At 58.3% G+C, this 55,348-nt stretch carries 59 protein-coding genes, 1 tRNA gene and 3 pseudogenes (1 of these 63 cut by a window edge); 22 read left to right on the top strand and 41 right to left on the bottom strand.

What is annotated here, in order from left to right:
* Window positions 1-668 carry the 5' portion of a class II aldolase/adducin family protein gene (locus tag KQ940_RS19515; RefSeq protein ID WP_246590203.1) on the bottom strand. It extends 106 nt beyond the left edge of the window, so the window shows 668 of its 774 coding nt (coding positions 1-668); the start codon lies at window positions 666-668; its stop codon lies beyond the left edge, outside the window.
* A gap of 111 nt (window positions 669-779) precedes the next feature.
* On the opposite strand from KQ940_RS19515, the gene KQ940_RS19510 reads away from it, so the two are divergent.
* A complete protein-coding gene (locus tag KQ940_RS19510; RefSeq protein ID WP_217415667.1) occupies window positions 780-1,736 on the top strand; it encodes a LysR family transcriptional regulator in 957 nt (318 codons plus the stop codon).
* A 157-nt stretch (window positions 1,737-1,893) separates the two neighbouring features.
* On the opposite strand, the gene KQ940_RS19505 is transcribed toward KQ940_RS19510, so the two are convergent.
* The 3 genes from KQ940_RS19505 to KQ940_RS19495 all read right to left on the bottom strand — a co-directional run bounded on the left by KQ940_RS19505 (window position 1,894) and on the right by KQ940_RS19495 (window position 6,296).
* A complete protein-coding gene (locus KQ940_RS19505) occupies window positions 1,894-2,175 on the bottom strand; it encodes a type II toxin-antitoxin system RelE/ParE family toxin (protein ID WP_217415666.1) in 282 nt (93 codons plus the stop codon).
* A complete protein-coding gene (locus tag KQ940_RS19500; RefSeq protein WP_217415664.1) occupies window positions 2,172-2,444 on the bottom strand; it encodes a CopG family ribbon-helix-helix protein in 273 nt (90 codons plus the stop codon). Before KQ940_RS19500 ends, KQ940_RS19505 begins: the two co-directional genes overlap by 4 nt.
* A gap of 348 nt (window positions 2,445-2,792) precedes the next feature.
* Complete coding sequence (locus tag KQ940_RS19495; RefSeq protein WP_217415662.1) at window positions 2,793-6,296, bottom strand: DEAD/DEAH box helicase; 3,504 nt, start codon at window positions 6,294-6,296, stop codon at window positions 2,793-2,795.
* Between the two features lie 399 nt (window positions 6,297-6,695).
* Between KQ940_RS19495 and KQ940_RS19490 the strand changes: the two genes are divergently transcribed.
* Both KQ940_RS19490 and KQ940_RS19485 read left to right on the top strand, forming a co-directional pair.
* Complete coding sequence (locus tag KQ940_RS19490; RefSeq protein WP_217415660.1) at window positions 6,696-8,018, top strand: hypothetical protein; 1,323 nt, start codon at window positions 6,696-6,698, stop codon at window positions 8,016-8,018.
* Between the two features lie 253 nt (window positions 8,019-8,271).
* Window positions 8,272-9,438, top strand: a complete 1,167-nt coding sequence (locus tag KQ940_RS19485; protein WP_217415657.1) for a p-hydroxyphenylacetate 3-hydroxylase oxygenase component — start codon at window positions 8,272-8,274, stop codon at window positions 9,436-9,438.
* On the opposite strand, the gene KQ940_RS19480 is transcribed toward KQ940_RS19485, so the two are convergent.
* Complete coding sequence (locus tag KQ940_RS19480; RefSeq protein WP_217415655.1) at window positions 9,435-9,590, bottom strand: hypothetical protein; 156 nt, start codon at window positions 9,588-9,590, stop codon at window positions 9,435-9,437. The genes KQ940_RS19485 and KQ940_RS19480 overlap by 4 nt on opposite strands.
* Here KQ940_RS19480 and KQ940_RS19475 point away from each other — a divergent pair.
* On the top strand, window positions 9,589-10,527 hold the full coding sequence (locus KQ940_RS19475) for a p-hydroxyphenylacetate 3-hydroxylase reductase component (protein WP_217415653.1): 939 nt from the start codon (window positions 9,589-9,591) through the stop codon (window positions 10,525-10,527). The two genes, KQ940_RS19480 and KQ940_RS19475, sit on opposite strands and share 2 nt — an antisense overlap.
* Before the next feature lie 36 nt (window positions 10,528-10,563).
* On the top strand, window positions 10,564-11,490 hold the full coding sequence (gene hpaD / locus KQ940_RS19470; protein WP_217415651.1) for a 3,4-dihydroxyphenylacetate 2,3-dioxygenase: 927 nt from the start codon (window positions 10,564-10,566) through the stop codon (window positions 11,488-11,490).
* A 246-nt stretch (window positions 11,491-11,736) separates the two neighbouring features.
* Here hpaD and KQ940_RS19465 read toward each other — a convergent pair whose 3' ends face one another.
* A complete protein-coding gene (locus tag KQ940_RS19465) occupies window positions 11,737-12,072 on the bottom strand; it encodes a helix-turn-helix domain-containing protein (protein WP_217415649.1) in 336 nt (111 codons plus the stop codon).
* Window positions 12,073-12,183: 111 nt separating this feature from the next.
* Here KQ940_RS19465 and KQ940_RS23255 point away from each other — a divergent pair, with 111 nt between their 5' ends.
* The 5 genes from KQ940_RS23255 to folM all read left to right on the top strand — a co-directional run bounded on the left by KQ940_RS23255 (window position 12,184) and on the right by folM (window position 14,994).
* Entirely contained in the window at window positions 12,184-12,366 is a 183-nt protein-coding gene (locus KQ940_RS23255; protein ID WP_217415647.1) for a ribbon-helix-helix domain-containing protein, read from the top strand.
* A 39-nt stretch (window positions 12,367-12,405) separates the two neighbouring features.
* On the top strand, window positions 12,406-12,621 hold the full coding sequence (locus KQ940_RS19455; RefSeq protein WP_217415645.1) for a hypothetical protein: 216 nt from the start codon (window positions 12,406-12,408) through the stop codon (window positions 12,619-12,621).
* A 185-nt stretch (window positions 12,622-12,806) separates the two neighbouring features.
* Window positions 12,807-13,181, top strand: coding sequence for a dihydroneopterin triphosphate 2'-epimerase (folX, locus tag KQ940_RS19450; RefSeq protein ID WP_217415643.1), 375 nt, complete (start codon window positions 12,807-12,809; stop codon window positions 13,179-13,181).
* A gap of 15 nt (window positions 13,182-13,196) precedes the next feature.
* Window positions 13,197-14,282: a CYTH domain-containing protein gene (locus KQ940_RS19445; protein WP_217415641.1), complete on the top strand. Its 1,086-nt coding sequence runs from the start codon at window positions 13,197-13,199 to the stop codon at window positions 14,280-14,282.
* On the top strand, window positions 14,275-14,994 hold the full coding sequence (folM, locus tag KQ940_RS19440; RefSeq protein WP_217415639.1) for a dihydromonapterin reductase: 720 nt from the start codon (window positions 14,275-14,277) through the stop codon (window positions 14,992-14,994). Before KQ940_RS19445 ends, folM begins: the two co-directional genes overlap by 8 nt.
* An 18-nt stretch (window positions 14,995-15,012) precedes the next feature.
* Here folM and KQ940_RS19435 read toward each other — a convergent pair whose 3' ends face one another.
* On the bottom strand, window positions 15,013-16,377 hold the full coding sequence (locus KQ940_RS19435; RefSeq protein ID WP_217415637.1) for a multicopper oxidase family protein: 1,365 nt from the start codon (window positions 16,375-16,377) through the stop codon (window positions 15,013-15,015).
* A 244-nt stretch (window positions 16,378-16,621) separates the two neighbouring features.
* Between KQ940_RS19435 and KQ940_RS19430 the strand changes: the two genes are divergently transcribed.
* The gene (locus tag KQ940_RS19430; RefSeq protein ID WP_217415636.1) at window positions 16,622-17,395 is read left to right on the top strand and encodes an ABC transporter ATP-binding protein; all 774 of its coding nucleotides are present in this window, start codon (window positions 16,622-16,624) and stop codon (window positions 17,393-17,395) included.
* 11 nt (window positions 17,396-17,406) lie between these two features.
* Here KQ940_RS19430 and KQ940_RS19425 read toward each other — a convergent pair whose 3' ends face one another.
* The 6 genes from KQ940_RS19425 to KQ940_RS19400 form a co-directional block, all read right to left on the bottom strand.
* Window positions 17,407-19,563: a methyl-accepting chemotaxis protein gene (locus KQ940_RS19425; protein ID WP_217415634.1), complete on the bottom strand. Its 2,157-nt coding sequence runs from the start codon at window positions 19,561-19,563 to the stop codon at window positions 17,407-17,409.
* A 304-nt stretch (window positions 19,564-19,867) separates the two neighbouring features.
* Window positions 19,868-20,737 carry a carbon-nitrogen hydrolase family protein gene (locus tag KQ940_RS19420; RefSeq protein WP_217415632.1) on the bottom strand — a complete coding sequence of 290 codons (870 nt, stop codon included), beginning with the start codon at window positions 20,735-20,737 and terminating at the stop codon, window positions 19,868-19,870.
* Complete coding sequence (locus KQ940_RS19415) at window positions 20,734-21,327, bottom strand: GNAT family N-acetyltransferase (RefSeq protein WP_217415631.1); 594 nt, start codon at window positions 21,325-21,327, stop codon at window positions 20,734-20,736. Before KQ940_RS19415 ends, KQ940_RS19420 begins: the two co-directional genes overlap by 4 nt.
* A gap of 9 nt (window positions 21,328-21,336) precedes the next feature.
* Entirely contained in the window at window positions 21,337-21,744 is a 408-nt protein-coding gene (locus KQ940_RS19410) for a ketosteroid isomerase-related protein (RefSeq protein ID WP_217415628.1), read from the bottom strand.
* Window positions 21,745-21,831: 87 nt separating this feature from the next.
* Entirely contained in the window at window positions 21,832-22,413 is a 582-nt protein-coding gene (locus KQ940_RS19405; RefSeq protein WP_217415625.1) for a DUF2889 domain-containing protein, read from the bottom strand.
* Between the two features lie 72 nt (window positions 22,414-22,485).
* Complete coding sequence (locus KQ940_RS19400) at window positions 22,486-23,628, bottom strand: glycerate kinase family protein (RefSeq protein ID WP_217415623.1); 1,143 nt, start codon at window positions 23,626-23,628, stop codon at window positions 22,486-22,488.
* Between the two features lie 152 nt (window positions 23,629-23,780).
* Here KQ940_RS19400 and hyi point away from each other — a divergent pair, with 152 nt between their 5' ends.
* Window positions 23,781-24,566, top strand: coding sequence for a hydroxypyruvate isomerase (gene hyi / locus KQ940_RS19395; protein WP_217415621.1), 786 nt, complete (start codon window positions 23,781-23,783; stop codon window positions 24,564-24,566).
* Window positions 24,567-24,581: 15 nt separating this feature from the next.
* Here hyi and KQ940_RS23120 read toward each other — a convergent pair whose 3' ends face one another.
* Together KQ940_RS23120 and KQ940_RS19385 are read right to left on the bottom strand one after the other, a co-directional pair.
* Window positions 24,582-26,168, bottom strand: a complete 1,587-nt coding sequence (locus KQ940_RS23120; RefSeq protein WP_343222695.1) for a methyl-accepting chemotaxis protein — start codon at window positions 26,166-26,168, stop codon at window positions 24,582-24,584.
* 283 nt (window positions 26,169-26,451) lie between these two features.
* A complete protein-coding gene (locus tag KQ940_RS19385; RefSeq protein ID WP_217415618.1) occupies window positions 26,452-26,967 on the bottom strand; it encodes a DNA-deoxyinosine glycosylase in 516 nt (171 codons plus the stop codon).
* A 96-nt stretch (window positions 26,968-27,063) separates the two neighbouring features.
* Here KQ940_RS19385 and KQ940_RS19380 point away from each other — a divergent pair, with 96 nt between their 5' ends.
* Genes KQ940_RS19380 through KQ940_RS19370 form a run of 3 tightly spaced genes read left to right on the top strand, consistent with a single transcriptional unit; the run spans window position 27,064 to window position 29,396 of the window.
* The gene (locus KQ940_RS19380; RefSeq protein WP_217415617.1) at window positions 27,064-27,888 is read left to right on the top strand and encodes a symmetrical bis(5'-nucleosyl)-tetraphosphatase; all 825 of its coding nucleotides are present in this window, start codon (window positions 27,064-27,066) and stop codon (window positions 27,886-27,888) included.
* 52 nt (window positions 27,889-27,940) lie between these two features.
* Window positions 27,941-28,258: a thiosulfate sulfurtransferase GlpE gene (gene glpE, locus KQ940_RS19375; RefSeq protein WP_217415614.1), complete on the top strand. Its 318-nt coding sequence runs from the start codon at window positions 27,941-27,943 to the stop codon at window positions 28,256-28,258.
* Window positions 28,259-28,268: 10 nt separating this feature from the next.
* Window positions 28,269-29,396, top strand: a complete 1,128-nt coding sequence (locus KQ940_RS19370) for a tRNA nucleotidyltransferase/poly(A) polymerase-related protein (RefSeq protein WP_217415612.1) — start codon at window positions 28,269-28,271, stop codon at window positions 29,394-29,396.
* A gap of 17 nt (window positions 29,397-29,413) precedes the next feature.
* Here the strand turns inward: KQ940_RS19370 and folK are convergent, their stop codons facing one another.
* Window positions 29,414-29,953, bottom strand: a complete 540-nt coding sequence (gene folK, locus KQ940_RS19365; RefSeq protein WP_217415611.1) for a 2-amino-4-hydroxy-6-hydroxymethyldihydropteridine diphosphokinase — start codon at window positions 29,951-29,953, stop codon at window positions 29,414-29,416.
* The gene (gene folB, locus KQ940_RS19360) at window positions 29,953-30,309 is read right to left on the bottom strand and encodes a dihydroneopterin aldolase (protein ID WP_217415609.1); all 357 of its coding nucleotides are present in this window, start codon (window positions 30,307-30,309) and stop codon (window positions 29,953-29,955) included. The genes folK and folB overlap by 1 nt, the downstream gene beginning before the upstream one ends.
* 26 nt (window positions 30,310-30,335) lie before the next feature.
* Between folB and plsY the strand changes: the two genes are divergently transcribed.
* A complete protein-coding gene (gene plsY, locus KQ940_RS19355; protein ID WP_217415608.1) occupies window positions 30,336-30,926 on the top strand; it encodes a glycerol-3-phosphate 1-O-acyltransferase PlsY in 591 nt (196 codons plus the stop codon).
* A 3-nt stretch (window positions 30,927-30,929) separates the two neighbouring features.
* Here plsY and tsaD read toward each other — a convergent pair whose 3' ends face one another.
* Window positions 30,930-31,958: a tRNA (adenosine(37)-N6)-threonylcarbamoyltransferase complex transferase subunit TsaD gene (tsaD, locus tag KQ940_RS19350; protein ID WP_217415606.1), complete on the bottom strand. Its 1,029-nt coding sequence runs from the start codon at window positions 31,956-31,958 to the stop codon at window positions 30,930-30,932.
* 196 nt (window positions 31,959-32,154) lie between these two features.
* Between tsaD and rpsU the strand changes: the two genes are divergently transcribed.
* The 5 genes from rpsU (at window position 32,155) to KQ940_RS19325 (ending at window position 37,113) form a co-directional block, all read left to right on the top strand.
* On the top strand, window positions 32,155-32,370 hold the full coding sequence (gene rpsU, locus KQ940_RS19345; RefSeq protein WP_217415604.1) for a 30S ribosomal protein S21: 216 nt from the start codon (window positions 32,155-32,157) through the stop codon (window positions 32,368-32,370).
* 83 nt (window positions 32,371-32,453) lie between these two features.
* On the top strand, window positions 32,454-32,912 hold the full coding sequence (locus KQ940_RS19340; protein WP_217415603.1) for a GatB/YqeY domain-containing protein: 459 nt from the start codon (window positions 32,454-32,456) through the stop codon (window positions 32,910-32,912).
* 36 nt (window positions 32,913-32,948) lie between these two features.
* On the top strand, window positions 32,949-34,883 hold the full coding sequence (gene dnaG, locus KQ940_RS19335; protein ID WP_217415602.1) for a DNA primase: 1,935 nt from the start codon (window positions 32,949-32,951) through the stop codon (window positions 34,881-34,883).
* A gap of 206 nt (window positions 34,884-35,089) precedes the next feature.
* Window positions 35,090-36,949, top strand: coding sequence for an RNA polymerase sigma factor RpoD (gene rpoD / locus KQ940_RS19330; protein WP_217415598.1), 1,860 nt, complete (start codon window positions 35,090-35,092; stop codon window positions 36,947-36,949).
* A gap of 87 nt (window positions 36,950-37,036) precedes the next feature.
* Window positions 37,037-37,113 (top strand) — tRNA-Ile (locus tag KQ940_RS19325).
* Window positions 37,114-37,310: 197 nt separating this feature from the next.
* Here KQ940_RS19325 and KQ940_RS19320 read toward each other — a convergent pair.
* The 9 genes from KQ940_RS19320 to KQ940_RS19280 form a co-directional block, all read right to left on the bottom strand.
* Complete coding sequence (locus KQ940_RS19320; protein ID WP_217415597.1) at window positions 37,311-37,586, bottom strand: Txe/YoeB family addiction module toxin; 276 nt, start codon at window positions 37,584-37,586, stop codon at window positions 37,311-37,313.
* On the bottom strand, window positions 37,573-37,836 hold the full coding sequence (locus tag KQ940_RS19315; RefSeq protein ID WP_217415596.1) for a type II toxin-antitoxin system Phd/YefM family antitoxin: 264 nt from the start codon (window positions 37,834-37,836) through the stop codon (window positions 37,573-37,575). The genes KQ940_RS19320 and KQ940_RS19315 overlap by 14 nt, the downstream gene beginning before the upstream one ends.
* 148 nt (window positions 37,837-37,984) lie before the next feature.
* Window positions 37,985-38,272, bottom strand: a complete 288-nt coding sequence (locus KQ940_RS19310; protein ID WP_217415594.1) for an SWIM zinc finger family protein — start codon at window positions 38,270-38,272, stop codon at window positions 37,985-37,987.
* Window positions 38,273-38,343: 71 nt separating this feature from the next.
* The gene (locus tag KQ940_RS19305; RefSeq protein ID WP_217415593.1) at window positions 38,344-39,060 is read right to left on the bottom strand and encodes a hypothetical protein; all 717 of its coding nucleotides are present in this window, start codon (window positions 39,058-39,060) and stop codon (window positions 38,344-38,346) included.
* Window positions 39,060-39,791, bottom strand: a complete 732-nt coding sequence (locus tag KQ940_RS19300; protein ID WP_246590201.1) for a tyrosine-protein phosphatase — start codon at window positions 39,789-39,791, stop codon at window positions 39,060-39,062. Before KQ940_RS19300 ends, KQ940_RS19305 begins: the two co-directional genes overlap by 1 nt.
* Before the next feature lie 5 nt (window positions 39,792-39,796).
* Window positions 39,797-42,037, bottom strand: a complete 2,241-nt coding sequence (locus KQ940_RS19295; protein WP_217415592.1) for a GumC family protein — start codon at window positions 42,035-42,037, stop codon at window positions 39,797-39,799.
* A gap of 2 nt (window positions 42,038-42,039) precedes the next feature.
* Window positions 42,040-42,582 carry a polysaccharide biosynthesis/export family protein gene (locus KQ940_RS19290; RefSeq protein WP_217415589.1) on the bottom strand — a complete coding sequence of 181 codons (543 nt, stop codon included), beginning with the start codon at window positions 42,580-42,582 and terminating at the stop codon, window positions 42,040-42,042.
* A gap of 80 nt (window positions 42,583-42,662) precedes the next feature.
* Entirely contained in the window at window positions 42,663-43,841 is a 1,179-nt protein-coding gene (locus tag KQ940_RS19285; RefSeq protein ID WP_217415588.1) for an outer membrane beta-barrel protein, read from the bottom strand.
* Between the two features lie 83 nt (window positions 43,842-43,924).
* A complete protein-coding gene (locus KQ940_RS19280) occupies window positions 43,925-44,422 on the bottom strand; it encodes a hypothetical protein (protein WP_217415586.1) in 498 nt (165 codons plus the stop codon).
* A gap of 273 nt (window positions 44,423-44,695) precedes the next feature.
* Between KQ940_RS19280 and KQ940_RS19275 the strand changes: the two genes are divergently transcribed.
* On the top strand, window positions 44,696-46,042 hold the full coding sequence (locus KQ940_RS19275) for an O-antigen ligase family protein (protein WP_217415585.1): 1,347 nt from the start codon (window positions 44,696-44,698) through the stop codon (window positions 46,040-46,042).
* Here the strand turns inward: KQ940_RS19275 and KQ940_RS19270 are convergent.
* The 14 genes and pseudogenes from KQ940_RS19270 to KQ940_RS19205 all read right to left on the bottom strand — a co-directional run.
* A complete protein-coding gene (locus tag KQ940_RS19270; protein ID WP_217415584.1) occupies window positions 46,009-46,395 on the bottom strand; it encodes a hypothetical protein in 387 nt (128 codons plus the stop codon). The two genes, KQ940_RS19275 and KQ940_RS19270, sit on opposite strands and share 34 nt — an antisense overlap.
* Window positions 46,396-46,461: 66 nt before the next feature.
* Window positions 46,462-46,722 (bottom strand): type II toxin-antitoxin system BrnA family antitoxin, encoded by a 261-nt coding sequence (gene brnA, locus KQ940_RS19265; RefSeq protein ID WP_217415583.1) that lies wholly within the window; start codon window positions 46,720-46,722, stop codon window positions 46,462-46,464.
* Window positions 46,712-46,882 (bottom strand): annotated as a pseudogene (locus KQ940_RS22820) (BrnT family toxin); the annotation flags it as partial. The pseudogene KQ940_RS22820 and the gene brnA, both read right to left, overlap by 11 nt.
* 210 nt (window positions 46,883-47,092) lie before the next feature.
* Window positions 47,093-47,368: a hypothetical protein gene (locus KQ940_RS19255; RefSeq protein WP_217415582.1), complete on the bottom strand. Its 276-nt coding sequence runs from the start codon at window positions 47,366-47,368 to the stop codon at window positions 47,093-47,095.
* 317 nt (window positions 47,369-47,685) lie between these two features.
* Window positions 47,686-47,781, bottom strand: a pseudogene (locus KQ940_RS23250) (mannose-1-phosphate guanylyltransferase); the annotation flags it as partial.
* A 28-nt stretch (window positions 47,782-47,809) separates the two neighbouring features.
* On the bottom strand, window positions 47,810-48,109 hold the full coding sequence (locus KQ940_RS19245) for a type II toxin-antitoxin system RelE/ParE family toxin (protein WP_217415581.1): 300 nt from the start codon (window positions 48,107-48,109) through the stop codon (window positions 47,810-47,812).
* The gene (locus KQ940_RS19240; protein WP_217415580.1) at window positions 48,106-48,357 is read right to left on the bottom strand and encodes a type II toxin-antitoxin system ParD family antitoxin; all 252 of its coding nucleotides are present in this window, start codon (window positions 48,355-48,357) and stop codon (window positions 48,106-48,108) included. Before KQ940_RS19240 ends, KQ940_RS19245 begins: the two co-directional genes overlap by 4 nt.
* A 111-nt stretch (window positions 48,358-48,468) precedes the next feature.
* Window positions 48,469-49,881, bottom strand: coding sequence for an ImmA/IrrE family metallo-endopeptidase (locus KQ940_RS19235; RefSeq protein ID WP_217415578.1), 1,413 nt, complete (start codon window positions 49,879-49,881; stop codon window positions 48,469-48,471).
* Window positions 49,860-50,312: a hypothetical protein gene (locus KQ940_RS19230; RefSeq protein ID WP_217415576.1), complete on the bottom strand. Its 453-nt coding sequence runs from the start codon at window positions 50,310-50,312 to the stop codon at window positions 49,860-49,862. The genes KQ940_RS19235 and KQ940_RS19230 overlap by 22 nt, the downstream gene beginning before the upstream one ends.
* Before the next feature lie 68 nt (window positions 50,313-50,380).
* The gene (locus KQ940_RS19225; protein ID WP_217415575.1) at window positions 50,381-51,790 is read right to left on the bottom strand and encodes a mannose-1-phosphate guanylyltransferase/mannose-6-phosphate isomerase; all 1,410 of its coding nucleotides are present in this window, start codon (window positions 51,788-51,790) and stop codon (window positions 50,381-50,383) included.
* A gap of 237 nt (window positions 51,791-52,027) precedes the next feature.
* Window positions 52,028-52,741 carry a WecB/TagA/CpsF family glycosyltransferase gene (locus KQ940_RS19220; protein WP_217415574.1) on the bottom strand — a complete coding sequence of 238 codons (714 nt, stop codon included), beginning with the start codon at window positions 52,739-52,741 and terminating at the stop codon, window positions 52,028-52,030.
* A 3-nt stretch (window positions 52,742-52,744) separates the two neighbouring features.
* A complete protein-coding gene (locus KQ940_RS19215) occupies window positions 52,745-53,893 on the bottom strand; it encodes a hypothetical protein (RefSeq protein ID WP_217415572.1) in 1,149 nt (382 codons plus the stop codon).
* On the bottom strand, window positions 53,890-55,020 hold the full coding sequence (locus tag KQ940_RS19210) for a glycosyltransferase (protein ID WP_217415568.1): 1,131 nt from the start codon (window positions 55,018-55,020) through the stop codon (window positions 53,890-53,892). Before KQ940_RS19210 ends, KQ940_RS19215 begins: the two co-directional genes overlap by 4 nt.
* 205 nt (window positions 55,021-55,225) lie before the next feature.
* Window positions 55,226-55,348, bottom strand: a pseudogene (locus KQ940_RS19205) (IS630 family transposase); the annotation flags it as partial.

Raw genomic sequence — 55,348 nt, 5'->3', positions numbered from 1 at the left:
CACTTCTTCAATATCGCCTCCGGGATTGCACGCACCGGCCCCATCGCCATCGACGCCACCTGCACCTCGCAGGCCCGCGTGACCAGCCACATCAGCGCCAGCGCCTGGGACAGGTTGGCGCCGATCACTACCGGTCCGTGGTTGCGCAACAGCAGCACCTGTTTATCGCCTGCACTGTCGAGGATCCGCTGCCCCTCATCCATATGCACCGTGATCCCTTCGAACTCGTGGTAGGCGACTTTGTCGTAGAGCTGCGCGGCGTAGAAGTTGCTGTAGGAGAGCCCCTCCTCCAGGCAGCACACCGCCAGCGTCGGTGTGCTATGCACGTGCATCACGCAGTGCCCGTTGGGCACCCTGGCATGGATAGCGCTGTGGAAAGTAAACCCGGCCGGATTGATCGGCCAGTCGGAGTGGCCGATGATGTTGCCGTCGATATCGATCTTGACCAGATTGGAGGCGGTAATCTCGCTGTAGTGCAGCCCGAACGGGTTGATCAGGAAATGCCCCGGTTCGCCGGGCACACGCAGGGAAATATGGTTGTAGATCGATTCGTCCCATTTCAGATAGGCGAAAATCCGGTACATCGCCGCCAGATCGACCCGCGCATTCCACTCCGCTTCGCTGAATCTCGCCGGACGTTCAAAGTAACGGTCAAAGGTTTCCATCATCTTCCTCGCTTGGTGTCATTGCAGGTTAGTTAATACATTAACTACATACCGGCACCACAAAAACCAAAATGAATATTGCCCCCTTCAATATATTTCCTATACCCTCAGTGGATGAACACCAAACAGCTGATCTACTTCCTCAAGACCGCTGAACTGTGCAGCATTGCCGCCGCCGCCCGTGAACTCGAGGTGGCGCAACCCAGCATCAGTCTGCAGTTGGACAATCTGGAGCATGAACTCGCTACCCGCCTGTTCGAGCGCGATTATCGCGGTGTAACGCTGACGGAGAGCGGGCAGCTGTTCCGCGCCCACGCCGAGTCGATACTACGCCAGGTCGAACAGGCCAAGCGGGATATCCGCCAGTCCGAAGAGGAACCCAGCGGTCGCCTGGTGATCGGTATGACGCAACCGATCGGCAATGTGGTCTCGGTACCGCTGCTGACCCAGGTGGAGCAGCGCTACCCCAAGATCCAGCTCGACCTGTTCGCGGGTCTCTCCTACAGCCTGTCGCAGCAGCTGCTGGCCGGCGAGATCGATCTGGCGATCTCCTCACCGGATGGCAGCGACATGTCGCACCTGAGACGGGAAAAGCTGTTCCGCGAGCAGCTCTATCTGGCCATGGGTACAGATCCCAAACCGGCCTCGCAACTGCCGCTGCGATCGCGCAAGCGCCTGCGTTTTGCGGAGCTGGCCGATCATGAGGTGATCGTCACCGGCCGCCAGGATTCCCTCGGCTACCTGTTGCACCAGTACGAGCTGCAGACCGGTGTCAGCATCCGGCACAAACCCGCGTTTGGCCAGTTGATGACCACGCTACGCTACGTTGCCGACGGTTACGGCATGCTGCTCAGCCCCTCCTCCTCGTTCTACCACCTCGAAGAAGCCGGACAGATTCACGCACTGGAGATTACCGATCCACCGCTCTGGCGTGACGTGTACATCACCACGGCGGCCGAGCGGCCGAAAACCGCCTTGATGCGGGCCGTCATTCCACTGATCCACGAGGTGACCCGGCAGGAGTACCTGGCCGGACATTGGCGGGGGGAGTTAGCACTGGGAGAGGCCTGAAATCGAAGTTTGCCCTGGACTGGCCACGGGAACAGGATTCCATGCATGCCTCGACGCGATAGACCTCGTGCAACAACCTCGACGTGATGATCTCCTCGACCGCGCTACAGGCGTGCAGGCCGCCCTTTGCGATCACTATCGCCTAGGCGATGAGTTGCTATCGCTCACCTTCAAGGCCGTGCCATACCCGGAGAACAATAATGGCACTGGAATGGACCGAATATCGAACGACATATTTTCCGAAGACCATGTCTCGAACAGAATCAGGCACCGGTGCCCTTTCAACGGGCGTGCCCATTGCGGGGAAGTCTGGAAGTAATTCGATTTTGCCGACCAGTTCGGTGGCAATCCTGGCCGCTGCCGACGGGTTGTGCACCGCAATAAACTCTCTGAGACGCATCAAATCATCAATGGCTTCGTCCGTGTAAACCAGCTTCACTTACCCGACCTCGGTGCATCCTGCTCGTTTTCGGTTCCCCAGCTATTGAGCCAACTATGAACCTCACTGGCATCAACCACTTTCCCTTGGGCGGCAGACTCCATTGCCTCCAGTGTTTGCTGCCAACGCTCTTGTTCAAGCTGCTGCCGTTCGATGTATTCCGACAACGCTTGGTTGATTACCCAGCCTTTGCTACGGTGGAGCCTGCTGGCGATTGCCTCCAGGTTCTGCTCAACGTCTGCCTGAAGACGAACTGTGGTAACACTCATGGCTGTACCCTCAGATTCTTTGACTACACTGTATTACATCATAGTCAATGAGGGTGCCGCAAAGAGTTGTTGAAACCGGAACCATCGTCGCAACGAAAGTAGCCGGGCACTGCTGACAAGGCCCACGTGATCCATCGCCTTTATTACCGAGTCCCCGTTCGTTTACATCAACTATTTCGACCTCGAGCCCACTACGCCTGGCTGTTCAGCCTCAATATCGGCGGAGTTATCCTGTTCGTGACCCTGCAATGCAGTCAGACGCTTGATGTTTCGAACTGATGCTGGAGCAAGGGATGGTGTTTTTCTGACGGCTGCGGGGGCGCTACGCCCTGTCCCTACTCCCGGCCCCTACTCCCCGCCCCCACTCAGCGCCACCAGTTCGCGCAGCTCGCTGTTCGAGAGTTCCGAGATCCACTGCTCGCCGCCGGCGACGCTGAGCTCGGCCAGCTCCTTCTTGTCCTGGATCATCGCGTCGATCTTCTCCTCGAAGGTGTTTTCGGTGATCAGACGATGCACCAGCACCGAACGCTGCTGGCCGATGCGGTAGGCACGGTCGGTGGCCTGGGCCTCCACCGCCGGGTTCCACCAGAGGTCGTAGTGGATCACTTGGCTGGCGGCAGTGAGGTTGAGGCCGGTGCCACCGGCTTTCAGCGACAGGATCATCGCGCGCACACCGCGCTCGGTCTGGAAGGCGTCGACCATCGCGTCACGCTGCGGGCGTGACAGCCCGCCATGCAGGAACGGCACCTCCCAGCCGAACTGCCGGCGCAGACTGTCCGCCAGCAGCTCGCCCATGCCGGTGTACTGGGTGAAGATGATCGCCTTCTCGCCGGCGGCATCGAGTTCGGACATGATCTCGATAAAGGCCGCCAGCTTGCCGGAGGCCTCGATATCCGCCCGCTCCTGGCCCAGAAACTGCGCCGGACTGTTGCAGATCTGTTTCAACGCATTGAGCAGCTTGAACACGAGGCCACGGCGTTCGATGCCCTCGCTGCGCTGCAGATTCTCCATCATGCCGTCCACCGTGCTCTGATACAGCGCCGCCTGCTCCCGGCTGAGGCCGCAGTAGCGGTTGCTTTCGATCTTGTCCGGCAGGTCGTCGATAATGTTCCGGTCGCTTTTCAGACGCCGCAGGATAAAGGGACCGGTGACCTTACGAAAACGCTCGAGCCGGGCCTGATCCCGCTCCTTTTCGATCGGCGCGGCAAACTCCTCCCGAAACCGTGCCAGACTGCCGAGATAGCCCCGGTTGGCAAAGTCGGCCAGGCTCCAGTACTCCTGCAACCGATTCTCCACCGGCGTGCCGCTCATGCCGATGTGGATATCGGCTTTCAGTTGCTTGATCGCCTTGGTCTGGGCGCTGGCCGGGTTCTTGATGTTCTGCGCTTCATCGAGCACCAGCGCTCGCCAGTGCGGCTTGCCGAGAGTCTTGCTGTCGCTGCGCGTCAGACCGTAGCTGGTCAGCACCAGGTCGTGCCGCTCCAGTTCCAGACTGCGCCCGGCGCCGTGGTAGATCTGCACACGCAGAGCAGGCGCGAAACGCGCAAGTTCGTGCTGCCAGTTGGTCAGCAGCGAGGTCGGGGCCACCACCAGAGCCTTGTGTCGTTCCAGCTGTCCCGTTTCCTTGAGGTGCAGCAGGGCACAGATCACCTGTAGCGTCTTGCCCAGGCCCATATCGTCGGCAAGCAGCGAGCCGAAACCCAGGCGGCTGTTCTGAACCAGCCATTCATAGCCACGCCGCTGATAGGGCCGCAGATCGGCCTTGAGTCCTGCCGGCAGCGGGGCCGGTTCGCTTTGCAGCAGTTGATCGAACAGCACCCGGGCGCTGTCGCCCAGCACCACGCCGGCATCGTCCAGTTCACCGGCCAATCCGGCCTTCAGCAGTTCGATACGCGACAGCGACTCGGGCAGGTTGTCGAGCCGCTTCATCAGTTGCTGCAGCTGCGCTTCGTCGATCATCACGTACTGATCCAGCAACCGGACAATGCCGGACGCGTTCTGCACCAGTTGGCGGAACTCGTGAATCGAGACGTTGCGGTCGCCGATCGCCACCTGCCAGTCGAACTGCAACAGCTGACCAAGGTTCAGATAGCTGACCTCCGCGTCGGTTCCGGCCCCCTCCAGCGAGAGGCTGAGTCGCGGTCGCGCCAGGTTGCGCAACGCCTTGGGCAGCACCACCTGGATACCCAGCATGGCGATGGCCGGCAGGGTCTGGCGGAACAGCGGCGTGAACGCCGCCAGATCGAAACTCAGCTCGCTCAGCGGGTCGGCATCGCTGTAGAGTTGCTCGATCTCCGGCAGATAATCGGCCAGCATCGCCAAGTCGGCCAGCACCCGCGCCTTGAGCACCGACAGGCCTGGCGTACGGATCAGGGATTCCAAGGGATGCAGTTGACCGTCATGCTCGATGCGCAGCGCAAGGCTCAGTCTGTCCTGCCCACGTTCCTCTACCTGCAGCAGCAGGCGGTGGTCGCGTTCCGCCAGCCACAGGCGGCTCAGCCAGTGGCGGATCACCTTGGGAACCTCGGCAGTTTCAAAGCGGTCGAAGCGCTGCGGTTCGCCACGGAAAAACAGTCTTTCGACCGCGGCAGCGGCGTCGGTGCTGCGGGGTTCCTCACAGCCGGCGGCAATGAAATGGCTGAGCAGAAGATGCAGCGCCGCCTGAAGCTGGGTGGGAGCATCGGCGTAATGTCGTACCGATTTGCGCCGCCGTGCCGGGGTATGTTCCAGTACCAGCAGATCCGGTGGACAGAGTTCGGAGAGCGTCGCCATCAGCGCCGAAACCGGATCGCTGATCGTGGCGGGATGCCAGACGATCAGACTGTCGCCCGCCGGATTGGCCTGGATGGCGGGGAGATAGGCCCGCTGCTCGATCAACTTCAATGCCAGGCGCAGCAGCAGACGCCAGAGCAGCAGATGCGTCGACAGGTAGGGCAACAGACTTGCCGGTATCGCATTCAGCCGCTGCAGCCAGGTACTCAACGGACTTTCGTCGTCGATCGCATCGTTCACGCCCAGGAAACCCAGGTTTTCATCCACGCGGATGCTCAGGCGGGGCAGCTGTTCCGCCGTCGTCCAGGGTTCCGCCTCCTCCCGGTCGAATCGCGCCGCCTCGCGGGCCGTTCGTTTGTACTGGTCGGCCAGAATCTTGCGAAACTCCTTGGGGTGGAACAGCGGCTTTTCGGACAGCACCGTCAGAATATGTTCCTGCAGCAGCGGTATGACGCTCAGATCGACCCGTTCGAAGGCCGATGTCGGCATCGCCGGCTCGGATTGCACTATCGGTTCGGGCGACCAGCCCGCCACTGTCGTGGGCAGTGCCTGCAGGGTTTCCAGCTGCGCACCGGCCTGTCCCTCCAGAGCCTGTGCCAGGTCCAGCCCGTGCAGCTGAAACACCAGAAAGGGGTTGCGGTCGATCTCGTTGGCGACCAGGTAGAGCACGGCCGCAATATGTTTGCAGGGCATGGCCCAGTCCGGACAGGAGCAGTGCGCCTGCATGTCATTCCAGTCGCGGGGAAACAGCCGGATCTGCTGTTCGCTCATCAGTGCCAGAATCCGGCGCGGCAGTTGCCGGTTCAGCAGCCGGGACAGTAATGCCGGGCTGCTGTTGATGGTCTGGAAAATCTGCCGACACTGGCTGTCGGAAAAGGGTTCCAGCCTGACCTCGACGCGATAGGGCGAGCGGCGACTGCCCTGTACTGCGGCCTGGATGCCGCCGGGCTGGATCTCGATCTCGCGCACCGAGCCGTTACCGGCGTAGCGACGGCCGCGCGGCAGCCGGTTGCTGTAGTCGATGCCGTTGAACGCCTCCAGCCACTGCTCGCCCCACCAGGTATTGCCATAGGTTGCCATCTAGGGGTGCCTCCCCGATTGGCTGGAGGGGGCATCGGTGTTGCGATCGACGTTCATGAAAGGCGCTGCCGTTCCGGTTGCAGGGAAAGCGAGCATGATACCGCCCCGGACACCGGACATGAACGCCTCACATAGGATGCGACCAGGCATCGGCGCGGAAAGCTTTCCGACCGCAACCATTGCCGCATCCTCTCCCATTAATCTTGCACCGAGGCGAGCAAATCTGATTTAATTAATATATTAACCAATATCGATCCACCCTGTCCGCTCTCTCGTGAAATTCGGATAACCGCTGCCAAGGTCAGCCCTCGGCGCCTTAAACCACTCTACAGCGCCTCTCCGGCAACACCTGTGAATGCGAATAGCGGTTGCCCCCCCTGACCAATCCGGAACGGAACGATGATGCTTGTACGAACGCTCAGCACCGCGGCCGACCTGACCACCAGACGCTCCGGTGTACTCATTTTCACCGCCATGCTGCTGGCACTAGCCGATACCTTTCAGCTGTTCGAGGCCACCCATCTGGCCACAGTGCTGGCCTGGGGATTCGTGCTGCTCGAGCTGCGTAACCTGACCGGGAAACAGCGACGGCTGATCCTGATACTCAGCGGCGCCGGAATACTGTTCTCCTGCTGGGCCTGGTTCAAGGGCGGCCAGGTCGCCGCCCTGGATATCCTCAGCGAGCATATCAAGCTGGCGATGCTGCTCGCCGCCGTCAACTTCATCCGTTTGGTGTCCCGACTCGAGCCGGCACCGGACCACAAGGGCGTGCGCAGCTTTCTGACCACTCTCGGCGGCATGCACTTCTTCTCCTCGGTAGCCAACTTCTCGTCGGTGCTGATGGTGGGTGAGCAGCTCTACCGCAACCAGCGCCTCTCCGCGCTGTCGCAGATCATTCTGGCCCGGGGCTTCAGCCTGGCGGTGCTCTGGTCCCCCTTCCTCAGCATCCTGCCGATGGTGCTGGACAAGGTGCCAGGCAGCGATATCTACGCGGTGTATCCGTTCACCATCGCTCTGGCGGTCGCCGGGCTGCTGCTGACGCTGGTTGAATGTCGCTACCGGCATCCGGATGAGCTGGACAGCTACGCCGGTTACCCGATCAAGCGCTCGACCCTGTTGCTGCCGGCGCTGCTGATCTCCACCGTGCTGCTGACCGCCTGGCTGGCACCGGAGCTGCCCACCATCGGCGTGGTCGCGTTGCTGGCACTGCTGGTGCCGTTCTCGATTCTGATGCTCAAAAGCGGCCTAACCTCGGCCAGCCGCAGCGCGGCCAAGCATGTGGTCGAGAGATTGCCGGACGCGCGCGGTGAGATCGCCCTGTTCCTGACCGCGGGCCTGCTCGCCGCCGGGGTCAAGGCCTGCATCGCGCTGGGCCTGGTCGACCTGCCATTCCAGCAAACCGATGCCCATATCGCCAGCTTCGTACTGCTGTCGATCGTGCTGTTCGCCTACCTGGGGATCCATCAGTTCGCGCTGGTGGCGATCTTTATGGGCTTTTTCGCCGAGATCACCACGACACCGACGCTGATGGCGCTCGCCTATATCCTCGGCACCTCACTGTCCATGTCCGGCAGTATCTTCAGCGGGCTCAATTTCATCCTGCAGGCACGGTTTCGCTGCAGCACTCGCGAAATACTGGCCAACAATAGCCTGTACACGCTGCTGATGCTGGTGCTCTCGGTCGCGCTGATCTATCTGATGGCGCAGTTCGGGGTGCGCTGATCCGCCCAATCAGCCACTCGAAAAGGCGCTGCACACCCGGCTGGACGGCGCGGGACTGTGGAAAGACAACAATGGATCTGTCACGCCGGAGAGTCGGGATGACCCAAAACAGAAAAGTACAATAACTAACGAGATTCTTACATTTTTTCTTGTGCCGTTTGCCTCGATACTTCTCCTATCCCACGGGAGTTCAGTTGTTCCTATTCAGCTGACTGGCTTAGCCAGTCCGACAACGATAAGAGAGACTATTGCAATGAAAGCAGCCAACCCGATGTTGGAAAAACTTCAAGCCATTCTGCCGGATATCCGTGCCAACGCCCGCAAGGCAGAAGAGCTGCGCATGGTGCCGCAGGAAAACATCGAGATGCTGCACGGCATCCAGCTGAACCGTGCTTTCCTGCCCAAGGCCTACGGCGGCTTCGAGATCTCCCTGCCCGAATTCACCGACTGCATCGCCGCGCTGGCCGGCGCCTGTTGCTCGACCGCCTGGGCCTACAGCCTGCTCTGCACCCACAACCATCAGATGGCGATGTTCAGCAAACAGGCACAGGACGAGTTCTGGGGCGAAAACCCGGATGCCGTCGCCTCCAGCTCCATCGCGCCGTTCGGCAAATATGAAGAGACCGAAGGCGGCATCATCTTTACCGGCGACATGAAGTGGAGCTCCGGTGTCGACCACGCCGACTGGATCATCGTCGGTCTGAACCGCCTGGTGAACGACGAGAAGGTATACAGCTTTGCGGTGATTCCGAAGCGCGAATTCACCATCATCGATGACTGGTTCTCCGTCGCCATGCAGGGCTCCGGCACCAAGACCGCCCGTATCGAAGGCGTGTTCGTACCCGAACACCGCATCCAGGCGGCCAAGGATATGATGGAGGGCCGTCACGTGGGCCGTCCGCTCTACCCGGATTCCAAGATCTTCCACACCCCCTACCGCCCCTACTTCGCCTGCGGTTTCGCCGCGATGAGCCTGGGCGTGGCCGAGCGCATGATCGAGGTGTACAAGGACCTGACCAAGAACCGCGTCCGCGCCTACACCGGTGCCAAGGTGGACGGCTCCGTACCGCCGATGCTGCGTATCGCCGAATCCTATCAGCAGGTCAGCGCCGCCCGCGCCTACCTGGAGAAAACCTGGCAGGAGCACAAGGAGTACGGTGAGCGTCACGAATACCCGGACCGTTACACCCTGGCGCACTGGCGTACCAACCAGGCCTACGCCATCAAGATGTGTGTCGAAGCGGTCAACCGTCTGTGGTCGGTAATGGGCGCCTCCAACTGGTACGAGGACCGTGAAGGCCAGCGTCTGTGGCGCGAGTCCAACATGACCGCGGCTCACGCCTACACCGATTACGATGTCTGTGCCCAGATCATCGGTCGCGAACTGCTGGGCCTGGAACCGGACCCGACCCTGCTCTAATCCACCATCCACGCCAACCGGGTGCCGCACGCATCCGGCTGGCGTCGCGACAACTTTTCCGGATAGAAGAACATCCCAAGGGCAGCGACGTTTGCGCTGGCCAGTTCACCGGCCCCGTCCCGCCCGACCCAACACTCAGGAGCAGCCTTCATGTCTACTCAGGTTACCGAATTCGATGCCAAGGCGTTTCGCCGCGCCCTGGGCAACTTTGCCACCGGCATCACCGTGATTACCGCCACCACACCGAGCGGTGAAAAGACCGGCGTCACCGCCAACAGCTTCAACTCTGTCTCCCTCGATCCGCCGCTGATTCTGTGGAGCATCGACAAGCGCTCCGGCAGCTGCAAGATCTTCGAGGAAGCGAGCCATTTCGCGGTCAACATCCTCGCCGCCGACCAGATCAACGTCTCCAACCACTTCGCCCGTCCGAGCGAGGACAAGTTCGCCGGTATCGACTACAAAGCAGGTCTCGGTGGCGCACCGATTCTGCCGGACTGCTCCGCCATATTCCAGTGCGAAAAGTACGAGACCGTCGAGGGTGGCGATCACTGGATCCTGATCGGCAAGGTTGTCGCCTTCGACGATATCGGCCGCTCACCGCTGCTCTACCATCAGGGCGCCTACTCGGTGGCACTGCCGCACTCACGCTTCCCCGAGAAGCAGGGTGAAGACAACAGCACCATCAAAGCGCTGGAGGGACGCCTGAGCAACAACCTGTACTACCTGATGACCCAGGCGGTGCGTGCCTATCAGAAGGACTACCAGCCACTGCAGCTATCCACCGGTCTGCGCACCAGTGAAGCGCGCATGCTGATGGTACTGGAGCAGGATCGCAAGCTCTCCATCGACGACCTGATGAAAGAGGTCAATATGCCACGCAGCGAGATCGAAGCCGCCGCCGAGATCCTGCAGCGCAAGGAGCTGGTCGCCGTGACTGAAGATCGCTACCGGATCACCGCCCGCGGCATCGACCAGGCCGACACGTTGTGGAACATCGCCGCCGAGGAGCAGGAGAAGATGTTCAGCCAGTTCAGCGACGACGAGCTGGCGGCGTTCCGTAAGGTGGTGACCACCCTGGCCAAAAGCTGATCGGCGCAAGCAGAACGAGCATAAGAGGTATAGACAATGGGTAAACTGGCCCTCGTCGCGAAAATCACCCACGTACCCTCCATGTACCTGTCCGAACTGGACGGGCCGCAGAAGGGGTTCCGCCAGGCCGCCATCGACGGCCATATCGAGATCGGCAAGCGCTGCCGCGAACTCGGCGTCGACACCATCGTCGTGTTCGATACCCACTGGCTGGTCAACGCCGGCTACCACATCAACTGCGCACCGCACTGGGCCGGCAACTACACCAGCAACGAGCTGCCCCACTTCATCTCCAACATGACGTTCGAGTACGACGGCAACCCGGAGCTGGGCCGCATCCTCACCGAGGAGTGCAACCTGCAGGGCGTGGAAACCCTGGCCCACGATGCCACCTCGCTGGATCCCGAGTACGGCACCCTGGTGCCGATGCGCTACATGAACCAGGACCGTCACTTCAAGGTGATCTCGGTCTCGGCCATGTGCACCGTGCACTACCTGAACGACTCCGCCCGCCTGGGTTGGGCCATGCGCGAGGCGATCGAAAAGCACTACGACGGCACCGTGGCGTTCTTCGCCAGCGGCTCCCTGTCCCACCGCTTCGCCCAGAACGGTCTGGCACCGGAGTATGCCACCAAGGTCTGGAGCCCGTTCCTCGAGACCCTGGACAAAGAGGTGGTCGAGATGTGGCAGCGCGGTGACTGGAAAACCTTCTGCGAGATGCTGCCGGAGTATGCGGTCAAGGGTCATGGCGAGGGTTTCATGCACGATACCGCGATGATGCTCGGCGCCCTGGGCTGGTCCGACTACCAGGGCCAGGCGGAGATCCTGACCCCCTACTTCGGCAGCTCCGGCACCGGCCAGATCAACTGCGTGTTCCCGGTCACCCCGCAGGACGGCAGCGCCGTACCCGGCCCCCAGGCCTCGGTCGAGAGCGGTTTCGCACCGGGCGCCAGCCGCGTTTAATCCCCTGGCTGGATCGACTTGCATCCAGCCGCCTTCGTTGTGTGTTGTTTGGCTCCTTGGTCGGCCCGCGTTGCGGGCCGTTTTTTGTCTAGCCTCCCGGCCTAAATCGAGGGACCTGCACTTCATCTATATCAAGCCGAAAAGTGCGAATTCGGATACAAGCGACTTTTCGACATAAGCGATCGTCTGGTCGACATTAGCGATCGTCTGGTTTGGAATATCGAAGAGAGCAGGCGCGCTGCGCTCCTACTTCCCGCGGGCGTTCGCCTTGTAGATCGCCGCCATCGTTTCGCTGACCTGGCTGATGCTCGCCCGCTGCTCCGGCCCCAAATCTCGGTAGCAACTCAACAGCTGGATCTCTTCCGGCGACAGCTCGGGATCGACCCGTCGGGTACCGGTAATCACATACATCACGTCCACACCGATGGCCGCGACCGCCGCCAGATAGGCAGCATCGGGCTGACGGTCACCCTTTTCGTAATTGAACTGGGTGGTTTTCGAGACGCCGGCGAGTTTGCCGAATTCGAACTGGTTAAGTCCCAGACGAACCCGTTCCTCTTTGATACGATCACCGATATTCAACAATTCGAATACTTTTGTATTTACAGGACAACAAAAATTGAATTAACATGACGAATAACCGGTCATTACTAATAGTTACTCACTGTTACTCACCGAGCAGGATTCTAGGCGATGGATACCCGCAACACCATAGCCGGGCGGAAAAGGAAACCGCGACTCCAGGCAGTCCTACCTCCGCATGACTTCGCCCGCCTCGAAGCTCTCGCCGCCCGTGAAGGGCGCTCGATCTCAGCAATGGGTGCACGACTCATTCACGAAGCCTTACAGGCACGTGACGCCACACCCTCAACATAGCCTCCTTGTGCATACGCACCGATAGAGTGAGTCATTGAAATGGAAGACACGACCCAAACTCTGCAACAGCGGCTCGACAGAATCGCGACACAGCTTCATCAGCTGGATCCAAACCACCATTCCGCCCTACTGTTCAGCTTTATCGGTACCATCGAGGGCGCGACTCAATTCCAGCCCTACCAGATGGTAAAAACTATCGACCTGCTGGAGAGGGTCGTGAACGATATCGCCGAGGCCGCCGGTACCCAAGCCTGAATCCGGATCAGCGATACGCTCGTTCACAGATCGAGCCGGGGACAACAAAGTAGTTATCCGAATACGCCAGATGTGTATGATGTTGCCTTGCATTAAGTAACCGAGTGCGGCCCGGGGATCAGCCATCTACCGCAGTATCCAAACTCCCGCTGCCCCCAGCCTACGCAGTTGACAGGACAGGTGACATGAATCTAGCTGAGCCAGGACAGGCGACGATCAGGATCAAGAATCTGCGCTTGCGCACCTTCATCGGTATCAACGATGAGGAGAAGCAGAAGCAGCAGGACGTGATCATCAACGTATTGATGCACTACCGCGTCGATCCCGCCATCGAGCATAACGATATCGACCATGCGCTGAACTACCGCACCATCAACAAGGCGATCATCAGCCACGTGGAAAACGGCCACTTCCTGCTGCTGGAGAAGCTGGTCAGCGAGGTGCTGGAGATTGTCATGCGCGATCCCAAGGTGTGTCACGCCCAGGTCGAGATCGACAAGCCGCATGCGCTGCGCTTTGCCGACTCGGTCTCCATCACCCTGTGCGATCAACGCGACTGACACGGAGCCCCTCTGGTGCTGGTCGAAACCGAGATCAAACTGCGTATCACCCCTGAGCTGGCCGAGCGGATCACCGCGCATCCGCTGGTCAGCGAGCGCTTGAGAGGCGGCTGGAGCCGCCTCGAGCTGTTCAACCAGTACTACGACACCGAGGATCTGGCGCTGGACCGTGCCGCTCTGGCGTTGCGTCTGCGTCGCGATGGTGACCAGGTGATCCAGACCCTGAAGGGGCGCGGCGACAGCGTCGCCGGGCTGTCGGTACGCAACGAATGGGACTGGTATCTGCAGCGCGAAGCCCTGGCACTGGACCTGCTGCGAGCGTCCGAGCTGCCAAGAGTAATGCAGGAGCTCGAGCTTGACCGGCTGCAACCGCTGTTCAGAACCGACTTCACCCGCACCAAGGCGATCCTGTGCTGGCAGTACCAGGGCGAGGAGGTGGAGATCGAACTGGCGGTGGATCGTGGTGAGGTGATCGCCCGCGACAGACATGCACCGCTATCGGAGCTGGAGCTGGAACTTCGCTGCGGGCCGCAACAGGCGCTGCTCGATTTCGCCCTGAGCCTGGCGGAAACCCTGCCGCTGCAGCCCTGGGATAGTGCCAAGGCGGAGCGCGGCTACCGGCTGATCGATCCCAGCCGGATACCGAGACTGTCGCCGCTGAGTGGCTGGTCCCTGAACCAACCGGCCAGGCAACTGATGCTGGCGGTGGCCGAACGGCTGACCGCCCGTGCGGTATGTTGGAGCGAGCGGCTCTATCTGGACGACGGCTTAGCCATCCAGGGGCTATTGCACACACTGGAGCAACTCTCCGCGCTGATCGGGCTGCAGTCCAGCCTTGAGTTGTTCTCGCCCATACTGAGGGAGGTTACAGCAAACCTTATCCACAGGCTGGAGTCTGTTAACAACGAGGATAGCCGCACATGGCATGCAGTGTTGGAAAGCGATCCTCACTGGGGATGGCTGATACTGAGCCTGGCCCAGGCACAACTCCAGCCGGTACAGCAGAGCGACGCTGGCCACAGCTGGCTGGACGGCACCCAACCGTGCAACCCGTCGGAAGCCACACTGATAGAGACGATCCGGGAGGGTGCTCATGACTGATCCCCTAACCACCGCCGACAGCGCCCCCTGCGTGCTGATCACCGGTGGCGCTCAGCGTCTTGGGCTGCACTGCGCCCAACGTCTGGTGGAGGATGGCTACCGGGTAATGATCACCTGCCGTCATCTGCGGCCACAGTGGCTGTCAGCCCCTCTGCCAGGGATAGAGGTGATCGAGGCCGACTTCTCGACAGTGGCCGGGGTGCAAGCACTGATCGACCGGCTCGATGCCCGGCAGATCCGCCTGCGCGCACTGATCCACAACGCCTCCGCCTGGATGGCGGACGACACGTGCGGCGAGGCGTTCCAGCAGATGTTTGCCGTGCATATGCAGGCGCCCTATCTGCTCAACCAGGCTGCCCGCCGCTGGTTCGTGCCGGATCAGCCCGCCGATATCATCCATATGACCGATTACGTAGCTCAGCGTGGGGCACGCCATATCGCCTATGCCGCCACCAAGGCCGGGCTGGAGAGTCTGACCCTGTCCTTTGCCGCCGCACTGGCACCGCAGATCAAGGTCAACAGCATCGCGCCCTCGCTGATCCTGTTCAACGAGGACGACGATGCGGCCTATCGCGCCAAGGCGCTGGCCAAGTCCGCACTGGGGATAGAACCGGGACCCGAGGTGGTCTACCAGGCGGTGCGCTACCTGCTCGACAACCCCTATGTCACCGGCAGCTGCCTGGAGCTGAACGGTGGGCGCAACCTGCGCTGAGGCCTCACCTCGGAAGCCTCAGACAACCTCGACGTAGCCCATCAGCCCGGTCTTCATGTGGTCCACTACGTGGCAGTGGTACATCCAGCGCCCCGGATTGTCGGCGACGAAGGCGACCCGGATCCGCTCATACTTGCCCAGCAGCGCGGTATCGCTCTGGTAGGAGTCGATCTGACGACTGTCCGAATCCAGAATCGTAAAGGTATGGCCATGCAGATGGATCGGGTGGTGGTACTGGGTGGCGTTCTCCAGACTGAAGATATAGGTCTTGCCCCGCTCCAGCCGTGCTAAAGGTGGTGGAATATGCCCGTCGCTCATCCCCTGCCAGGCCACCCGGTTGATGGTCCAGAACACCGGGTGCATCTCGCCGTTTTCATTGACCGGGTTGATCGACGCATCCCACTCGAAGGCGAAGCTCAGCGTCTCGGCGTTGTCCAGATCGGGCGGGGGTATCGGGTTCATCGGCAGGCGCGGCAACCGCTGTGCCCTGGCATCCCCCTCAGCACTGATCAGACTCAGCAGCGGCTTATCCCGGTGCGTAAAATGTACCTGCTCACCGAGCGACTCAGGCGCCATCAATCCCAGATCCAGACGCATGCCGGGGCCGATCAGGTACCCCGCCAGGGGTCTGGGCTCGGCCAGCGGGTTGCCGTCGATCGCCAGGATCTGTACCTCGGGGTCTGAGCAGTTCAGCTCGTAGGTCAGGGTGTTGTCCACATTGGCAAAGCGCAGGCGCACGGCGCCCCCGGCCGGAACCTGGTAGTGCGGATTCTGCTCACCGTTGATCGTCATCAGCCGCCCCGGCGTACCCATGCGGGCGGCTTCGCGCGGCTTGCTCAGTACCGTGAAGGCGCCATCCGGTGTCACGTGCCAGTTTTTCATCGCCAGCGCGAGATCCAGATCGAATCCGGGATCCTGCTCCTCATCGACGATCAGGATCCCCACCAGTCCCTTGCCCAGCTGTTCGATACTGTTCATGTGCGGGTGGTACCAGAAAGTACCGGCGTCCGGCGGCGTGAACTCGTAGACGAAGGTGTCGCCCGGCTGGATCGGCTTCTGGCACAGGAAGGGCACGCCATCCATATCGTTGCGGATGCGCAGGCCGTGCCAGTGGATTGTGGTCGGTTCGGCCAGACGGTTGACCACCTCGATCCGCACCGGCTTGTTCTGCCGCGCCCGGATCACCGGTGCCGGGAAACCGCCATTGAAGCACCAGGCCGGGGTACTCGTACCCTCGATCAGACCGATATCGGCGGGCTCGACGATTAGTTGGTAGTCCAAGTCGTCTGATGAGGTGTCGGCCAGTACCAGCCGTGGTATCTGGGTGGCGGCGGCCAGGGCCAGGCCGGTTTGGAGGAAGCGTCGTCGGTTCAGGATCGTCATAGGCTCACAGCATCAACAGCATCAAAGAGGAAAACGAGTTCCATTGATGATAATAATTATTATTTTCGTCGATACAATATTAAAAACCTGACCTGTCTCATCGAACCTCAACATAACATCGGTCGAAAGTGCGAAAGCGGACCTGATCATGCGCCTGGACGGTCCCCTGCTGTACTGGCAGCCATCGCCGATCTATGCAATGCTCGCCACTTCTGTAATACCGCTTACATGGACAGAGTTGCCTATGCTCGACATCCAGAATGTCACCGTTTTTCAGCAGCAGACCCGGGTTTTCGACGGTTTTTCACTGCGAATCGCGCCCGGCGAGCGGGTCGCCATTCTCGGCCCCAACGGCGCCGGTAAAAGCACCCTGCTGAAGCTGATCAGCCGTGAGCTCTACCCGGTGGAGCGCGAGGGCAGCCATGTCAAACTCTATGGCAGTGAGCGGGTCAACCTCTGGCAGCTGCGCAGCCGCATCGGCTTCGTCTCCCACGACCTGCAGGAGGACTACACCCCCTACACCACGGCGCTGGAGGTGATCGTTTCCGGTTTTTTCGGTGCCGTCGGCAGCCACGATCACCTGCGTCCAAACGAGACTCAGATCGAACGAGCCAAGGCGCTGATGGAGCAGCTGGGGATGACCGACTACAGCAACACCATGTTCCAGCGCCTCTCCACCGGCCAGAAACGGCGCCTGCTGCTCGCTCGCGCCCTGGTCCACGAGCCCGAGGCACTGATTCTGGATGAGCCCTCCAACGGCCTGGACATGGGTGCCAGCCTGAACATGCTGAGCCTGCTGCGCAATTTCTGCGGCGAAGGCCGCACCATGCTGATCGCCACCCACCATGTGGATGAGATCATTCCGGAGATCGACCGCGTGGTGCTGATCAAGCAGGGGCAGGTGGTGGCCGATGGGGAGAAAGAGGAGGTTCTGACCACCGAACGCCTGTGCGAGCTGTACCAGACCGAACTGAGCCTTAGCACTCAGGACGGCTGGTACCGCTGCTGGCACGGTTGAGGCGGTCGGCGCTAGATCTTGAATGCGCTGACCACCGAGCCAAGCTCAGTGGCCTGGGACTGCAGCTGGATAAACTCTTCGCGCATCTCCCGCACCTCCGCAGAGGCCCGGTCCGAAACGCTGCTGATCGAACTCATATGCTGGTTGATGTCGTTGGCCACGGCTGACTGCTCTTCGGTGGCCGCCGCCACCTGCTCGGCCATCAGGCGGATATTGGCGATCGACTCGACCACCTGTGACAACGCGGCGCCGGCCGTATCGGCCTGCTTGACCGCCACCTGAGACTCCTCATAGCCCCGCTTGATCGCCGCGTTGGCAGCGGACGCGTTGGCCTGAAGCTTTTCGATAATCTGCTGGATGTTGGCGGTGGAGTCGTGTGTCTGCTGTGCCAGACTGCGCACCTCATCGGCGACGACGGCAAAGCCGCGCCCGGCATCCCCGGCTCTGGCGGCCTCGATAGCGGCATTCAATGCCAGCAGATTGGTCTGCTCGGAGATCTGCCGGATCACCTCAAGCACGGCCCCGATAGACTGACTGTCATCGTTCAGCCGACCGACCACCTCCGTCACGCCGGCCACATGTTCGGCCAGGTTGCGAATCCTGGCGATCACGTTATCCACCTCCTGTCGTCCCGAATGGGCGACACCATCCACATGGTTGGCCGAGTCGGAGGTGGAGGCCACATTGTGTGCCACCTCCTCCAGGCTCTTCGCCATCTCATGCACGGCGGCCACCACGGTATCGATCTCGTGCTTCTGTTCATAGACCTCGCTGGCCATCAGTTCGGCTCTGGCGGCGGTCTGCTCGGTGGCGCTGGATACCTGGCGGCTGGCGGTGGAGGTCTTATGCACCAGCTGCTGAATCAGTTCGACAAAGGCGTTGAAATTAGCGGCAAGGGTACCGATCTCATCCTTGCGCTGCATCTGGATCCGCGCGGTAAGGTCGCCATCGCCGTTGGCAATCTCATCCATGCGTTGGGAGATGAAATTCAGCGGGGCGATGATCCGTGCCAGCAACAGCATACCAACCGCCAGCATCAGTGCGGCGATGATCAAGCCACCGATCAGCATCATGTTGCGTGCACCGGAGGCCACCTCGGTGGAGGAGTTATCCACCTGTACCCGTATCGCCTGCGCCCTCTCGGACAGCAGATCCAGTTGCTGCAGCACGCCGCCCATCGCCTGCGCCAGCACACCCTCAAGATCCACCAGCGCCGCCTGGTCGATCAGCTGACGGCTTTTGATTTCAAACAGTGCCTGCTCATCGCCCACCAGGGTCGCCAGCGTCAGCTTGTACTGCTCGGCCAATGCCACCGCCTTCTGCTGCAGTTTCTCATCCTCATGCAGCAACGCCTCCAAACGCTCGAGGTTAGTCGAAAGGGATTCGCTCAGCGGAGCCAGATGATCCGTCTTCAGCGCCTCCAGCTCAGCAGGGTCGTTCACCAGCATGATGCGGCGCGACAGCGCCGTCAGCTTGACCATATCCACGCGCACCAGCTCGCTGACCGTCAGCGCTTTCGGCAGATTGCCGAACACGATCTCACGGAAACCGGCGCGCAGGCTGTCTATCCCTTCGCTACCGGTGTCTCGCAACCCTCTGACTTCACGCTCAAACTGGCGGCTATGGCGGGTCACCAAAAAACCGAGATCCTTGGCCAGCCCCTCGATCTGGCCGACGCTGGCACCGGTCTGCGTATCGATCTCTCCGATCAGCTCCGGCATCCGCTGCTGCAGCCGCAGAATCGCCAGCGACTGCTCGTAGAGCAGACCGCCCAGACGTCTGAATCCTTCGAACCTCTCGGCCAGGGTGTCCAGATCCGCGCTCAACGCCTCCTTTTGAGCACTGGGCAGATCGAGTTGGGCGATGATCTCTTTATCTTCGGCCAAGGCCTGTTCGAACTGGGACACATCGGCTTCGCTGCCGATCTGCTCCAACTGCTCGGCGGAGGACGCCGACAGCATCCGGCTGTTGTGCGCCAACACACTGCCCACAGACTGGCTGATATTCCGCCCCTGGGTTTCGAACAGCGCACTCAAACTCAAATCACGCTGATTGCTGCTGAGTGTGCCGATCGCTTTCAGTGCGATAGCACCAAACAACACCAGCGAAAGAATGTTGATGATCAGGCCTGCAATCAGGGATTGTTTTATCGTTATATTCAACTTCATCGCCAAAATGCACTCCGTTCATTAGTGCGCGTCCCGAGGGAGCGACGCTTCGACTGGTTATAGCCCTAGACTGGTGCACTATCCAGTTCGGGGCATGAACCACATCTGTGCACAAATCCTCTACCGAAAAGATACGGCACAGTAGAATCTATCGCAAAAATACACCAATAGAGAATAACAGCACAGCATATAAGTTATATACAGGCACAATTCGGGCCAGCTTGAGTATAAAAAGTCAAAAATAGAGGGAAAGCCCCGGAGGCGACCCTGTAATCCTCAGAATCCAAGCGGCGCGTACTGCGCATCAGCTAAAACGAAACTGGCCTGGCCAGTCTCTATGGTTGAACACCTGCCCTTCGCGGCGCACCTTCGCCAAGGTGTCGAGATCCAGCTCGGCCACCACCCAGCCCGGCGTGTCAGCCCGGCCCTGCGCCAGCACGCCGTTGTCGGGATAGCCGTAATCCACCGGGGTGTAGATCGCGGCACGACCGCTGTTGATATCCACCGCCTCGGACCAGTCGGCACGGCCGATGGTGGGTGACTGGGCGACAAAGCACTGGTTCTCCAGCGCCCTTGCCTGGCAACCGATACGCACTCGGTTGTAACCCGCCTCGGTGTCGGTACAACTGGGTACCAGAATCAGGTCGGCGCCCCGCTCCACCTGGGTGCGAGCGATGATCGGGAATTCGCTGTCGTAGCAGACGCAGACGCCCACCTTGCCGAACTCGGTATCCAGCACCCGAATCTCCTGTCCTGCGCTGATCAGCCACTGCTCCGACTCGAAGCGGGTCATCTGCAGTTTATCCTGGTAATCGCGCGAACCATCCGGACGAAACAGCCAGGCACGGTTCAGGTAGCGGCCGTCGTTCTGGCGCACCGGGAAGGTGCCGGCCAGAATATGCAGCTGATGGCGACGAGCCTGCTCGCTGAACAGCTCGATAAACGGCTCATGCAGGCTTTGCAGCGCCTCCAGCTGGGCCGACAGCGAACGATACACCGCGGGCGCGAACAGCGACGCCAGCTCCATGCTGAAATACTCGGGGAAAAGCAGGAAGTTAGCGCCAAGCCCCAGGGCGGAGTCGACCATCTCCTGGATCTTGGCCCGGTAATTGTCCCAGCTGTCGATAAACTCAATGGGATACTGGGCCGCGGCCAGGGTCAGGGGTCTGCTCATGACAAAGCCTTCAAGTAGAACTGCATAGGTTTGTCGCTCGCTTCAGCCCGGTCAATGTCTTTCCAGTTGAAACCGGTGATCAGGTCCGGACGCGGAGCGTAGCCGAAATGGCACCATATCGGATCCAGCGGCTGGTAGTCAGCCGGCCGCAACGGGTGGTCGTCGGGGCGCTGTACCGCACAGAACACGCAGATGCGCATGCCCAGCCGCTCCGCCTGGCGCTCCCGTTCGCGGAAGAAGCGGCGGTAAACACCGCTACCCCGATACTCCGGCAGCAGCACCGACTCGGCACAGTAAAAGATCGAGGCGGTGTCGATTCCGGCCTGTTCGAATGGTCGGCGGAACTCGGCTGTTTCATCGCTCAGCGCCAGCCCGGTGGAGGCGCCGACCACCCGCTCGCCATCGAGCGCCAGCACGCAGACGGCGGAATCGCTCTCGACGTAGGTGCGCAGATAGTTCGCCTCATACTCGAGAGAACCGTCGTACAGATAGGGAAAATCGCGAAACACCCGGATGCGCAGCGCCGCCACATGCTCGAGCCAGGGCTCGAGTTCAGCGCCGCGCAGGGTCAGTATGCTGATCTCATCCATGCGCAAAGTTTAGCTAACCTGCGCAATCCAGTCATTGAGGTTGTAGTAGTTGCTGATGCGGGCGATCTGGCCGTTGCGCACCTCGAAGAAAGCCCCCGCGGGCAAACGGTAGGTCTGCCCCTTCGCCGGCGGCAGCCCCTCATCGTCGGCGATATATTCACCATGCACAACGAACTCGGCCGCGGCCCGGCTACCGTCCGGGCTGCTCATGATCACGATCTCCGCCAGCTGTTCCCGGTAGCAGCGGTTCATCTTGTCCATGAATGCAGCAAAGGCCTCGACGCCGATTTGGCGCTCACCCTGGTTGATATCATGCACCACATCACTGCTCAGCAGGCTCAGGAAACTGTCCATATCGCCCTGGTTGAAGGTGCGGTAATACTCGAAAATCAGCGCTTCGGTCGCAGCTCTGCTCATGGTCGATCTCCGGCAGACAGAGTTTTGGAGTTAAACGACGATAGTGCATGAAGCCGATAGGCTGTACGTGTCTGAATGCGACATTCTCTAGTCGGATGACTCCGCTCCCGCCGACTCGAATGGTTCGGATTCGGGCCAGAGCAGACGTTGCGCACGACCGCCCTCACGAAAGCCAAAACAGGTACCCATGACCATCGCCTTCTCCTCGTCCGACCTGTTGAAGCCTGGCGTATTCTGCAGATGATAGCCACGGATGGTCTGGATAGCGGCGGTGGCCAGCACCGGCAGCAGTTCCGTCAAGTGGGTGCAACCGGTCACCCTGCCGATCGCCCTCTTCGCCTCCTCCATCCAACCGGAGCGGATCTTCAGTCCGATCAGCGCGGCATACTGCCGGGCTGCCATAGGGCAGTCCTGATAGGGGGTATCGGCCATCACCGCGCGCGCATCAACGATGCACAGCTGGTCATCGACCGTCAGTGTCAGCGTCATATGATGCAGAAAGCCACCGGTCGGAATTCTGCCGCGGTCGGGCAGATCGATCGCATAGCCTTTGGTATCGGCAAGAACGCCCTCGACCTCCCACAAGCCATCGTCACGGCGATAGCCCTGCACGTCGATACTGCGTTTGTGCAGCGGGGTACGTTTAACCGGCGTCACCACGTCGTTCATTCAACACATCCTCTAACATATACAAACACCACAACTGTTTAATACCTAACAGTCAGGCCAAATACAACGCCCTCAGGGCTGGCTGCAGCACCAATAGGCCGCCAGATTACGCCCGCTGAGCTCCAGGTTGCGCTCGGCATCGGCCAGCGCCTCCTCCAGCGTCGATACTCCCGGCAGGATCGGGAACACGGCACGAATCCCCTCCTGGGCAAGCCGATCGAGCACCGCGAGTTCGGTCGGTACCGAGCCACCCAAGGCGACACAGGGCACTCGGCATCGCATCGCCCGACGCGCCACCCCCACCGGCGTTTTACCGCGCGCGGTCTGCCCATCGATCCGCCCCTCTCCAGTGATCAGAAGATCCGCCCCCTGCAGATGCCAATCGAACTCCACCGCATCGAGGATGATCTCGATCCCCGGTTTCAGCTCCGCATCGAGGAAAGCCAGGAAAGCGGCGCCCAAGCCTCCCGCGGCCCCGGCCCCCGGAATCGACGCGACCGAAAGGCCCAGGCAGCGCTGGATCAGCTCGGCATAATTGCTCAGTGCTGCATCCATCCGCGCCACCAGCACCTCATCGGCGCCCTTTTGCGGACCGAAGATGGCAGACGCGCCCTCAGCTCCGGTCAGCGGGTTATCCACATCACAGGCGACCTCAAACCTGGCCTCGGCCAACCGTGGGTCCATTGTGCTGATATCGATATGCGCCAACTGCGCCAGCCCCGCGGCGCCGGGGCCGATCGCCGCGCCCCGGGCATCGAGCAAGCTGACACCCAGTGCCTGCAGCATGCCGGCCCCACCGTCATTGGTTGCACTGCCGCCAAGGCCGACGATGATGTGACGGGCTCCTGAGTCCAGCGCGGCCAAAATCAGCTCGCCGGTGCCCCGCGTCGTGGCGCGCCAGGGGTCACGCGCATCGCGCGGCACCAGATCCAGGCCGGAAGCCGCGGCACACTCGATCACCGCTCTCGTTGCATCGATGCGACCCCAAACTGCCTCTACCGGCGCGCCCAACGGGCCGGTGGCCCTGCAGCGCACCATTTCGCCGCCAGTAGCCGCCACCAGCGCCTGGGTGGTGCCCTCGCCGCCATCAGCCAGCGGCAGCTCGACCAGCTCGGCCTCCGGCATCACACTGCGCCAGCCGTCGGCCAGCGCCCGTGCAACCCGCTCCGCACTGAGGCTCTCCTTGAATGAATCCGGCGCGATCACTACTTTCATCGATACTCTCCTGTCCAGCAGACTGGCCCAACGACGCTCTCCCGCTCTCACCATCAGCAGAGGGTTGGCCTGGCAACGCGAAGGCTTGCATAATCGCTTCCACCCTACCCTGTATTGACGCACCGAACCATAACAAGAGACCCGACATCACCATGATCCAGCTAGCCGCCAACCTATCGCTTCTGTTCACCGAACACCCCTTTCTGGATCGTTTTGCGGCTGCCGCCGATGCGGGCTTCCAGGCGGTGGAAACGCAGTTTCCCTATGCCTGGCCGGCTGAACAGCAAGCCCAGGCGTTACAGCACCTCGGGCTGAAGCAGGTGTTGATCAACCTGCCCGCGGGCGACTGGGACAAGGGGGAGCGCGGTATCGCCTGCCACCCGGACCGGGTCGAGGAGTTCAGGACGGGAGTCGAGCGCGCGATCGAGTACGCTCAGGTGCTGGGCTGCACGCGGATCAACTGCCTGGCGGGCATACAACCGGAAGGGGTCAGTGAGGAGCAGGCGCAGGCGGTGTTTGTCGCCAACCTGGGCTATGCGGCAGAACAGCTGGCATCGGCAGGGATCGAACTGGTCATAGAGGCGATCAACACCGTCGATATCCCGGGCTTCTTCCTCCACTCCACCGCCCAGGCCGCTGCAATTATCGACCGTGTGGGCGCCAGCAACCTGGGCATCCAGTACGACATCTACCATATGCAGATGATGGGTGAGGATACGGCCGGGATGCTGAGCGCGCACCGGGAGCTGATCAGGCATATCCAGATCGCCGATGCCCCGGGACGGCATGAGCCGGGCACGGGGCAGATCGACTATTCAGGCCTATTCGAGCTGATCGAACAGAGCGGCTATCGCGGCTGGGTCAGCTGCGAATACCTGCCGGCTACGGATACCCTCAGCGGTCTAGGCTGGATCGAGCGGTTCAGCCTGACACGCTGACCGCTCCGCCCCGGCTCAGGCCTGCCTGTTGCGGGCGGACCAGAACTGCTGCGCCAGCTCACCGAAGCTGGTCGCAATCGACAGCATGTTGCGGCTGGTCGCCGAACTCTGCTCCACCGCACTCAGGTTCTGCTCCGACATATCGCGGATACTGAACACGCTGCGGTTGATCTCGTCGGCCACCGCGCTCTGCTGCTCGACCGCTGCCGCAATCTGCGCACTCATATCGCTGATCAGCCGGATCGACTCCAGCACCCGATCCAACGAGGCCACCGTCTCGCCGCTCTGTTCAGCACATAGGTCCGCCCGTCGACGCCCCTCCGCCATCGCTTCCACAGCCCGGGCCGAGCCACTCTGCAGCCGCTCGATCATGGCGCGGATCTCCTCGGTTGAGGTCTGAGTCCGGGTCGCCAGTGAGCGCACCTCATCGGCCACCACGGCAAAGCCGCGCCCGGCATCACCGGCACGGGCCGCCTCAATGGCGGCGTTGAGCGCCAGCAGATTGGTCTGCTCAGCGATCTCCCGTATCACGTCGAGAATAGAGGAGATATTGCGACTGCTTGCCGCCACATCCTGGATCACCTCCGCGGCACGGGCGATCTCCTCCTTCAGGGCGCCGATCGAGAGCACACTGGCATCGACCACCGCCTTGCCGCTGGACACCGCCCGCAGACTGTTGCCGGCGGCCTCGGAGCTGTTCTGGGCGCTGGCCGAAACCTCCTGGATGCTGGAGCTCATCTGATCCACCGCCGCTGCAACCCGGTCGGTTTCGGAGAACTGCTGGCGCACTCCATCCCGCGACTGCACCACCGCGGCACTGAGACCCGATGCCCCCAATGTCAGCGAGCCCGATGAGTCGGAGATACGGCCGATCAGACCGGCGGTTTCCGACTCCAGCATCTTCATCGCCAGCTGCAGCTGGCCCAGCTCATCCATGCGCCCGGTGTAGACATACTGTGCCACCGGGTCGTGTACCACACGCTGCGCCTGTGCAACCAGGGCCCTGAACGGCTTCAGCGCCAACAGGGTTGCCGCCATCGAGGTCAATGCGATCGCGGCAAAGATCGCCAGCAGTTGAGTCTCGGCGCCCATGACAAAGGCCGCCAGAGCACCCAGCAGCAGCGGCAGCAGCGCACACAGGAGCAGACGTGAACCGAAGGCGAGGCGCACCCCGCGCAGACTGGCGGGCACCTGGCCCGCATTCAGCTTCGTATAAAGCTTTTCCGCCCGTGCGACCACCTGGCGCTCCGGCTTGCGCCGCACCGACTGATACTCCTCAATGCGACCGTTGCGCTCGATCGGCGTGACATAGGCGTCAACCCAGTAGTGGTTGCCGTTCTTACAGCGATTTTTGACCACCCCCATCCACGAATGACCGTTCCTGACCCGGGTCCAGAGGTCCCTGAACGCCGCCGACGGCATATCTGGGTGGCGAACCATGTTGTGATTACTGCCAAGCAGCTCTTGCTGAGCAAATCCGCTGATTCTGACAAAATCCTCGTTGACGTAGGTGATGGATCCCCTGAGGTCCGTCGTCGAGAGAATATTTGACGAAGCGGAGTAATCATCCTCTATTTGGGTAACGGGTAGATTCGTTTTCACGGTGAAGAACCTGCTACTGCTTCAGATCACTTAGGTTGTCGGAAAGGCGACAAAAATCACCCCTGTCTTAATAAGGATATTGCAACAACAGGGCCATCCTAAGGGTTAATCTATTGAACTCCCAACGCTTTCAAGAGCTTGTCTGTATATCCTGACACTGATCAAGCCCGCGCCACGACAGACCATTCATTTGCTGGAGGTAAACTGCATCTTTTTGACGCGGCCGGCTCAACAGCCCGCACCAAAACGGGTTCACCTCCAAGATAGAGGCAGCGAAACGGGTTCAAGCGCCCAGATAGGCTTCGATCACACGCCACTGCTGCAGTTTTTGCTCGCGGGACAGCGACGCATGGGCCGGACTGGTGGAGGGCAAACGCAGGATCTCAACACGCCCCTGTAGCGCGCTGATCAACTCGGGCCACTGCTTGCAGAGCAACTTGTAAGCTGTCGCACCGTTGCAGCCAATTAGACGCAGTTGCGGCAAACGCTCGATCAGCTCGGCCAGATCATTCGGTTCGATGGAGTCTCCGTGTATGCTGCTGTCCAGACTGCCGGGCCGAAAACAGCGACCGATCACATCCCAAAGCGCAACGCCGGACGCGTTGAGCGCGGCAACGCGCTGCTCATAGGGCAGCTCGGCGGGGAAGCCACACAACTGCGCCATGATCGGCCAGAAGGCGTTGCGCGGATGAGCATAATACTGCTGCGCATTCAAGGATGCGGTGCCGGGCATGGAGCCCAGGATCAGCACTCGCGCATCCTCCCGCCACTGGGGCAAAAATGAAACCGCTTCCGACATCAACCACACTCCAACAGATCCTTGGTATTCCGACGCTGTGACGCCGGACGGGATAGGCTATCATATTGCCCTTTCGACAGGATTCAGCGACAACAGATGGCGACATACGCGGTAGGCGACATTCAGGGGTGTTACGACGAGTTCATCGGTCTGCTCGACAAGATCGGCTTCGGCGACAAGGACCGGCTGTGGATCGCCGGCGACCTGGTCAACCGCGGCCCAAAGTCCCTGGAGGTGCTGCGCTTCGTCAAGCAGCTGGGCCCCCGTGCTCGTTGCGTCCTGGGCAACCACGACCTGCATCTGCTGGCGATCCACCACGGCACCGCCAGCGGCAAGCGCAAGGATACCCTGACCCCGGTGCTCGAGGCGGAGGATCGCGACGAGCTGATGCATTGGCTGCAGCAGCAGCCGCTGCTGGTGGACGACAAGGCGCTGGGTTATGTCATGACCCACGCCGGCATACCGCCGCACTGGTCGCTGAAACAGGCCAAGAGCCTGGCGCATGAGGTGGAACAGGTGCTGCGCAGTACGCTGGCCAACGAATATTTCCGCCATATGTATGGCAACCAGCCCGACAGCTGGAAAGACAAGCTCAAGGGCTGGGAGCGGCTGCGCCTGATCACCAACTACTTCACCCGGATGCGTTTCCTCACCCCTTCGGGCAAACTGGAGTTCAGCGCCAACGGCGGACTCGATACCCAACCCGAGGGCTACTTCCCCTGGTATGCTCTGCCACGGGAGCGGAAGCTCAATCGCACCCAGCTGTTCGGTCACTGGGCCGCACTGGGCAGCACCGGCCGGGAGGAGGTGATTGCGCTGGACACCGGCTGTGTCTGGGGCAACAAGCTGACCGCCGTGCGCCTGGAGGATGGCGAGCTGTTCAGTTGCGGCTGTGCCGGCCATCTCGATTTCAACCCATGACACTTACCCCTTAAACCCTAACCCTTAACCCCTAACCGATAGGACGCCGACCATGGATCAATACCGCTGCATATCTTCCCAGGAGGCTGCCGATCTGATCGATCAGGGCGCCGCCATCGTCGACATCCGTGATGCGCAGAGCTACTTCGGCCTGCATATCAAGGACGCACTGAACCTCAGCAACGACAACCTGCATGACTTTATGGCCGAGGCCGATATGGAAAAGCCGCTGATCGTCTGCTGCTACCACGGCATCAGCAGCCAGTCCGCCGCCGGCTTCCTGGTCCAGCAGGGGTTCGAGGAGGTGTACAGCCTGGATGGCGGTTTCGAAGCCTGGCGCGCCGCCTTCCCCGACCGCTGCGAGCGCTGAGCCCCAACCGGTGAAGATCTATCTGGTGGGCGGAGCCGTGCGTGACCGGCTGCTCGGCCTCAAGGTCAAGGACCGGGACTGGGTCGTGGTTGGCGCGACGCCCGAGCAGATGCTGGATGCCGGCTTCAAGCAGGTGGGTAAGGATTTTCCTGTCTTCCTCCACCCCGACAGCGGCGAGGAGTACGCCCTGGCGCGTACCGAACGCAAGTCGGGCAAGGGCTACACCGGGTTCGAGTTCTACGCCAGCCCCGAGGTAACGCTGGAAGAGGATCTGTGCCGACGCGACCTGACCATCAACGCCATCGCCGAAGACAGTGAAGGCACACTGATCGACCCCTATGGCGGCCGGCAGGATCTGCAGCTGCGCATTTTGCGCCATGTCTCCCCCGCCTTCAGCGAAGACCCGTTGCGCGTGCTGCGCGTGGCTCGTTTCGCCGCCCGCTTTGCCGACCAGGGCTTTCATATCGCGCCCGAGACCCTGGAACTGATGCGCGAACTGAGCGCCGGCGATGAGCTGTCCCACCTGACCGCGGAGCGGGTCTGGCAGGAGTTCGAACGCGCGCTGGCGACCCGATCACCGCTGACCTTCATCGAGGTGCTGAACGCCGTTGGCGCCTGCGACCAGCTGCTGGCCGAGCTGTGTGGGCTGGACACCACCGATGCCGCGCAGCGCGCGGCGGCTTTGTCCGCTGCCCACTGCACTGCCGAGCAGCAGTTCGCCCTGCTGATGACGATCGCCACGCAAGCTGAAACAGACACCGATGCGCTCGAGCGCATCGATGCAATGTGCCGACGAATCAAGGCGCCTAACCGCTATCGCGACCTGGCGCTGCAGCTGCGGCGCTGGCACCTGGCCCTGTCACACTTCGAATCACTCGATTCCGGTCATCAACTGCAGCTGATCAAACAGCTGGATCTGTTGCGCCGTCCCGAACGGCTGACCCAGCTGGGCCCCTGTGTCCAAGCCTTGCATCCAGAGTTGGAAATCGTCGCCCCCTTGCTGGAGCCACTGCTGCAACAGCTGCATACACTGTCGCCACGGCAGTTGATGACGGAAGGGTTCAGCGGCAAGGCGCTGGGGGAGGAGCTGGAAAGACGCCAGTTGGCGATCTGCGCCGGACTCTCTACGCCGGACTAGCGGCCGGGGGCCGGGAATCAGTCGCCCGACGCCTGACAGGGGTCATCGGCATCCGCTGAGGATATGGAGCGACCCTCCCACTCAAAGGCGACCGGCCACAGCTTCTGCTCCGAACTGTAGGCTCGCCAGAGGTCGGCAAAGCAGGTTTGCTCCTCCGGGTGAAGCCAATCCGGCACCAGCTCGGCCAGCGGCCTCAGCACGAAGGCGTTTTTCAGGATCTCGGCGCGGGGGATCTGGATACCGTCAAAAAAGCCGACGCTGTCACCGAAGCAGAGAATATCGATATCCAGCGGCTGCTCGCAGCGGCGCTGGCCACGCTCACGACCGACACTGTCCTCCAGCGACTTGAGCCAGGCGGACAGTGCCCTTAACGGCAGCGGGCTGTTCAGCGCGACCACCAGATTGAAATAGTTTTCGGCGCGCACACCCACCGCCTCACTCTCAAACACCCGGGACACCCGCAACGGCCCAAAGTGCTCCTGCAGCGCATCCAGCGCGGCGCGGATATTGGCGTGGCGGTTGAGATTGGAGCCCAGGCCCAGGAGTACGGCTGTCATCAGGCCAGCGTGCCTCGCTCGATGCGCACACCGACGGTACGGGCGGCCGGTACGGCACCGGGCTTGTTCAGCTCCAGACAGAGCCAGGGCACGGAGAACTCACTCATCACCAGTGCCGCCAGCTGCTCGGCCAGGGTTTCGATCAGCAGGCAGTGGTTGGCCTGCACATGCTCGATCACCCGGTCGGATACGCTTTTGTAGTTCAGCGCCGCCTCGATATCTTCGCTGCGCGCCGCTTCGGATATATCCCAAGCCATCTCGAGGTCGATCACCAAAAGCTGAGGCGTTACCCGCTCCCAGTCATAAATACCGATGATCGTTTCCACCTCTAAGCCACGTATGTACACTCTATCCATTGGACTAACCTGGAGATCTGTGAGGAATGCCGGGAAACCTGACATCGATCGGCGCGCTGATGATCGGGCTGGCCTATCTGCTCGGTTCCATCCCGACCGCTGTGTTGGTGTGCAACTCTATGGGCATAGCAGACCCTCGTCAACAAGGCTCTGGCAACCCGGGCGCCACCAATGTGCTGCGCATCGGCAATAAAACCGCGGCGGCACTGACCCTCCTCGGCGATATCGGCAAGGGTGCAGTCGCCGTCGCACTTGCCTATCTGGCCGGGCTTGCAGGATCCGCTCTGGGCCTCTGTGCGCTGGCCGCTGTGCTGGGGCACCTCTACCCGATCCACGGCGTTGCCCAGGGCGGCAAGGGGGTCTCGACCACGCTGGGCGTCAGCCTGGTGCTCAGTCCGATATTGGCACTGTGCCAGGCCCTGAGCTGGATCACACTGTTCGCGCTGACCCGTATCTCCTCCGTCGCCTCACTGATTACGGCTCTGCTGACCCCCCTCTATGCCTGGCTGCTGCTGCCGGAACTGGTCGGCATCCTGACGCTGATCGCCCTGCTGCTGGTGGCCCGCCATGCGCGCAATATCCGCAACCTGCTGCACCACGACGAACCTAAGCTATAAGTCTCAGATCGCCGGCAGGGTATCCATCGGCCAGCGCGGACGCGCGAGAATGGTCAGATCGCTCTGCTGCCCCGCGAGCAGGCGCTGGCAACCGGCATAGGCGATCATCGCACCGTTGTCGGTACAGAATTTGGGCCGGGCATAGAATAGTTTCGCCCGCTCCTTCTGCAATGCCGCCGCCAGCTTTTCGCGCAACCGCGCATTGGCACTGACCCCACCGGCAATCACCAATTGCCGATATCCGGTCTGCTGGATGGCACGACGACACTTGATCGCCAGCGTATCCACCACCGCCTCCTCGAAGGCGGCCGCGATATCGGCCAACGTCTGCGGATCGATATTGCCCTGCTCATCGCGCTGATCATTGACCGTGTTCAGGGTGAAGGTTTTCAGTCCGGAGAAGCTGAAGTCGAGGCCCGGACGGTCGGTCATCGGCCGCGGGAAGGTGAATCGGCTGCGGTCCCCCTGCTGTGCCAACTTGGCGATCAGCGGGCCTCCGGGATAATCCAGCCCCAGCATCTTGGCCGCCTTGTCGAACGCCTCGCCGGCGGCATCGTCGAGCGACTCGCCGAGCAGGCTGTAGCGGCCGATCCCCTCAACCTGGACCAGCTGGGTGTGGCCGCCGGAGACCAGCAGCGCCACGAACGGAAACGCAGGCGGCGTCTCCTCCAGCATCGGCGCCAGCAGGTGCCCCTCCATATGGTGCACGGCGATCGCCGGGATACCCAACGCCAACGCCAGCGCCCGACCGGTCGAGGCCCCCACCATCAGTGCGCCGATCAGGCCGGGTCCTGCGGTATAGGCGATGGCATCGATATCAGACAGGGTCAGACCGGCCTCCGCCATCACCTCGCGGATCAGCGGAATCAGCTTGCGCACATGATCACGCGAAGCCAGCTCCGGCACCACACCGCCGTACTCGGCATGCATCTCGACCTGCGAGTAGAGCGCATCGGCCAGCAGCCCCTGTTCGCTGTCGTACAGTGCTACGCCGGTTTCATCGCAGGAGGTCTCTATACCCAGTACACGCATCTTTTCTGGCCTTTCGTGGTCTCAACTTTACAGAGGTGCGGATTATCCCATCTCCTTAGGGGGCTGTGAACAACCTCCTTTACTTCCGCAGCCAGCCTGACTAAAATTTGCGGCCTTATTCTCTAGGCTAAGCTTAACAGGCAAGCTGAAAGGATAAATAAGCGAAACCCAAACCCAAAACTAAGGTGAGAGATCAATGCCTGCAGTTAAAGTTAAAGATAACGAGCCGTTTGACGTAGCTCTGCGTCGTTTCAAGCGTTCCTGCGAAAAAGCCGGTATTCTGGCTGAAGTCCGTCGTCGTGAGTGCTACGAAAAGCCGACCACCATGCGTAAGCGCGCAGCTGCTGCAGCTGTTAAGCGTCACGCCAAGAAAGTTCAGCGCGAAAACGCTCGCCGCGTACGCCTGTACTGATCATCTGCTTCAGCAACAGTAATAGCTGAAGCAGATTAGCAATACTTGTAATCGATACCCGACGTTAGAACGGCAGGATAGGCATGTCTGACCTCAAAGCGCAGATTACCGAACAGATGAAAGACGCCATGCGCGCCAAAGACAAGGCTCGCCTCGGCACTATCCGTCTGATCCTGGCCGATATCAAACGCATCGAAGTGGATGAGCGTATTGAGCTCGACGATGCCCGGGTACTGCAGGTGCTGGACAAGATGGTCAAGCAGCGCCGCGATTCGATTGCCCAGTATCTGGCGGCTGAGCGCCCAGAGCTGGCGGACAAGGAGCAGCAGGAGCTGGAGGTGATTAAAACTTTCCTGCCGCAGCCTCTCAGTGATGAAGAGATCAACGCAATTCTCGATGATGCCATCGCCAGCACCGGCGCCAGTTCCATGGCCGACATGGGCAAGGTGATGGGCATAGTCAAACCCAAGATTCAGGGTCGCGCCGATATGGGCGTGCTTTCCAATCTGGTAAAAAGCAAGCTGGTAAAAGCGAAGCTCTGACGCTAAGCTCTCGCTGCCAGTCGACAGCGAGGTTCTATGGCCGGGCGAATCCCACAGCACTTCATCGATGACCTGCTTGCGCGCGTCAATATCGTTGACGTGGTCGACAGCCGCATCAAGCTCAAGCGTACCGGCAAGAACTACTCCGCACTCTGCCCTTTCCACAAGGAAAAATCCCCCTCCTTCTCGGTGAGCCCCGACAAGCAGTTCTACTACTGTTTCGGCTGCGGCGCCGGCGGCAACGCCCTTGGTTTTGTCATGGAGCACGATCGGCTCAGCTTTCCCGAAGCGGTTGACGAGCTGGCCCGATTGGTGGGGATGGAGGTGCCGCGCGAGAACGACCGCCCGGCGGACCTGGCCCGCGAGAAGCAGATCAAAAGCCAGTTTTCGGTACTGGAGCAGGCCAACCAGTTTTACCAGCAGCAGTTGCGCAGCCACGAGCAGCGCCAGCGTGCCGTCGATTACCTGAAGAAGCGCGGCTTGACCGGCCAGATCGCCGCCCGCTTCCAGATCGGCTATGCACCGCCGGGCTGGGACAACCTGCTCAACCACCTGGGCTCGCTGGAAGACGCGGAAAACCAGCTGGAGAAGTCGGGGCTGGCGATCCACAACGAGGAGCGCCACCGTTACTACGACCGTTTCCGCGATCGCATCATGTTCCCGATCCTGGATATGCGTGGGCGCACCATCGGCTTCGGCGGCCGGGTGCTGGGCGATGACAAACCCAAATACCTGAACTCCCCCGAGACCGATACCTTCCACAAGGGCCGCGAGCTGTACGGACTGTACGAGGCGCGTCAGCACATCCCGTCGCTGGACCGACTACTGATCGTCGAGGGCTACATGGATGTAGTCAGCCTGGCCCAGCACGGCATCACCTGGTCGGTGGCCACACTCGGTACCGCGACCACCGCATCTCATCTGGAGCGGCTGTTCAAACTGGTACCCGAGGTGATCTTCTGCTTCGATGGCGACAACGCCGGACGCAATGCGGCGAAACGCGCGCTCGATACCACACTGCCGGTAATCAAGGACGGTCAGCAGGCCCGCTTCCTGTTTCTGCCCGAGGGCGAGGACCCTGACACCCTGGTCCGCCAGGAGGGTGAAGCAGCGTTCTCCCAGCGGGTCAAAGAGGCGCTGCCGCTGAGCGAGTTCTTCTTCAAGGCCCTGTCGGAAGGGGCCGATCTGGCGAGCATGGACGGCCGCGCCCGTTTCAGCAACCAGGCGCTGCCGCTGATCCAGTCGATGCAACCCAGCCTGCTGCAGCAGATGATGATGGACCGGATCTGCGAGATCACCGGCCTCTCGCTGGAGCAGCTCAACAGCGTGATCGACCTGCACCGCGCCACCGAGCCGGCACCTGCTGCTCCCGCCGCACCGAGCCAACGCCCGCGCCCCACACGTGAAGCGATGCCGCAAGCGGAGGAGTACGACTACGGCTACGGCCACAACTACGACGCCGAGCCTGACTACCCAGGCTATGCGGATGAACAGCCGCCGCAGAGTTATACACAGCCGCGCCAAGCAAAGCCCAAGGGCGCTAAAAAGCTGAAGATCAACCTGGTCAGCAGCGCCGTCTCCATCCTGCTGCACCGTCCGGAGCTGGCCCCGACCCAGCCGGAAGCCGTCCTGCTCAAGGGGCTGCAGGAACCCAATATCGAACTGCTGACCGACCTGCTGGACTACCTGCAACGCACCCCCGGCGCCTCGCTGGGTACCCTGGTGGTCGACTGGCAGCAGGATCCCGCTCACCAGGCGCAACTGATGCTGCTCAACGAGATCGCCCATCTGGACCCGGTACTGGGCGATGTGGATGCCGGCAAGCTACTTGGCGAAACCATGCAGCGCCTGCTCAGCCGCCACTCAGAGGCGCGCATCGACGAGCTGATGAAAAAACAGCGCCAGACGCCGCTGACCGCGGAAGAGAAGGCTCAACTGCAGGCTCTGCTGATCGGCTCGGCCAACCCCTAGCGCGTTTCCCGACAGCCATAAACCTGTCGCCGACAACAAACAGCACGAACAGCTGCAATCTGGCGAAACTGTTCTATTATTCACCTATCAACGACAACAACTTCCACAGTTCAACTGGTCACGGGCTGGCAAAATCGCTATAATGTCGCGCTTGATTCCACACTGCCATCAGTCATCTCTCAGCATTCACTCTTCACAGGGGTTCTATGTCGGATAACTCCCAACAGCAGCAGTCACGTTTAAAAGAACTGATCGCCCGCGGCAAGGAGCAGGGATACCTCACCTACGCAGAGGTGAACGATCACCTGCCTGAAGATATCGCCGATCCGGATCAGGTCGAAGACATTATCCGCATGATCAACGACATGGGTATCTCCGTGTCGGAAGAAGCCCCTGACGCAGAAACCCTGCTGATGACCGACGGCGACTCCAGCGAAGAGACCGACGACGACGCCGTCGCCGCCCTGGCCGCTGTCGAGTCCGATGCCGGACGCACCACCGACCCGGTGCGCATGTACATGCGTGAAATGGGTACCGTCGAACTGCTGACCCGCGAAGGCGAGATCGATATCGCCAAGCGGATCGAAGAGGGCATCCGCGAAGTGATGATGGCCCTGGCGCAGTTCCCCGGCAGCGTCGATACCATCCTTGATGCCTACACCACTGCACTGCAGGAAGAGGGTCGCCTCAGCGACATCTTCAGCGGCTACATCGACCCCGATTCCGAAGCACCTGAAGAGGAGAGCGACGCTCCGCTCGACCTCGACGAAGACGACGACTCGGATGACGACGAAGACGAGGAGGAAGACGAGGAGGAAGACGGCGACAGCAGCGACTCCGACAGCGACGACAAGGATCGCGGTCCGGATCCGGAAGAGGCCCGCCTGCGCTTTGGTCTGCTGCGGGACGCTTTCGAGCAGCTCAGCGCCGCCATCAAGGCCGGCAATGGGGCAGCCATATCCGAAGCGCAGCAGTCCCTCGGTCTTGCCTTCTCGCCGATCAAACTGTCCCCGCGCTACTACGACCTGCTGGTCGAGCGCGTGCGCGACTATATCGACCGCATTCGCCAGCAGGAGCGCACCATCATGCGCATCTGTACCCAGCGTGCGCATATGCCGCGCAAGGACTTCATCCAGAAGTTCCCCGGCAATGAAACCAACGCCACCTGGTTCGACGATCTGGTCGCCTCCGGTGCGGGTTACGCACCCTATATCGAAGACAACCTCGGCGATCTCAAGCGTGCCCAGCGCCGCCTGATCCAGATCGAAGAGGAGGTGGGCATCTCGCTGTCCGACATCAAAGAGGTCAACCGTCGCATGTCGATCGGTGAGGCCCGTGCACGTCGCGCCAAGAAAGAGATGGTCGAGGCCAACCTGCGTCTGGTTATCTCCATCGCCAAGAAGTACACCAACCGCGGCCTGCAGTTCCTGGACCTGATCCAGGAGGGCAACATCGGCCTGATGAAAGCGGTGGACAAGTTCGAATACCGTCGTGGCTACAAGTTCTCAACTTATGCCACCTGGTGGATCCGTCAGGCGATCACCCGCTCCATCGCCGACCAGGCGCGCACCATCCGTATCCCGGTGCACATGATCGAGACGATCAACAAGCTCAACCGTATCTCCCGCCAGATGCTGCAGGAGATGGGCCGCGAGCCGCTGCCGGAAGAGCTGGCCGAGCGCATGGATATGCCGGAAGACAAGATCCGCAAGGTGCTGAAGATCGCCAAGGAGCCGATCTCGATGGAAACCCCGATCGGCGACGACGAAGACTCGAGCCTGGGCGATTTCATCGAGGACACCACCCTCTCCTCGCCGATCGACACCGCTACCGGTGAAGGCCTGCGTGAAGCGACCAAAGAGGTTCTGGCCGGCCTGACCGCGCGTGAAGCCAAGGTCCTGCGCATGCGCTTCGGTATCGACATGAATACCGACCACACGCTGGAAGAGGTCGGCAAGCAGTTCGACGTTACCCGCGAGCGTATCCGTCAGATCGAAGCCAAGGCCCTGCGCAAACTGCGTCACCCGAGCCGCTCTGATCACCTGCGCAGCTTCCTCGACGAGTAAAAAGCAGAATAGGAAGCCGAGTAAAAGCCTTCCAATTCAAACTATTGCGCCAATGTTACCGCACCGGTATCATTGGCGCTCCTCTTAGGGCCTATAGCTCAGTTGGTCAGAGCAGCGGACTCATAATCCGTTGGTCGCAGGTTCAAGTCCTGCTGGGCCCACCAAGTCTCTCGCTATGAACCGCTCTGCAGTCAGCAGAAGTTCGAGCCTGCAGGCGACTTCGATAATCGCCTCATCGATCGCAACCCTGTCGATTCCGTGCCCCTGAAAAATTTGCAGTCTTGCCACCTGAAAGGCAAAGCCCTCCCCTTACTGATCGATCTGCGGTACGCCCGTTCAAAAAGAAAGGGACCCAAGCCCCTTATTGATAGTGATAGCGGCAGGCTGCAATCACCAGTGTGTCATCTTCGACCGTGTACACCAGCCGGTGCTCCCGGTCAATCCGGCGGGACCAGAAACCGGCCAGATCGGCTTTCAAAGCCTCGGGCTTGCCGATACCTTCAAAGGGTGTGCGCCGGGCACTTTTGATCAACTCGTTGATTCGCTTCAGCGTCTGCCTGTCGGCCTTCTGCCAGAACAGATAGTCCTCCCAAGCGTTATCATCAAATTTCAGCGATAACGTATTACTCTGAGTCATCCTTGATCAGCTCTCTCTCCTGAGCCTGACCGGCTTTGATCCGGTTAACAGATTCCATAAGACGCTGCGCGTTTGCCGGGCTGCTCAGCAGATAGAGGGTTTCCATCACGCTGTCGTAGTCTGCCTTCGCCATGACCACAACCGCTTCCCCTTTCTGCCGAGTCACAATCGCCGGTTCGTGCGAATCGCACACGCTGTCCATCACCGCCTTTAAACTGGCGCGAGCATCACTATACGAAATGACGTTCATTGTTACTTCTCCAACTCACCTACGCCAAACGCTTATCAGATCCAACTACTTCGAGCCGCCACCCTGCATCAGCATCGACGTACAAAGATTTGTACAAAGTCTAAGCACGTAGATGTTGGCCGTCAACAAGTGTTCACTACCGCAAACATCACTTCGTATTGATCAACTTCGATACCCCGCCCCGCGTCACCGCCCCGCAATGCTCCAGCCAGGCCAGCGCGGTGGCGGCCGCATGCTTGCAATCGAACCCTACCGGGCAGCTACACTCCCCGTAAAGCCCGGTTTTATCTCTCGAGATCTCGACTGAATAGAGACTTCTCCCCGAACCGATGACTCTGGCCAGCACCGGGTTGTCATCGACATCCCTGCTGATAAGTTGCACACGGCCCTGTTTGAAATAACGGTGCCCCCGATCATAGGTTGGCCCACCGGCCATCTCTTCAATGTCGGTTGTGGTGAATACCAGTATGCGGCAGATTACCTTGAGACTGAGGCGTGATTAAGGCATCAGATAACGCCGTTACACCACTTGCGCTGCGCCAGCAGTGCCGGATCGACGGCGGCGCACAGCTCATTGTAGAGACCCGCGCGTTTGGCCAGATCCTGCAGCGGGCGAGCACGTTGCGATGAGTAGCGCAGCGTGCGCTCCATCGACTCCCAGGTCGCTGCTTTCTGCTCGGGGGTCAGCTGCGGCCAGGCGATCATGCCGATCTCGGCCAGTTGCGCCTGCACATTCATCCGCCAGGGGCCAAGCGTGAAGGCCTGCACCAACGCCCGGTCGAACTCGTCATCGAACTCCAGCAAGCGCAGCTTGACGAATGCCAGCTGCACCCAGGTATGCGGCCACAGGGGACGCGCCTCTACTGAAGCCCGGTAGCCTTCGAGCGCTCGCTCGCGGCTGGCATCGGCCAATTCCGAGCCAAAAGGCTCATTTATGTATCGCCACTCGTAGATACGCCCCAGACGATCCCAGTAGTCGCCATTGGTGCCCGGCCCAACACTGACCGCACGCTCGGCGGCAGCCGCTGCCGCCAGCCAGGCAGGATCCGACGGCTGCTCGCGCTTCTCGCCCCAGTAGCGCAAAAACATCTCCGCCTGGGAGGAGGAAACACCTGACATGAAGGAGGTGGCCGACAGATAGAGCATCGGCAGACACACAACAAGCAGGAGACCGCAAAGCGGCTTGCGCCAAGGTATCTCGACGGAGGAGCGAGCGGACGACATCAGCTGAAATGCACCTGTGCAATGGACCAGGGGTTGTGGGTCACCAGCTCGGCGGCTTTTTTATCGCCAATCAGTGCAGCCGCCGCCTGCACGCCCTCACGCAGCCGCGGTGGACGATGCTCGACATTGTGCGCGTCGGTGGCCAGGATCGTGACCCGATTCTCCTCCAGCAGCTGCTGGGCAAGCTGCTGGGCTGAGTCGCCAAAGCGCCCCGCCACCGACGCCGCCGTCACCTGCATCAGGCAGCCCTGGGCGATAAACGGCTTGAGCTTGGAGGGGGTTTTCATCAGCGCCTTGTTACGCTCCGGGTGCGCAATCATCGGCAGCACCTGACGGTCGATCAGCCACTGGGTCAGGCGCTCGGCGCCGAAGGGAATCTCGCCATGGGGGAACTCCAGCAGCAACACCTTGCGCCCCTGCCACTCGCCGAGGAAGGGCAGCGCCTGCCGGGCGATGCCCTCCATCAGCTCCAGGCCGAAACGAACTTCGGCCGCGGCGGAGACTTTTAACGGGATCCCCTGCTCGCTCAGCCCCTGACGGAAGCTTTCGAGAGCAGGTGCGATGGTGGCCGGCGAGTTGTCATAGCGACCGGGGTGGATGTGGGGCGTGCACACCAGGTGCGTAATGCCATCGTCGACGGCAATACGCGCCAGCTCCAGCGACTTGGCCAGGTCTTCCGCCCCGTCATCGATGCCGGGCAGCAGATGGTTGTGCAGGTCCACCATTCCCATTGAGGTTACGCCTCCTTGGCCGAACCGCTGTAGCCGTAGTAGTCGTAGTAACCGCCGTAGCTGTAGCCGTACTTCTTCGCCTTCTTGATATCGACCTGGTTCAACACCACGCCGGTCACCGGAGCGTTGTTCTGCAGCAGTTGGCCGACACCGCGCTTGGCCAGCGGGATCGCGGTCGACTCGGACTTGATCACGTAGATCAAGGCGTTGGCATAGGTCGACAGCACCAGCGCATCGCTGACCGCCTGGGTCGGCGGCGAGTCGATGATGATACGGTCATAGCGGCTCTCCAGCACCTGCAGCGCCTTGGCAAAGCGCTGGGACGAGAGCAGCTCAAGCGGGTTGGGCGGCACGGTGCCGGCGGAGATGATATCCAGATTACCCTCCACCGACTTGATGCACTCCTCCAGCTTGGCGGTACCGGCTACCAGATTGGCCAGCCCCGGCGTCCCCACCGGGAACTCGAAGTTCTTGGCCACGGTTGGGCGGCGCATATCGGCGTCGATCAGCAGCACCTTCTCCATCTGCGCCATGGCGAAGGCCAGGTTGGCCGACACCGAGCTCTTGCCCTCGCCCGGAATCGACGAGGTCACCACCAGCACCTTGTGCGGGTTATCCAGACCGGAGAGCACGACACCGGTACGGATGGTGCGGATCGACTCGGTAAACGCCTTGTCGCCATCGTTCAGCACCATGCGCGCCACATCGTTGCGCTGCTTGCCCTTGAGCATCGGCAGGATGCCGAGCACCGGCAGGTTGAGTTTGTTTTCGACATCCTCGGTGCTCTTGAAGGTGTTGTTGAGGAAATCGAGCAGCAGGGCCATACCGACACCCGCCATCATCGCCAGCAGGCCGGCGATGGCGACGATCAGCGATTTCTTCGGTTTGATCGGATCCTCAGGCACCACGGCCCGGTCGACGATACGGGCGTTGACGGCCTCGAAGTCGGAGGTGGCCGAGGTCTCCTTCAGGCGGGTCATGAAGGTGTCGTAGAGCGAGCGGTTGGTCTCCACCTCACGCTGCAGTTCGCGCAGCTTGAACTCCTTGCGCTTGATATCCTGAATCTGCTCCTTGTTCTGGTTGAAGGAGCTCTGCAGCGAGCGCTCGTTGGCAGTAGCCAGCTGGTATTCACGCTCAATGGAGGCGACCACCTGCTCCACCTGAGAACGCAGGTTGGTACTCGCGGCGTTCAGCTCGGTATTGGCCGAGATCATCTTCGGATGCTTGGGTCCGTAGCGGCGGGACAGCTCCTGCACCTTGGAGCGGGCACGCCCCTCCTCCGCCTTGAACTGCTGCACCAGCGGGTTGCTCAGCACCGCGGGAACCGTAGCCAAACGCTCCCAGCCACCGTTTTTCATCGAAGCAACCTGACGATACTGGCTCTCCGCCTCAGCGCGGCTGCGGCGGGCATCGATCAGACGATCCCCGGTCTGGGACAGCTCGCCACCGGCCACGGTGGTAACCCCCTCCAGATCCACCAGATTTTCAGCTTCGCGGAACGCCTGCAGATTACGCTCCGACTCCTGCAGCTTGGTTTTCAGCGTCGACAGACGCTCGTTCATCCAGTTGGTCGCCGTCTGGGTCATATCCAGCTTGGCTTCCAGCTGGCTCTCGATATAGGCGTTAGCCAAGGCATTGGCCGCCTGTGCCGCCAGGTGCGCATCGGCCATCTCGATCTCGACCTTGACCAGCTGGGTCTTCATCACCGGTGAAATGGTGGTGCGTTCGATAAACGCCAGTACCACCTGATCAAAGATCTGCGCCTCGGTCAACGCCTCGGAGGCCTCGAAATCCAGCGGTGTGGCAATCGGTAACCACTTACGGATATCGAATGACTTGATCATCCCCCTGATATCGATCAGCGGCTCGGGCCGCTGTCGGGGATCCAGTTCAGGGTGAGTGGTCAGATTCAGCTCGCGCACCACACGCTCGGCCAGCTCGCGTGACTTAAGCAGTTCGAACTGGGTCTGCAGATACTCGTTGCTGGCGCCCTCCAGTCCGTAAACAGCCTCGATCGATACCGCCTTGGCCGCCTTCTGCTCGATCAGCAGGGTCGATACGCCCTTGTAGATCGGGGTGATGCTCAGCACGACCAGCGCCGCCAGCATCATCACCACCAGCGTCAGCGTGATAATGCTCCACTTGCGGCGCCAGATGGTCTGCCACAGCTGCAACAGATCGATCTCATCATCCGCGATGCGTTGCGCCAGTGACGCGCGTTCCTGTTGATTGAAACCTGTTTCCATAATCAGAAGAAGCTCTGCTCGATAGTGATGATGTCGCCCGGCATGACGCGAGTATCCAGATCGGCAGTGAAGGTGCGCTTGTCGCTGCCCTGCTCGCGGATGATCGACATCTTGCTTTTCGACGCGCGCTCGGTAAATCCGCCCGCCAGTGCCACCGCCTTACGCAGCGTCAGCCCAGGCTTGAACGGGTAGCCGCCCGGCTCCTTGACCTCGCCGTTGACGAAGAAATCGCGGTATTCAAGGATACTCACCGATACCTTCGGGTCGATCAGGTAGTCACCTTTCAGTCCCTTGATAATGCGCTGCTCCACCTCCGCGGCGGTCAGCCCCAGGGCACGCACCTCACCCATGAAGGGGTAGGAGAAGGTGCCCGCATCGGTCATGCGGATCTGCTCGAAGCTGAGATCCTCTTCGCCGAACACGTTGATGCTGATGACATCGCCGGAGCCCAGACGATATTGGCTATCGCCGGCGGCCCAGCCGGTTGCGGAGCAGAGAATCAGAGAAAGGAGGAGTAGCAATCGCGTCATAGCACGCTGAATCATCTTGGCTTTGCCTCAAAACATCTTTACGACAAAAAGGGGGGACATGCCCCCCTTTCCATCGGCAGCCGGTTCGGCTGCGATTAGAGTCCCATCGTCAGGGTAACCTGATACTGGTTGCGGTCGTAAGACTCGCCGGAAACGTTGGAGTCCACATCCTTGTACTGGTAGCCAACACCGACGCTCATCCAGCGACGCAGTTCGTAGGTCAGGCCGGCGCCAACACGGTTGGTCTCGTCTTCACGCTCGTTCTCATAATCTTCGTTGATGAAGGCGTAGTTGAGATCGGAGGAGACGAACGAGGACCACTTGTGGTTCCAGTTCACACTGGTGCTGGTAGTATCGATATAGTTTTCGGCACCTTCGGAGCCCTCTTCAAGGCCTCGGCGGGTTTCCAGCGTGAAAGAGGAGTAGGTGCGTGGAGCCCAGGTGACGCCCACTTCCCACATACTCTGATCCGCATCGCCCTTGGAGGAGTCGTCAAACTCCTTGGTGCTCCAACCGAACTTGGCGGTACCGCTGGTCTTGGCGGTGGCATCCCAGGTCACACCCAGCAGGTAGGCCGTGGAATCGCTGTCCAGGGTCGAGCTGCTCAGCACGTAGTCGTAGTCGCTGTAGCGCACTTCGGCCAACGCACGGGTTTTCGGAGCCACACGGTAGTAGGCGGTAGCCGACAGGCTGGTGGTGTCGCGCTCCTGATCGTCGTTCAAACTGCCCTTGTTGTCGTAGCGCTTCCACTCATGGTTGGCACCAAAATCCAGCTGCATGGTCGCAGACTTGGCACCGTATCCGTACACACCGCCGATGTTGTAGGTGTGGAACTTGTCGTTCACGCCGTCGATTTCGGTATCGGCAGTCTGTTCAATCCGGTCATAGCCTGCATTCAGATCCAGACGGCTGCGGGAGCTGAACTCCATGTGCGAATCCAGATCAAGATGATGGTCGACATTGTCGTCGTTGCGGCTGTCGTGGTAGGTCTCGCTGTTCAAAGAGTAGGTCAGCGAGTACAGGTTCACGCGATCCTTGGCCGCCAGCACGAAAGTCGGGCTGATGCTGGTGATCCAGGAGGAGTCTTCATCGCTGCCGACTTCACGGAAGTTGTCGTCGTAACGCTCGGACACTTCCAGCGTCGGTGTGAACTGAACGCCGCCCAGATCCATCGATGCCGCTTCGATTGCCAGTGCATTACCGCTGGCTGCGAGACCACCTGCCGCAAACACGACGGCGAGACTCAGAGAATTCGGAGTAAAAATTTTACGCATGGCGAAAAGCCCTTTCTGTCTATTCCATTCAGATCAGCCCTGCTCTTTATTACAGAGCAAGGTTGCACGATGCATCCTGATAATCAGCCGGCCGGGCTGGCGGAGCTACCGCTACCGCTGGAACCACTCGGAACAGAGGAGGTAGTGGTGGTAGTCGTGGTGGTAGAGTCGGATGAGTCGCTATCGACATCGCCAACGATAGTATAGACGAGGGCGCTAATCGAGTCTCTCAGGGTCGGTGGTGCGGCGTTTGTTGCTGCCGCCTTGATAGCGGCGGCATAGGTCGGCGCAGCTATCACGGCGGCAGCAACGATAGCCCCTGTCTGATCCGGATCCGGAGAAGCGCTTATCGCAGCCCCTACCGCCGCAGCGATGGCCTCGGCATTGTCACCCAGAGATGAAACAACAGCGGCAATAGCATCGGCGATCATTGCACCTTCAGCTGCCAGCACCTGTGCTTCGATATCCGGCGACATCTGTACGCCTGCCGCTTTCAGCGCATTCAGCGTGGCTTCGTCGGCCATTACAGAACCGGATGCCAGCGCAACCGCCATAGATAGAGCAGAAAGAGTTTTACGCATGATAACTTCCCCTAAATTTTGCTTTCCAGCGTGGAAGGCAGGCCATAAGCCCGATGATCCCTAAAAATCCTTTTTGCGGTGCAACGACAACACCGTACAACGTATAATCCGCTGATTTTATGAGCTTGTCGCCCAAATGACCAGCCAACAACCCGATTTTTATACCGCTGACGCGTCGTCGTGGCAATCAACTACCGACCGGGTTCTCGATATGCATCGGCCGCAGCAGCAAAACTTTTAACCCACGACCAAAACCCGGGAGCAGTTAAACAGATGAGCCAGGCACGTTCCCCCATCGAGACGATCCTGATCCTTGCCACCCTGGCGCTCCTGGTCTGGCTGCCGTTACCCAGCGGCAGCAACAGCGATTGGGCCAAAGCGCTGTTCTGTCTTGTCGCTACGCTGCTGACCGGCTGCTGGGCAGCGACTCAGCTAAGCAAAACCGGCACACACAACCGCGCACTGAGGCCCGCCCTGCCCCTGTTTATGCTGCTGCTGGCCACCCAGGTATGGGTGGCGCTGCAGTGGGTGCTGGGCATCACCGCCGATGCCGGCACCACCCTGCAGAACCTGATGCTCGGGCTTGGCTACAGTTTCCTGTTTATCCTGATCGTCGGCCTGTTTCATACCCGCAAGCGGCTGACACTGCTGGTCAGCGTGCTGGTGGTCAGCGGAACTCTACAAGCGTTCCATGGCACCCTGATGACGCTGTCCGGCCTCGAGTGGCTGCTGTTCGAGCCCAAGCAGCACTATCGCGGGGTGGCCACCGGCACCTATGTCAACCGCAACCACCTGGCCGGCTACCTGGTGATGACGCTGGGGCTGGGCATCGGTCTGCTGATGGCGCTGCGCGACGGTGCGCCGTTGCGCTGGCGTAACCTGCTGGAGATGTTGATGGGGCCGAAGGCCCGGCTGCGTCTGGCGCTGGTGATCATGGTGATCGCCCTGGTGATGACCCGCTCGCGCATGGGTAACACCGCCTTCTTCGCCTCGCTGCTGGTCATCGGGGGTATTTTCGTGCTGCTGAACAAAGAGCACCGCGTGCGCAACAGCCTGATCCTGGCCAGCCTGATCCTGATCGACGTGCTGGTGATCAGCCAGTTCTTCGGCCTCGATCGCCTGAAGGATCGGCTGATCAACACCCGGGTCGAAAACCTGGTCGAGGAGGGCCAGGTCGTGGCCGGTAAAAACGAGCTAAGACTCGATGTGTTCGAATACGCCTGGGAGCAGTTCACCGACCGACCGATTACCGGTTTCGGTGCCGGCAGCTTCGGCGCCAGTTTTCAATCCTATCCCGGGCCGGATATCCCGCTATACTTCAAAGAAACCCATAACGACTACCTGCAGTTCGCCATCGAGTACGGCGTGATCGGCTGGCTCATCCTCGGCCTGTTCGTCATCGGTGCGCTACGACAGGCGCTGAAAGCGCTCTGGCACCGGGAATCCTGGTATCGTAGCGGCATCGGCTTCGGCGCCTCGATGGCGATACTGGGGATACTGATCCACTCGGCCACCGACTTCAACCTGCAGATCCCGGCCAACGCGGCCACCTTCGTCACCGCAGCGGCCATTGCGGTGCTTGCCGGTCACCACCGCAAGACGCGTGCACGAGAGGCATAGCCGCGTTGAAATACCCAACACATAGCCGCGCCGAGAATGACACCGGTCAGGTTAGCCAACGCATCGTACAGGCTGAACGTTCTGTGCGGCTGAAGCAGATGCTGCAGCAGCTCCAGGCCGGGTGCCGTTAAGAGCAACGTTCCCCAGAGCATCCCGGTAGAGAAAAAATGAAATGCGACACGGGCACACACGGCCAATGCCGCAAATGCCAGCAGGTGCAGCCACTTATCGGACTGGTAGAACAGGTCTGGTGGTGATTGCGGCCTTAATAGACCGTAAAGCAGCGCTGCCAATGCACACCAGAATGGCAGTTGCAGGAATAGTGCGGATTTTGCTGAAGACGCTGGCGTCACTCGACGGTCCTTAGTTACTGGTTCAATCAGTAGCGCTTGACGCCTATTTACAATGACGGACTCACATCAGCCGCCACGCTCATCCTTGGGAAACTTGTGCGCAGCTTCGGCTTGCAACCGCTCTACCAGCCAAACTTTGATGATCGACTGCCGGGTAACACCTATACGCGCAGCCTCCCTATCCAGCGAGTCAACGACCCATGCTGGAAAATCGACATTAATACGCTTTTGCTCTTGATTGACGCGGCGAGCACTCGAGAGATCAAGCTCATCAACAATGTCTTCCACCCCATCATCAAATGCCCTGTCGAACTCTTTAGCTTTCATATAGCGCTACCTCTTTATCTCGGGACCGTCTTACAGAGATCAACCGGATACTCTCGCCTCTGTAGGTGATAACCGCAGACCAGTGCTTTTCATCAATCCGCCCGATGACAAGAAACCGGCTCTCAACCTCTGATTTCGCCCGAATCTCCAGCAGGTCAGGATCTTTCCATAACGCCTAAGCCCCATAAAAATCGATCCCGTGCTTATCCAGGTTAGCCTTGCTTTTTTCTTCATCAAACTCAAAACGAACCATGAGTATAAATTATTCCTTTTTTACTCATCCTACAATCTAATCATCCAAACCTTGTGCATCGCTGATACGGCCAAAGCTCATCCGACTCGGGCAAGTGGATCACGAATATCGGGCCGCTTACTCGAGGATGATCGTTGTTTCGTAAAGCAGCTGTTCAATACTCTGACGACTATCCATAACCGCCAATAAAACAACTTTTCCCGCCTCTTCATCCAGCCGGTAATACACCAGGTTGTGCTGATCGATCAGCAATTGCCGGTAATCAGCGAAGCCGAGCCCAGCCAAACGCTCGCTGATAGGCGCCACATGTGGATTACCGGATAGTTCGGTGATGCGTAGCTTTATCAGATCTCGAGTGCGACCGGCGACTGCCGCACCCTGCTTACGGCTCAAAAAGGTGCAGAGTTTCTTCAGCGTTATCTCAAAATCAGTTGGCTCAGGCTTAGGTTGACACACAGGGCATCACTCTTGACGGCGTGGTAGCTGGATCGACGCTGCCAACGGCAAGACTGTAAAAGCCAACCACTACGCCTCCTTGGCAGCAGACATACGTCTGCGCGCTGTTCGCCTTCTGATTGACGAGCGCATAACGCTGTAGGAACTGATCTAACGCTGCCTGGCCGCAATCGAACGCATCGACTTCATCCGCAGCAAGTAACTTGCGAACGGGTGCGTAAAGATTGCTCAACCAAGTACCCCAGGTTCCCCCATCACGCCCGCCCGTACTTATCCTCAAACCGCACGATATCGTCCTCGCCCAGGTACGAACCGGACTGCACCTCGATCAGCTCGAGCGGAATCACGCCGGAAAAGGGATCTGTCCCCTTTTTGCTCTCATTCGCCAACGCCTTCACCAAGCCAATCTTCGTGCGCATGACGCACACGAATGATCAATATATCGCCCTTCGTATCAACCATATAGATAATCAAGTGCGCTTCAACCGGATAAATCCGGACCGGTGGTGTGAGCTCGAATCGCTGACGTCCTGCTGCGGGATTCTCCGCCAAGAAATCGAAAAGCCGTACCAGACGATCATGATACCGTTCCGCCTGATCCAACCCAAACCGCTGAGCTCCAGCAATGAAGATGTTGACGATATCCTCTGCAGCCTTCTGGCTAAGCCTGTAGCTCACTGCCCTTGGCCCTTGGCCAGCAACCTTAGGGCCTGCTCCTTAAGATCTGACATCGATTGTTCACCAACACCACTCTCCAGCCCTTCTGTAATCAGCAACTGAAGCTGCGCAACTTTGGACGAACGATCTTGATCGCGTCGAATCAGATCACGCACATAGTCACTGCTATTACTGTAACGGCCGGTAAGAGTCTGCTCCTCAACCCAGCACTTCATTTCATTCGGTAGTGAAATATTCATGGTTGCCATATATGAATCCTCCTAGGCGAAGTATAGCCATATATTGGCAAACATTGCCAATAAGCGATCTATTAGCGGGTGCTCAAGTGCATGCACCTGGCTGGCCGGAATATAAATCGATCAGTGTCCAGCCCTATCACCACGGCTTTGAAGCCAGCCTTTCTCCTCCTCATTCAGCGCGGCATAGAGGTCGGAATTGATGACCTGCCAAGAAGCCAGCTCTTCACTGACGTTATAGGTAGTAGACAAGCTATTAACACTCTGCTGTATTGATGAAGCGTCCCTCGCGACAGCTGCAGCCGTTCGCCTCGGTAAAAGCAGCTCCGCTGCAAATGCGCGTGCTCTTTTCTCCAGGCGTTCAGGCGCATGGCCGTTAAGCACCTCAGCAACGGGCAGTGTGGCACTCCTGTCCAAAAGCAGATGACAGATTTCATGAGCAAGCGTCGAGTTCTTCCGATACGCCTGCGATGGCGCAGCCAGAGCGTTGAGCAGAATCGCCGGCCCATGGTGTGGCCCCCAGCACGCAAGTGCATCTAACGCTGTATCGTCCAGTTCCATATCATATAGGCCCACTCCCCAATGCCTCAGGAGCTGAGCGGGATCCACAGCAACCTGATCCTGAAGCCCCAACCGTCGACGTAACCAGATGGCGGCCCAATAGCCTTGATCATAAGGCCGACCGATCTCCTTGAAATCCTGATCTATGGACTGCGACAATTCGTCCAGTTCGGGCGTTTCGCCTTTGGGGATATTACGAAGCCTATCCAACAGGCGCTGTTGCCCCTCGAATGACAGCACGCCACTCGTCATCCGAGCTGCCGCCATCAACTCCGTATCCTGCAACGGGCACTGCGGGTCATATTCCCAAAAATGCGCGTCATTGCCCCCGAAAGAGTCAAGGCTGGACCTCGACAACCCCGTCAACATCGGCAATGCATGCCGTTCGATCTCCGCCTGCCGTCCGTACCACTGCCTTGCCGCCTCGTATCCTCGTCCCTGCGACGATACCGCTACCAGTTCCGCCAGACCATTGCCGATGCTTTCAAGGTCGGCCACCACCCGAGGCAAGGGCATATGCACAACGCCCCCCGAGTCAGCAGCCGTCACCTCCACCCTCTGGCCCGTTCTCATTAAATAAACACCAGGAAAGAAAATACCCTTGAAGGCAGAAGACAGATCATGCCGCGCCATAAAACGACATGCCTCCTCCTCTTCATCTTCAACCCGCTCTTCGGCCATATCCTCCCAACGCTGTTCAAGATCCCTCCAAAGCGTCGAAATACCGGTGGTCGGCAGCGAAAACGGGAAAGACTGCTCCAGCAACAAGGCCGCCCAATGCCGCGCCAGCCACTCAAGCAGGTCGATCCAGGTCCACTCTATCGGCTCACCGTTCTCGCCCGACAACACCGGCCTTCCTTCGAGCAGCAACAAACCACCGCCCCACGCCAAGTCGGCCCCCTTGCCCCGTTTATCGACAGGCTCGAGCTGAAGGAGTATTCCGTTATCACTTCCTAGCCGTAATTTTTTAGCCATTGCTCATACTCGCTGATATGACCGGACTGCATCGCGATCTCTTTCAGTTTTCGCTGAATCTTCCTGGGGATAGGCGCGCGACCTTTTAAATCGCCTCGCCATGGATAGCCATGCCAAGACACGCCGGGCATCGTCGGCACGGCCTCGTAGATAACGCCCTGGTAAACCGTATAAATCTTTGCCGGCCACATATCATCAGGGCTGTCGTAGTATGGCACACCTCGATTTAGAATCTCCGTGGCCAACGCCTCATCAATACTTTTCGGACACTTACCTACTGCGCCATTTCTGCTTGGAACAAAGCCGGCATGATCATGGCACCAGCGGTGCTTAAAACGCCCCTCTCCCCGCTCATACTTCCATTCTGTTACAGGAGAAGGTTCTTCGGCATTATCGCAGCTTTCATTCCCGGTCGACATTCCTGTCTTCACATCCAAACCACCCAACTAAAATGAGCAACGTCATCATGACATCCAGTTCCAACGAGCGCCCCCGCTAATCACGCCCGTCCATACTTGTCTTCCAGCCGCACGATATCGTCCTCTCCCAGATAGGAGCCGGATTGCACCTCGATCAGCTCCAGCGGAATGACACCCGGGTTCTCAAGCGCATGCACCTGCCCCACCGGGATATATGTGGACTGATTTTCGGTCACCAGATAGGTCTTGTCGCCATTGGTCACCCTGGCGGTACCGCTGACCACGATCCAGTGCTCGGCACGGTGGTGGTGTTTCTGCACCGACAGCTTCGCGCCCGGTTTCACGGTGATGCGCTTCACCTGATAGCGCAGGCCATTGTCGATGGAGTCATAGACACCCCAGGGGCGATAGACTTCACGGTGGTTCAGATGCTCACAACGCCCTTCCGACTTGAGCCGTTCGACCACCTTCTTCACATCCTGCACCCTGTCCTTGTGCGCAACCAGCACCGCATCCTTGGTTTCCACTATGACCAGGTTTTCGACACCGACTGTCGCCACCAGACGGCTATCGGCATGCACATAGCTGTTACGCGAGGAGTGGCTCAGCACATCGCCCTTCAATACATTGCCATCCGCATCCTTGTCGCAGACATCCCACAGCGCCGACCAGGCACCGATATCGCTCCAGCCCGCATCCAGCGGCACCACCACGGCATCCGCCGTGTTTTCCATCACTGCATAGTCGACGGACTCATCCGGGCAGGCGGCGAAGGCCTCCGCATCCACACGGGTAAAGGTCATGTCCTGACTGGCGTTGACCAGTGATGCGCGACAGGCCTCAAGGATATCGGGCCGGAAGCGCCCCAGCTCCTCCAGGTAGCGACCGGCCTTGAACATGAACATACCGCTGTTCCACAGGTAGCGGCCGCTTTCCAGATACGCCTGCGCCGTTGCCTCATCCGGCTTCTCGACAAAGCGACTTACCGCAAAGCCGGCCTCAGACAGGGCGTCGCCCTGCTCGATATAGCCGTAGCCGGTTTCCGCATGGGTGGGTACGATACCGAAGGTGACCAGCTTGCCCGCCTTGGCCTGGGGCAATGCCACCTGGATACTGCGGTGAAAGGCGTCTATATCGCGGATCAGGTGGTCGGCAGCCAGCACCAGAAGCACCGAATCATCTGCCTGTTCTACGGCTTGTAACGCGGCCAGTGCAATGGCCGGAGCGGTGTTGCGGCCGACCGGTTCGAGCAGGATATTGGCCTGCTCCATCCCCAACTGCCGTAACTGCTCGGCCGCCAGAAAGCGGTGCTGCTCGTTACAGATAAGGCGCGGTAGCGCGACCTCCAAACCGGAAAGCCGATCCAGCGTGGCCTGCAACATCGTAAGCTTTGCATCCGCCAGAGGCAGGAACTGCTTGGGAACCGACTCCGTTGACATGGGCCAAAGGCGGGAACCGTTGCCGCCGGCCATGAGTATCGGATATATCATATACAGTTTAGTTTCGGAGCCATGGTCAAGACCCTTAAATTCACTTTTAATAGCATCCCTAATAATTTTTCATTCCTTACAATCAATTATAAAAAAATTGATTAATTATCACTACTTAAAAATCAAGATATCAAAATAGATATAATAAATTCAAAAATTAATTAAAAAAAATAACCACTAAAGAAATAACATTTTAACTTCAATTTCAATTAAGAGAATTTTATCATATAAAATGAATTATTTTTTCTTTAAAAGATCATACACCACAAAGAAAAAAAACTTCGGATAATCAAAAACGTATCTCTTTATAAGCTTAGGCTCATCATACATCCTGTACACCCACCTAAGATTTAGTTTATTAATCGTATCAGGATAGTATTTAATCCCTTTACATGCTGTTTGATGCAGAAATCCACCACATGTGAAACCTAGACCTTGCCAACCCAAGCTTTTAAGTTCAACAAGAAATTCTTCTTGAAGCGGAGCCCCCATCCCAACAATAACTATATCAGGCTTAACGTGTGCAGACAGATACCTGGCACATTCGGAAAACTCAGCATCATTTTTAAAATAGCCATCCCTGATATAGGTAAAATTAGCGGCCGGATACTGACCGATAAAAAATTGTGCTGCTTTCTCGGCCACCCCTATTTGAGCTCCAATTAACGCTATTTTTTTATTTTCTTCTGAAGCCCATTTAAAAACCATAGGAGCTAATGATGTCATATCAAAACTCTGTCGTTTACACTTAAAACCCAACAACTTAAATATGATTACGGCGACAATACCATCGACCATAATAGAATCAATTTTATCAACTCGAGCATAATTTCTAATTTTTAGATATGAGTAGGGATTAACGAAAGTGTAGATACCCGCCTTCATAAATCCATCAAATATTTTTATTTTTTCAAATATCATAAAACTTACAACCAATTCGTAAAAAATCATCCTTTAAGACAGTTGCTTTTCCCTGAGGGGAGAAACAGCGACCCCAACGACTATAGCCATAGCGACATATGCATTATTAAGCGATGAAACAGAAAGAGATGTTATCACTATCACACCAATAACGCTTAAAGCGTCCATTTTTTCATAACCTGCCTTGATTAAGATTCTAAAGTAAATAAAACCTAGAAAAAATGACATTAAAATTCCATGATCAAAAACAACCCTCAAAATAAAAGAGTGTAGAATTACTGAATAACATGTACCATCACCACTATAGCTAAACAACTTTTCATAAAATGACAAAACAGAGCACGTATAATTACTTAGTGAGGTAATACGCTCTGAGCCAAACAGGTAGTTATAAATACCCCAGTCTCTAATCTCATATAGAAATAGATAGTAAAACTTAACTCTATCAATTGAACTCAAAGAGTTCCCATCAAGACGATCTACAAATACAAAAAAAAGTCCAAGAAAAGCAAAAAACAATATAACAAGTGAAAATATTATTTTTGAGTCAATTTTCCTCATAGTCATAAAAGGTAGAAGCAGACAAAGTGCCGCCATGGAAGAACGAGACCCAGAAAGTAAAAATATTAAAAAAAGAATAATAAATGAAAAGTAGTCCCTTTTACCATTTGACACACTATTGAAGAAAAAAATCAATAACAAAAATATAAGCTCAAAATTATTTTCGGTAAACAAAATGGGTCTAGCATAATCAAATACCAGCCTCATAACAAGATACTTTATAAAAAAAATCCAAAGCAAAATACTAATAAAATTATCAAGCCTAGTTGGTGATATCCTAACCTTTCCCGCAATAACAACAAGCAACATCAAGTAATAATAAGACTTATAGGATAACGCGAAATCAAGGAAATTAACTTCCCTATACAACACCACATAAATAAATGACAATACCAAATAGAACAATAAAATAATAAATACTAATCTATATTCTCTTTCAATTTTTGAATTGATAGAAAAAATAAAAACATAAATAAAAGAAATTTCAAATATCAGGGTGGCGTATTGAAAATAAAAATTATCAAGAAAAAAACTAAGAACACCAATAAAAACAAAAACCAAAAAAGGCAACTCATAGCGATCCATTAAAAAAAACTTACTACAAGCTTGAATACGCATCATATTTGACTCTTAAGAAAGATCGAGAAATAATTTACAAAACGGTCTATACTATGATGCTTAATTAAATAACTCCTAACCACATTATAAATCTTATCAGCTCCTATTCTGTCGAAAGACTCAAGCTCATAAAGTATAGAATCCCCTAGTACATCTGGCCTTTTTTCAACTAACGCCCCATATCCTGGACATACAACTTTGTAACTTTCCCCTACATTAGTCACTATAACCTTAGCGCCACATGAATAAGCCTCTAAGATAGATTGCGAAGGGTAATTTTCATCGTCCTGAAGCGATAATAAGATTTTTGTTTTTGATAGAATTTCAAACGGATTATCCGTGTACGAAAGTTCAACTTTAATTTCTTCAAGTTCCGCTATCTTTTTCAATATATCCTTTTCAAGTTTTCCACTACCAAATATACCCACGCGTCCAATTTCCGATGCACGCCCCTCTTTCTCTATATATTTAAGTGCATCCAAGAAAAGAAAGTGCCCTTTTTTCTCATGAAGTCTACTCATCATCACCAGATCGTATTCTTTATCTTCTGAATACTTACCATCTTGGTAATTTGTAAATGAACACGGCGAAACACTGATTACTTTAGAACCATTATAAATTTGAAGATGAAAAACCTTCTCCATGTTCTTTTTTATACCTTCTGATAAAAAATCAACTCCTTTAGCATACTTAATAGAATAATACCATATAAGCCATCTAACAATTCCAAAATCTTTCCTATCTGTACGGCTAGAATCAACAATAGATACGGAGTATCCAACTCCTAAAAACCTAAAAAACAAAAAGTGGAGAAACGAATATATAGATGGATCAACAGGATAATGTATGTGCTTTATGTCTTTTTTCAAGCACAGAATAAACAATTTATAAAAATTTAAAAAATGATAACATTTATAAAATAAACCATGTTTTAAAACACCTCCAGAAAAGGTTAATTTATTTGTGGATTCTGAGATATAACCTTTCTTTAATAAAACACCAGCCGTTTCTTTATTTGAAATCAGGTAGACTTCATTATCTATTTCACTCAATTGAGAAACAGCTCTCGCAAACCTTCTTTCAGCACCGCCATGCCCAACATGACAGTTAATGAAAACTCCTATCTTCATTCTTTACCTATTATAAAAAATGCCAAAAAGCATATAAAAACTGATCAAACTCTTATAGAAAAACAAGAGGCTTCTTTTTATAAGTGGAGCCCATCTCTTTAAATACCGTACCAACAACCACTTGCGCCAGCTCGAGCGATTATAGACTTCTGTTTTTATCCAGTACTAATCCTCTAAGCTACTAACATTTCGGAAAATAATGTCATCAAACAATATACTGGCATTCGGGTTGCCTGAAAAATGATCGGACTAGGTTCGGCAGCTTCTGGATGCTACGCAATGCGCTCATGGCCAACCGCTTCATATGATCCTTGTTCTCAACCAGTTG

This window comes from Marinobacterium ramblicola, from assembly GCF_019084545.1.
In the GTDB taxonomy this organism is placed as follows: domain Bacteria; phylum Pseudomonadota; class Gammaproteobacteria; order Pseudomonadales; family Balneatricaceae; genus Marinobacterium_D; species Marinobacterium_D ramblicola.
The sequence above is the reverse complement of the archived record's forward strand: the minus strand, read 5'-3'. Positions and strand labels throughout refer to the sequence as shown.

Excerpts from the sequence above, each read along its gene's own strand:
- KQ940_RS19510 (WP_217415667.1), top strand. The coding sequence starts at position 780 with ATGAACACCAAACAGCTGATCTACTTCCTCAAGACCGCTGAACTGTGC.
- KQ940_RS19500 (WP_217415664.1), bottom strand. The coding sequence starts at position 2,444 with ATGAGTGTTACCACAGTTCGTCTTCAGGCAGACGTTGAGCAGAACCTG.
- KQ940_RS19495 (WP_217415662.1), bottom strand. The coding sequence starts at position 6,296 with ATGGCAACCTATGGCAATACCTGGTGGGGCGAGCAGTGGCTGGAGGCG.
- KQ940_RS19490 (WP_217415660.1), top strand. The coding sequence starts at position 6,696 with ATGATGCTTGTACGAACGCTCAGCACCGCGGCCGACCTGACCACCAGA.
- KQ940_RS19485 (WP_217415657.1), top strand. The coding sequence starts at position 8,272 with ATGAAAGCAGCCAACCCGATGTTGGAAAAACTTCAAGCCATTCTGCCG.
- KQ940_RS19475 (WP_217415653.1), top strand. The coding sequence starts at position 9,589 with ATGTCTACTCAGGTTACCGAATTCGATGCCAAGGCGTTTCGCCGCGCC.
- KQ940_RS19480 (WP_217415655.1), bottom strand. The coding sequence starts at position 9,590 with ATGAAGGCTGCTCCTGAGTGTTGGGTCGGGCGGGACGGGGCCGGTGAA.
- hpaD (WP_217415651.1), top strand. The coding sequence starts at position 10,564 with ATGGGTAAACTGGCCCTCGTCGCGAAAATCACCCACGTACCCTCCATG.
- KQ940_RS23255 (WP_217415647.1), top strand. The coding sequence starts at position 12,184 with ATGGATACCCGCAACACCATAGCCGGGCGGAAAAGGAAACCGCGACTC.
- KQ940_RS19455 (WP_217415645.1), top strand. The coding sequence starts at position 12,406 with ATGGAAGACACGACCCAAACTCTGCAACAGCGGCTCGACAGAATCGCG.
- folX (WP_217415643.1), top strand. The coding sequence starts at position 12,807 with ATGAATCTAGCTGAGCCAGGACAGGCGACGATCAGGATCAAGAATCTG.
- folM (WP_217415639.1), top strand. The coding sequence starts at position 14,275 with ATGACTGATCCCCTAACCACCGCCGACAGCGCCCCCTGCGTGCTGATC.
- KQ940_RS19435 (WP_217415637.1), bottom strand. The coding sequence starts at position 16,377 with ATGACGATCCTGAACCGACGACGCTTCCTCCAAACCGGCCTGGCCCTG.
- KQ940_RS19430 (WP_217415636.1), top strand. The coding sequence starts at position 16,622 with ATGCTCGACATCCAGAATGTCACCGTTTTTCAGCAGCAGACCCGGGTT.
- KQ940_RS19425 (WP_217415634.1), bottom strand. The coding sequence starts at position 19,563 with ATGAAGTTGAATATAACGATAAAACAATCCCTGATTGCAGGCCTGATC.
- KQ940_RS19420 (WP_217415632.1), bottom strand. The coding sequence starts at position 20,737 with ATGAGCAGACCCCTGACCCTGGCCGCGGCCCAGTATCCCATTGAGTTT.
- KQ940_RS19415 (WP_217415631.1), bottom strand. The coding sequence starts at position 21,327 with ATGGATGAGATCAGCATACTGACCCTGCGCGGCGCTGAACTCGAGCCC.
- KQ940_RS19410 (WP_217415628.1), bottom strand. The coding sequence starts at position 21,744 with ATGAGCAGAGCTGCGACCGAAGCGCTGATTTTCGAGTATTACCGCACC.
- KQ940_RS19405 (WP_217415625.1), bottom strand. The coding sequence starts at position 22,413 with ATGAACGACGTGGTGACGCCGGTTAAACGTACCCCGCTGCACAAACGC.
- KQ940_RS19400 (WP_217415623.1), bottom strand. The coding sequence starts at position 23,628 with ATGAAAGTAGTGATCGCGCCGGATTCATTCAAGGAGAGCCTCAGTGCG.
- hyi (WP_217415621.1), top strand. The coding sequence starts at position 23,781 with ATGATCCAGCTAGCCGCCAACCTATCGCTTCTGTTCACCGAACACCCC.
- KQ940_RS19385 (WP_217415618.1), bottom strand. The coding sequence starts at position 26,967 with ATGTCGGAAGCGGTTTCATTTTTGCCCCAGTGGCGGGAGGATGCGCGA.
- KQ940_RS19380 (WP_217415617.1), top strand. The coding sequence starts at position 27,064 with ATGGCGACATACGCGGTAGGCGACATTCAGGGGTGTTACGACGAGTTC.
- glpE (WP_217415614.1), top strand. The coding sequence starts at position 27,941 with ATGGATCAATACCGCTGCATATCTTCCCAGGAGGCTGCCGATCTGATC.
- folK (WP_217415611.1), bottom strand. The coding sequence starts at position 29,953 with ATGACAGCCGTACTCCTGGGCCTGGGCTCCAATCTCAACCGCCACGCC.
- folB (WP_217415609.1), bottom strand. The coding sequence starts at position 30,309 with ATGGATAGAGTGTACATACGTGGCTTAGAGGTGGAAACGATCATCGGT.
- plsY (WP_217415608.1), top strand. The coding sequence starts at position 30,336 with ATGCCGGGAAACCTGACATCGATCGGCGCGCTGATGATCGGGCTGGCC.
- tsaD (WP_217415606.1), bottom strand. The coding sequence starts at position 31,958 with ATGCGTGTACTGGGTATAGAGACCTCCTGCGATGAAACCGGCGTAGCA.
- rpsU (WP_217415604.1), top strand. The coding sequence starts at position 32,155 with ATGCCTGCAGTTAAAGTTAAAGATAACGAGCCGTTTGACGTAGCTCTG.
- KQ940_RS19340 (WP_217415603.1), top strand. The coding sequence starts at position 32,454 with ATGTCTGACCTCAAAGCGCAGATTACCGAACAGATGAAAGACGCCATG.
- dnaG (WP_217415602.1), top strand. The coding sequence starts at position 32,949 with ATGGCCGGGCGAATCCCACAGCACTTCATCGATGACCTGCTTGCGCGC.
- rpoD (WP_217415598.1), top strand. The coding sequence starts at position 35,090 with ATGTCGGATAACTCCCAACAGCAGCAGTCACGTTTAAAAGAACTGATC.
- KQ940_RS19320 (WP_217415597.1), bottom strand. The coding sequence starts at position 37,586 with ATGACTCAGAGTAATACGTTATCGCTGAAATTTGATGATAACGCTTGG.
- KQ940_RS19315 (WP_217415596.1), bottom strand. The coding sequence starts at position 37,836 with ATGAACGTCATTTCGTATAGTGATGCTCGCGCCAGTTTAAAGGCGGTG.
- KQ940_RS19310 (WP_217415594.1), bottom strand. The coding sequence starts at position 38,272 with ATGGCCGGTGGGCCAACCTATGATCGGGGGCACCGTTATTTCAAACAG.
- KQ940_RS19305 (WP_217415593.1), bottom strand. The coding sequence starts at position 39,060 with ATGTCGTCCGCTCGCTCCTCCGTCGAGATACCTTGGCGCAAGCCGCTT.
- KQ940_RS19300 (WP_246590201.1), bottom strand. The coding sequence starts at position 39,791 with ATGGGAATGGTGGACCTGCACAACCATCTGCTGCCCGGCATCGATGAC.
- KQ940_RS19295 (WP_217415592.1), bottom strand. The coding sequence starts at position 42,037 with ATGGAAACAGGTTTCAATCAACAGGAACGCGCGTCACTGGCGCAACGC.
- KQ940_RS19290 (WP_217415589.1), bottom strand. The coding sequence starts at position 42,582 with ATGATTCAGCGTGCTATGACGCGATTGCTACTCCTCCTTTCTCTGATT.
- KQ940_RS19285 (WP_217415588.1), bottom strand. The coding sequence starts at position 43,841 with ATGCGTAAAATTTTTACTCCGAATTCTCTGAGTCTCGCCGTCGTGTTT.
- KQ940_RS19280 (WP_217415586.1), bottom strand. The coding sequence starts at position 44,422 with ATGCGTAAAACTCTTTCTGCTCTATCTATGGCGGTTGCGCTGGCATCC.
- KQ940_RS19275 (WP_217415585.1), top strand. The coding sequence starts at position 44,696 with ATGAGCCAGGCACGTTCCCCCATCGAGACGATCCTGATCCTTGCCACC.
- brnA (WP_217415583.1), bottom strand. The coding sequence starts at position 46,722 with ATGAAAGCTAAAGAGTTCGACAGGGCATTTGATGATGGGGTGGAAGAC.
- KQ940_RS19240 (WP_217415580.1), bottom strand. The coding sequence starts at position 48,357 with ATGGCAACCATGAATATTTCACTACCGAATGAAATGAAGTGCTGGGTT.
- KQ940_RS19235 (WP_217415578.1), bottom strand. The coding sequence starts at position 49,881 with ATGGCTAAAAAATTACGGCTAGGAAGTGATAACGGAATACTCCTTCAG.
- KQ940_RS19225 (WP_217415575.1), bottom strand. The coding sequence starts at position 51,790 with ATGATATATCCGATACTCATGGCCGGCGGCAACGGTTCCCGCCTTTGG.
- KQ940_RS19220 (WP_217415574.1), bottom strand. The coding sequence starts at position 52,741 with ATGATTTTTTACGAATTGGTTGTAAGTTTTATGATATTTGAAAAAATA.
- KQ940_RS19215 (WP_217415572.1), bottom strand. The coding sequence starts at position 53,893 with ATGATGCGTATTCAAGCTTGTAGTAAGTTTTTTTTAATGGATCGCTAT.
- KQ940_RS19210 (WP_217415568.1), bottom strand. The coding sequence starts at position 55,020 with ATGAAGATAGGAGTTTTCATTAACTGTCATGTTGGGCATGGCGGTGCT.